56 protein-coding genes and 1 tRNA gene (2 of these 57 cut by a window edge) are annotated in these 57,671 nt (G+C 44.4%); 32 read left to right on the top strand and 25 right to left on the bottom strand.

From position 1 onward, the window contains the following. The 3 genes from IE165_RS06035 to IE165_RS06045 form a co-directional block, all read left to right on the top strand. Positions 1-290 carry the 3' end of a helix-turn-helix domain-containing protein gene (locus tag IE165_RS06035; protein WP_189625708.1) on the top strand. The gene continues 445 nt to the left of window position 1, outside the view, so the window shows 290 of its 735 coding nt (coding positions 446-735); its start codon lies off the left edge, out of view; it ends in the stop codon at positions 288-290. Positions 291-363: 73 nt separating this feature from the next. Then, positions 364-930, top strand: a complete 567-nt coding sequence (locus tag IE165_RS06040) for a dihydrofolate reductase family protein (RefSeq protein ID WP_189625709.1) — start codon at positions 364-366, stop codon at positions 928-930. Between the two features lie 219 nt (positions 931-1,149). Further along, positions 1,150-1,524, top strand: a complete 375-nt coding sequence (locus IE165_RS06045) for a DoxX family protein (protein ID WP_189625710.1) — start codon at positions 1,150-1,152, stop codon at positions 1,522-1,524. A gap of 256 nt (positions 1,525-1,780) precedes the next feature. On the opposite strand, the gene IE165_RS06050 is transcribed toward IE165_RS06045, so the two are convergent. Both IE165_RS06050 and prmC read right to left on the bottom strand, forming a co-directional pair. Further along, positions 1,781-1,853: transfer RNA gene (locus IE165_RS06050), tRNA-Lys, on the bottom strand. Positions 1,854-1,991: 138 nt separating this feature from the next. Next, a complete protein-coding gene (gene prmC / locus IE165_RS06055) occupies positions 1,992-2,855 on the bottom strand; it encodes a peptide chain release factor N(5)-glutamine methyltransferase (protein WP_189625711.1) in 864 nt (287 codons plus the stop codon). Between the two features lie 63 nt (positions 2,856-2,918). Here prmC and ribD point away from each other — a divergent pair, with 63 nt between their 5' ends. After that, entirely contained in the window at positions 2,919-3,971 is a 1,053-nt protein-coding gene (ribD, locus tag IE165_RS06060) for a bifunctional diaminohydroxyphosphoribosylaminopyrimidine deaminase/5-amino-6-(5-phosphoribosylamino)uracil reductase RibD (RefSeq protein ID WP_189625712.1), read from the top strand. Between the two features lie 3 nt (positions 3,972-3,974). Here the strand turns inward: ribD and IE165_RS06065 are convergent, their stop codons facing one another. Then, a complete protein-coding gene (locus IE165_RS06065; protein WP_189625713.1) occupies positions 3,975-4,355 on the bottom strand; it encodes a hypothetical protein in 381 nt (126 codons plus the stop codon). 134 nt (positions 4,356-4,489) lie between these two features. Here IE165_RS06065 and IE165_RS06070 point away from each other — a divergent pair, with 134 nt between their 5' ends. The 5 genes from IE165_RS06070 to IE165_RS06090 all read left to right on the top strand — a co-directional run bounded on the left by IE165_RS06070 (position 4,490) and on the right by IE165_RS06090 (position 13,236). Then, positions 4,490-4,870 (top strand): hypothetical protein, encoded by a 381-nt coding sequence (locus tag IE165_RS06070; protein WP_189625714.1) that lies wholly within the window; start codon positions 4,490-4,492, stop codon positions 4,868-4,870. Between the two features lie 463 nt (positions 4,871-5,333). Next, on the top strand, positions 5,334-8,567 hold the full coding sequence (locus tag IE165_RS06075) for a SusC/RagA family TonB-linked outer membrane protein (protein ID WP_229826382.1): 3,234 nt from the start codon (positions 5,334-5,336) through the stop codon (positions 8,565-8,567). Between the two features lie 12 nt (positions 8,568-8,579). Beyond that, the gene (locus IE165_RS06080; protein ID WP_189625715.1) at positions 8,580-10,451 is read left to right on the top strand and encodes a RagB/SusD family nutrient uptake outer membrane protein; all 1,872 of its coding nucleotides are present in this window, start codon (positions 8,580-8,582) and stop codon (positions 10,449-10,451) included. Between the two features lie 111 nt (positions 10,452-10,562). Next, positions 10,563-12,437: an Nramp family divalent metal transporter gene (locus tag IE165_RS06085; RefSeq protein WP_189625716.1), complete on the top strand. Its 1,875-nt coding sequence runs from the start codon at positions 10,563-10,565 to the stop codon at positions 12,435-12,437. A gap of 10 nt (positions 12,438-12,447) precedes the next feature. Beyond that, positions 12,448-13,236, top strand: a complete 789-nt coding sequence (locus IE165_RS06090; RefSeq protein WP_189625717.1) for an SDR family oxidoreductase — start codon at positions 12,448-12,450, stop codon at positions 13,234-13,236. 59 nt (positions 13,237-13,295) lie between these two features. On the opposite strand, the gene IE165_RS06095 is transcribed toward IE165_RS06090, so the two are convergent. Then, on the bottom strand, positions 13,296-14,171 hold the full coding sequence (locus IE165_RS06095) for a PPK2 family polyphosphate kinase (protein ID WP_189625718.1): 876 nt from the start codon (positions 14,169-14,171) through the stop codon (positions 13,296-13,298). Between the two features lie 80 nt (positions 14,172-14,251). Between IE165_RS06095 and IE165_RS06100 the strand changes: the two genes are divergently transcribed. Further along, on the top strand, positions 14,252-15,529 hold the full coding sequence (locus tag IE165_RS06100) for a DUF2851 family protein (RefSeq protein WP_189625719.1): 1,278 nt from the start codon (positions 14,252-14,254) through the stop codon (positions 15,527-15,529). Here the strand turns inward: IE165_RS06100 and IE165_RS06105 are convergent. Next, positions 15,526-16,179, bottom strand: coding sequence for an ankyrin repeat domain-containing protein (locus tag IE165_RS06105; RefSeq protein WP_189625720.1), 654 nt, complete (start codon positions 16,177-16,179; stop codon positions 15,526-15,528). The two genes, IE165_RS06100 and IE165_RS06105, sit on opposite strands and share 4 nt — an antisense overlap. A 421-nt stretch (positions 16,180-16,600) precedes the next feature. Here IE165_RS06105 and IE165_RS06110 point away from each other — a divergent pair, with 421 nt between their 5' ends. From IE165_RS06110 to IE165_RS06150, 9 genes are all read left to right on the top strand, one after another. Then, positions 16,601-17,170 (top strand): UbiX family flavin prenyltransferase, encoded by a 570-nt coding sequence (locus IE165_RS06110; RefSeq protein WP_189625721.1) that lies wholly within the window; start codon positions 16,601-16,603, stop codon positions 17,168-17,170. Positions 17,171-17,368: 198 nt separating this feature from the next. Beyond that, the gene (locus IE165_RS06115) at positions 17,369-18,637 is read left to right on the top strand and encodes a dihydroorotase (RefSeq protein ID WP_189625722.1); all 1,269 of its coding nucleotides are present in this window, start codon (positions 17,369-17,371) and stop codon (positions 18,635-18,637) included. A gap of 3 nt (positions 18,638-18,640) precedes the next feature. After that, positions 18,641-19,309, top strand: coding sequence for a hypothetical protein (locus IE165_RS06120; RefSeq protein WP_189625723.1), 669 nt, complete (start codon positions 18,641-18,643; stop codon positions 19,307-19,309). 3 nt (positions 19,310-19,312) lie between these two features. Next, a complete protein-coding gene (locus tag IE165_RS06125) occupies positions 19,313-19,942 on the top strand; it encodes a DUF4199 domain-containing protein (protein WP_189625724.1) in 630 nt (209 codons plus the stop codon). Between the two features lie 57 nt (positions 19,943-19,999). Next, positions 20,000-20,947 (top strand): glycosyltransferase family 2 protein, encoded by a 948-nt coding sequence (locus IE165_RS06130; protein ID WP_189625725.1) that lies wholly within the window; start codon positions 20,000-20,002, stop codon positions 20,945-20,947. A 1-nt stretch (position 20,948) separates the two neighbouring features. Continuing rightward, a complete protein-coding gene (locus IE165_RS06135) occupies positions 20,949-21,953 on the top strand; it encodes a glycosyltransferase (protein ID WP_189625726.1) in 1,005 nt (334 codons plus the stop codon). A gap of 49 nt (positions 21,954-22,002) precedes the next feature. Beyond that, a complete protein-coding gene (locus IE165_RS06140) occupies positions 22,003-22,275 on the top strand; it encodes a hypothetical protein (RefSeq protein WP_189625727.1) in 273 nt (90 codons plus the stop codon). After that, positions 22,272-23,036 (top strand): MBL fold metallo-hydrolase, encoded by a 765-nt coding sequence (locus IE165_RS06145; protein ID WP_189625728.1) that lies wholly within the window; start codon positions 22,272-22,274, stop codon positions 23,034-23,036. Before IE165_RS06140 ends, IE165_RS06145 begins: the two co-directional genes overlap by 4 nt. A gap of 108 nt (positions 23,037-23,144) precedes the next feature. Next, positions 23,145-23,297 (top strand): lmo0937 family membrane protein, encoded by a 153-nt coding sequence (locus IE165_RS06150; protein ID WP_117624894.1) that lies wholly within the window; start codon positions 23,145-23,147, stop codon positions 23,295-23,297. Here the strand turns inward: IE165_RS06150 and IE165_RS06155 are convergent. The 4 genes from IE165_RS06155 to IE165_RS06170 all read right to left on the bottom strand — a co-directional run bounded on the left by IE165_RS06155 (position 23,278) and on the right by IE165_RS06170 (position 28,711). Further along, positions 23,278-23,991, bottom strand: coding sequence for a 2-C-methyl-D-erythritol 4-phosphate cytidylyltransferase (locus tag IE165_RS06155; RefSeq protein WP_189625729.1), 714 nt, complete (start codon positions 23,989-23,991; stop codon positions 23,278-23,280). The two genes, IE165_RS06150 and IE165_RS06155, sit on opposite strands and share 20 nt — an antisense overlap. 36 nt (positions 23,992-24,027) lie before the next feature. Then, entirely contained in the window at positions 24,028-27,066 is a 3,039-nt protein-coding gene (locus tag IE165_RS06160; protein ID WP_189625730.1) for an AAA family ATPase, read from the bottom strand. Between the two features lie 3 nt (positions 27,067-27,069). Further along, complete coding sequence (locus IE165_RS06165; protein WP_189625731.1) at positions 27,070-28,296, bottom strand: metallophosphoesterase family protein; 1,227 nt, start codon at positions 28,294-28,296, stop codon at positions 27,070-27,072. Positions 28,297-28,411: 115 nt separating this feature from the next. After that, entirely contained in the window at positions 28,412-28,711 is a 300-nt protein-coding gene (locus tag IE165_RS06170) for an Rdx family protein (RefSeq protein WP_189625732.1), read from the bottom strand. Between the two features lie 218 nt (positions 28,712-28,929). Between IE165_RS06170 and IE165_RS06175 the strand changes: the two genes are divergently transcribed. Continuing rightward, positions 28,930-29,625, top strand: coding sequence for a carboxylesterase family protein (locus IE165_RS06175; RefSeq protein WP_189625733.1), 696 nt, complete (start codon positions 28,930-28,932; stop codon positions 29,623-29,625). A 28-nt stretch (positions 29,626-29,653) separates the two neighbouring features. Continuing rightward, positions 29,654-30,730 carry a PA0069 family radical SAM protein gene (locus IE165_RS06180; RefSeq protein WP_189625734.1) on the top strand — a complete coding sequence of 359 codons (1,077 nt, stop codon included), beginning with the start codon at positions 29,654-29,656 and terminating at the stop codon, positions 30,728-30,730. 84 nt (positions 30,731-30,814) lie between these two features. Here IE165_RS06180 and IE165_RS06185 read toward each other — a convergent pair whose 3' ends face one another. Beyond that, positions 30,815-31,225, bottom strand: a complete 411-nt coding sequence (locus IE165_RS06185; RefSeq protein WP_189625735.1) for a DUF5606 family protein — start codon at positions 31,223-31,225, stop codon at positions 30,815-30,817. Between the two features lie 10 nt (positions 31,226-31,235). Then, on the bottom strand, positions 31,236-31,694 hold the full coding sequence (locus IE165_RS06190) for a peptidylprolyl isomerase (RefSeq protein WP_189625736.1): 459 nt from the start codon (positions 31,692-31,694) through the stop codon (positions 31,236-31,238). 156 nt (positions 31,695-31,850) lie between these two features. Here IE165_RS06190 and radC point away from each other — a divergent pair, with 156 nt between their 5' ends. Further along, positions 31,851-32,543 carry a RadC family protein gene (gene radC / locus IE165_RS06195; RefSeq protein WP_189625737.1) on the top strand — a complete coding sequence of 231 codons (693 nt, stop codon included), beginning with the start codon at positions 31,851-31,853 and terminating at the stop codon, positions 32,541-32,543. Between the two features lie 90 nt (positions 32,544-32,633). On the opposite strand, the gene IE165_RS06200 is transcribed toward radC, so the two are convergent. From IE165_RS06200 to mazG, 3 genes are all read right to left on the bottom strand, one after another. Next, a complete protein-coding gene (locus IE165_RS06200; protein ID WP_189625738.1) occupies positions 32,634-33,248 on the bottom strand; it encodes a deoxynucleoside kinase in 615 nt (204 codons plus the stop codon). 47 nt (positions 33,249-33,295) lie between these two features. After that, positions 33,296-34,297 carry a tryptophan--tRNA ligase gene (gene trpS / locus IE165_RS06205; protein WP_189625739.1) on the bottom strand — a complete coding sequence of 334 codons (1,002 nt, stop codon included), beginning with the start codon at positions 34,295-34,297 and terminating at the stop codon, positions 33,296-33,298. 134 nt (positions 34,298-34,431) lie between these two features. Continuing rightward, positions 34,432-35,235, bottom strand: coding sequence for a nucleoside triphosphate pyrophosphohydrolase (gene mazG, locus IE165_RS06210; protein ID WP_189625740.1), 804 nt, complete (start codon positions 35,233-35,235; stop codon positions 34,432-34,434). 189 nt (positions 35,236-35,424) lie between these two features. On the opposite strand from mazG, the gene IE165_RS06215 reads away from it, so the two are divergent. Together IE165_RS06215 and IE165_RS06220 are read left to right on the top strand one after the other, a co-directional pair. After that, positions 35,425-35,742: a hypothetical protein gene (locus tag IE165_RS06215; protein WP_189625741.1), complete on the top strand. Its 318-nt coding sequence runs from the start codon at positions 35,425-35,427 to the stop codon at positions 35,740-35,742. 7 nt (positions 35,743-35,749) lie between these two features. After that, positions 35,750-36,283 carry a DUF1543 domain-containing protein gene (locus IE165_RS06220; protein ID WP_189625742.1) on the top strand — a complete coding sequence of 178 codons (534 nt, stop codon included), beginning with the start codon at positions 35,750-35,752 and terminating at the stop codon, positions 36,281-36,283. An 80-nt stretch (positions 36,284-36,363) separates the two neighbouring features. Here IE165_RS06220 and IE165_RS06225 read toward each other — a convergent pair whose 3' ends face one another. Beyond that, positions 36,364-38,532 (bottom strand): S46 family peptidase, encoded by a 2,169-nt coding sequence (locus tag IE165_RS06225; protein ID WP_229826384.1) that lies wholly within the window; start codon positions 38,530-38,532, stop codon positions 36,364-36,366. Between the two features lie 191 nt (positions 38,533-38,723). Here IE165_RS06225 and IE165_RS06230 point away from each other — a divergent pair, with 191 nt between their 5' ends. Next, complete coding sequence (locus IE165_RS06230; protein WP_189625743.1) at positions 38,724-39,665, top strand: hydrogen peroxide-inducible genes activator; 942 nt, start codon at positions 38,724-38,726, stop codon at positions 39,663-39,665. Between the two features lie 17 nt (positions 39,666-39,682). After that, positions 39,683-41,473 carry a chloride channel protein gene (locus tag IE165_RS06235; RefSeq protein ID WP_189625744.1) on the top strand — a complete coding sequence of 597 codons (1,791 nt, stop codon included), beginning with the start codon at positions 39,683-39,685 and terminating at the stop codon, positions 41,471-41,473. A 13-nt stretch (positions 41,474-41,486) separates the two neighbouring features. Here the strand turns inward: IE165_RS06235 and IE165_RS06240 are convergent, their stop codons facing one another. Continuing rightward, positions 41,487-42,077: a riboflavin synthase gene (locus IE165_RS06240; RefSeq protein ID WP_189625745.1), complete on the bottom strand. Its 591-nt coding sequence runs from the start codon at positions 42,075-42,077 to the stop codon at positions 41,487-41,489. Positions 42,078-42,466: 389 nt separating this feature from the next. Between IE165_RS06240 and rlmH the strand changes: the two genes are divergently transcribed. Both rlmH and IE165_RS06250 read left to right on the top strand, forming a co-directional pair. Beyond that, positions 42,467-42,940 (top strand): 23S rRNA (pseudouridine(1915)-N(3))-methyltransferase RlmH, encoded by a 474-nt coding sequence (rlmH, locus tag IE165_RS06245; RefSeq protein ID WP_189625746.1) that lies wholly within the window; start codon positions 42,467-42,469, stop codon positions 42,938-42,940. A gap of 52 nt (positions 42,941-42,992) precedes the next feature. Then, positions 42,993-43,130 (top strand): hypothetical protein, encoded by a 138-nt coding sequence (locus IE165_RS06250; RefSeq protein WP_189625747.1) that lies wholly within the window; start codon positions 42,993-42,995, stop codon positions 43,128-43,130. Positions 43,131-43,164: 34 nt separating this feature from the next. On the opposite strand, the gene IE165_RS06255 is transcribed toward IE165_RS06250, so the two are convergent. Continuing rightward, a complete protein-coding gene (locus IE165_RS06255; RefSeq protein ID WP_189625748.1) occupies positions 43,165-43,641 on the bottom strand; it encodes an NUDIX hydrolase in 477 nt (158 codons plus the stop codon). Between the two features lie 44 nt (positions 43,642-43,685). Beyond that, positions 43,686-44,420, bottom strand: coding sequence for a hypothetical protein (locus IE165_RS06260; RefSeq protein ID WP_189625749.1), 735 nt, complete (start codon positions 44,418-44,420; stop codon positions 43,686-43,688). 274 nt (positions 44,421-44,694) lie between these two features. Between IE165_RS06260 and IE165_RS06265 the strand changes: the two genes are divergently transcribed. Next, positions 44,695-47,112, top strand: coding sequence for an alpha-ketoacid dehydrogenase subunit alpha/beta (locus IE165_RS06265; RefSeq protein ID WP_189625750.1), 2,418 nt, complete (start codon positions 44,695-44,697; stop codon positions 47,110-47,112). Positions 47,113-47,140: 28 nt separating this feature from the next. Here IE165_RS06265 and IE165_RS06270 read toward each other — a convergent pair whose 3' ends face one another. The 5 genes from IE165_RS06270 to IE165_RS06290 all read right to left on the bottom strand — a co-directional run bounded on the left by IE165_RS06270 (position 47,141) and on the right by IE165_RS06290 (position 52,365). After that, a complete protein-coding gene (locus IE165_RS06270) occupies positions 47,141-47,995 on the bottom strand; it encodes an ROK family protein (protein WP_229826386.1) in 855 nt (284 codons plus the stop codon). Continuing rightward, a complete protein-coding gene (aroC, locus tag IE165_RS06275; protein WP_189625751.1) occupies positions 47,985-49,079 on the bottom strand; it encodes a chorismate synthase in 1,095 nt (364 codons plus the stop codon). The genes IE165_RS06270 and aroC overlap by 11 nt, the downstream gene beginning before the upstream one ends. A 70-nt stretch (positions 49,080-49,149) precedes the next feature. Further along, positions 49,150-50,403, bottom strand: coding sequence for a 3-phosphoshikimate 1-carboxyvinyltransferase (gene aroA, locus IE165_RS06280; protein ID WP_189625752.1), 1,254 nt, complete (start codon positions 50,401-50,403; stop codon positions 49,150-49,152). Further along, entirely contained in the window at positions 50,403-51,509 is a 1,107-nt protein-coding gene (locus IE165_RS06285) for a chorismate mutase (RefSeq protein ID WP_189625753.1), read from the bottom strand. Before IE165_RS06285 ends, aroA begins: the two co-directional genes overlap by 1 nt. A gap of 31 nt (positions 51,510-51,540) precedes the next feature. Then, on the bottom strand, positions 51,541-52,365 hold the full coding sequence (locus IE165_RS06290; RefSeq protein ID WP_189625754.1) for a prephenate dehydratase: 825 nt from the start codon (positions 52,363-52,365) through the stop codon (positions 51,541-51,543). A gap of 826 nt (positions 52,366-53,191) precedes the next feature. Between IE165_RS06290 and IE165_RS06300 the strand changes: the two genes are divergently transcribed. The 3 genes from IE165_RS06300 to IE165_RS06310 are packed head-to-tail and all read left to right on the top strand — an operon-like array spanning position 53,192 to position 55,517. Continuing rightward, on the top strand, positions 53,192-54,049 hold the full coding sequence (locus IE165_RS06300; RefSeq protein ID WP_189625756.1) for an EamA family transporter: 858 nt from the start codon (positions 53,192-53,194) through the stop codon (positions 54,047-54,049). Continuing rightward, positions 54,046-54,663 (top strand): IMPACT family protein, encoded by a 618-nt coding sequence (locus tag IE165_RS06305; RefSeq protein WP_189625757.1) that lies wholly within the window; start codon positions 54,046-54,048, stop codon positions 54,661-54,663. The genes IE165_RS06300 and IE165_RS06305 overlap by 4 nt, the downstream gene beginning before the upstream one ends. Beyond that, entirely contained in the window at positions 54,663-55,517 is an 855-nt protein-coding gene (locus tag IE165_RS06310; RefSeq protein WP_189625758.1) for a nucleoside phosphorylase, read from the top strand. Before IE165_RS06305 ends, IE165_RS06310 begins: the two co-directional genes overlap by 1 nt. Before the next feature lie 9 nt (positions 55,518-55,526). Here the strand turns inward: IE165_RS06310 and rodA are convergent, their stop codons facing one another. Next, entirely contained in the window at positions 55,527-56,798 is a 1,272-nt protein-coding gene (gene rodA, locus IE165_RS06315; protein ID WP_189625759.1) for a rod shape-determining protein RodA, read from the bottom strand. Next, positions 56,791-57,671 carry the 3' end of a penicillin-binding protein 2 gene (gene mrdA / locus IE165_RS06320; protein ID WP_189625760.1) on the bottom strand. It continues 1,081 nt past the right edge of the window, so the window shows 881 of its 1,962 coding nt (coding positions 1,082-1,962); its start codon lies off the right edge, out of view; the stop codon is at positions 56,791-56,793. Before mrdA ends, rodA begins: the two co-directional genes overlap by 8 nt.

Below are 57,671 nucleotides of genomic sequence, written 5' to 3' on the forward strand. Positions count from 1 at the left end.
CCGTTATTCAGGATATCCATGACGCGAACGGACTGACTCGTATAGGCGAGCTCGCCAAAAGAAATTGCACGACGGTACGCCAGCTAGAGAGGGATTTTAAGAGGCTTATCGGTCTGTCACCAAAGGAGTATGCCAACATTATCCGTTTCCAACGTGCTTTATTTCTCATCAAGCGTTCGGATCAAAACCGCAGTTTGCTGGACATAGCTTTTGAGTGTGGCTATTATGACCATGCCCATCTCTGTCTCGATGTCAAACGGAATACGGGACTTTCTCCCTCTTTACTTTAATTTTGTCGCATTTTTACAAAGTGTGGTTTATCGCGTAGGCGTAAATTTGCAGAAACATTAAAATCAAGAACAAATGCGAAAAATCTCACTTTTCATTGCTATGAGCCTAGATGGTTATATTGCCAAACCGAACGACGATCTTAGCTTTTTAAAACTGGTAGAAAAAGAAGGAGAAGACTATGGCTATGCGGAATTTACATCGCGTATTGATACCTTAATTATTGGCCGAAAAACCTATGACTATGTGGTTCGTGAAATTGGAACTTCTCACTACGACAACGGGCAACGAGATATTTATGTCATTACAAGAAACGAGCGACCACAAGTTGGTAGGACGATTTTTTATACCGACGACTTAACCAAACTGGTGGACCGCTTGAAATCGGAAAATGGTAAACACATCTATTGTGACGGCGGAGCTGAAGTGATCAACGAACTACTAAGGCGCGATGCCATAGACGAAATTATTATCTCCGTTGTTCCTGTTTTGCTAGGTAATGGAACACGACTGTTCAACGCAGGAAGACCGGAGCAAACACTGGAATTTGTGATGGCAAAAACTTTTGATAGCGGATTGATACAATTGCATTACGAGCGTAAAATTGAAAGACAAACGGCCGAGCACGAGATTTTTTTTTAAGCCGCACCCCTAGGTATGTCCCCTGTTGCAATTCTTGGCGACAAGAAGATATACGCTGTCGTGCAAACTTCTTGCCATGGAGTCGAAGAATATATAGCTGCTGTTTTTAGATCGTAGAACATAATATGTTCCGGTTTATCTTGCGCTTTTGAATTTGGATACTGCTACAGACGACGCAAAGAGGCGTACGATGAAAAAGTAATATTAATTAAACAAGCTATGAAAAATAAAAGTAGAATTATTTATTGGATCGCAACTATTTGGCTAAGCTTAGGGATGGTTTCCACAGGAATAGTGCAGTTAATTCAAATGGACGAAGAAGTCCAAAAAATGGATGCGCTGGGTTATCCGTCTTATCTTCTAACCATTATTGGAGTATGGAAAATTTTAGGTGTGCTGACCATATTGCTTCCAAGATTTCCGCTTGTAAAAGAATGGGCCTACGCAGGCTTTTTCTTCCTGCTATCAGGCGCTGTTTTTACGCACGTTGCCATGGCCGACGGCCCAATGGAATATGTTGGACCGGCACTACTGCTATTGTTAACTGGACTGTCATGGTATTTTAGGCCGCCAAACCGAAAGTTAAGTTGCTAACCGTGACATTTAAAATCCATCGACTGGGTAATGGATAACAGGTACGCTATTGAAACGAGCTTCGCTATGTTCTAATCCCAGCTTGCTGCACAAAAAAAGCCCAATCTTTCGATTGAGCTTTTTTGTGATCCCGCTGGGATATGTTCCGTCTCACCACCCCGCACACAAGCCCGGAACGAGGGCGTTCGAACCCATCCCAACCCTTCTGTTCGAATCCCTTAAATAGCAAAAAAGGCACAATTTCTTGTGCCTTCCGTGATCCCGCTGGGATTCGAACCCAGGACCCATACATTAAAAGTGTATTGCTCTACCAGCTGAGCTACGGAATCTTACTTCTATCGTTTCGAAGCAACCTTCGTTGTTTGAAGTGATGCAAAGGTATAAAAAATGTTGATTTGAGCCAAACCAAAGCGGTTTTATTTTTTATTGATACTTTTAAATGCTTGTTTTTCAGTTTGAAAAAATGGTTAGAGAATCTGTTTTGCGGAGATCATGCGGGCTGCGTGGTTGAGATCTTTTCGTAAGCGTAGCCTCCCGAATCCTTTTTTGCGAAGCAAATCCACCGTTTGTTCGGCAAGGTATTGGTTTATCTCGAAAAATAAAGCACCGTGAGATTCCATATGTTTTTTAGCAAGGTCTGCGGCTACGTCGTAAAAAAGGAGTGGGTTATGTTCCTCGACAAATAAGGCCAAATGCGGTTCGTATTGCAACACGTTGCTATGCATCCCAGCTTGCTCTTTGGGCGTGATATAAGGTGGGTTGCTAACCACAACGGTGTAACGTTGGCTGTCCTGCATAAAACTATCCCATTCCAAGATATCCGCCTGTATAAAATTGACCGGAACGCCCAGTTGGACCGCGTTTTCACGCGCCACAGCTATAGCCTCTTTGGAGATGTCCAGCGCATCGACGCGCGCGTTGGGAAGGTGCTTCGCCAGGCTGATAGCGATGCACCCAGAACCTGTGCCAATGTCCAGTATGGTCAGATCGCGTATATCTGCATATTCTTGGATGATCCAATCGACAAGTTCTTCCGTTTCGGGTCTCGGAATGAGCGTATGCTCGTTAACCTTAAAACGCAGGCCATAAAAATCAGCTTCGCCAATAATGTGTTGGATTGGTCGACCCCGCTGCAATTCCTGCAACATATGCAAGAACTGGATGGATGCACCGTCTTCTACCAACGTATGGCGCTCCAATGCATAATGTACGGCTTTCTTATTGCGGATGAAGCTATAGGCCAACAGAAAAATCTGCCTGCTTTCGTCTGCATCATAGAGCGAGGCAAGTTGCTTGCTATATTCATCTGCCCAAGATTTGTAATCTTTCATGTTGCAAACTTACAAAAGCGGCCCGCACTTTTTATATTCTTTGCTAAATACTAAGTTTGTATCATGGTACATGATGAAGCATATATGCGTCGCTGCCTTGATTTGGCCGCGTTAGGTGCAGGAACGGTAAGTCCGAATCCAATGGTGGGCGCTGTAATCGTTTGCGACGGACGGATTATTGGAGAGGGCTACACATCCCCCTATGGAGGACCACATGCCGAGGTCAATGCGGTGCAGGACGCCATGCGCGTTTTAGGGGAGGAGCTTGCTAAGCAGCTGTTTAAAAGGTCAACGATATATGTCAGCCTAGAGCCCTGCGCTCATCATGGAAATACACCTCCATGTGCGGATATGCTTGTACGCCATCGCTTTGCACGCGTGGTGATCGGCTGCTTGGATCCTTTTGCGAAGGTAAATGGTCAAGGTTTGCAGAAATTGCAAGCTAGCGGAATGGTGACGGAGGTAGGTGTTCTGGAATCGGAATGCCGCTTTATGAACCGCCGTTTCTTTACGCGGATCACGCAACAAAGACCCTATGTGATTTTGAAATGGGCAGAAACCAATAATGGCATGTTTGCGCCTGTTGAACCCGGACAGGCCTGGATAAGTAATAAGGCAAGTAAGCAATTGGTGCATAAATGGCGTTCGGAAGAAGATGCGGTCTTGGTTGGAACGGCCACAGCGCTACTCGATAATCCATCGCTGACCGTCAGGCTTTGGAAAGGCCGTAATCCGAAACGGGTGCTTATCGACCGGGATTTGGTGGTTCCTGCAGATGCCGCCCTCTATGACGAGGCAGCCGAGACCATCGTGTTCAATGCCATAAAAACCGATTGGCACGCTAAGCTGAAACTGATCGCCTTAGAAAATTTTCCGCTTTATTTACCACAAAATATTTTGTACCAGCTTTACCTGATGGATGTGCAGTCAATTATCATTGAAGGTGGAGTTAAAACGTTGCAACAGTTTATCCATGCGGGCATATGGGATGAAGCGCGGGTTTTTGTGTCTCCAACTACTTGGACGAACGGTATAGCATCCCCAGTGCTGAACCAAGATCCCGCGTCTTCCATAGCAGTTGGCAGCGATACCTTATCGTTTTATTTCAATACGTAAATGCTAGTAGACCTTAGGGCTGTCCAAAAGATCGGCGACGTAGCCAAGGACTTCTTGTTCTTGATGTCCATCTTCCAGCATAGAAAACGTCAAATACGCCGCATAGATTTCTGCGCTAAAAACCACGTGTTTGTCCGCGATGATATTATCGATCACTTCCTCGTTTACCGCGATGCCAATATGATGCAGCTCGTTGTGTAGGTTGGTTGATATGCTACAATGATCTTCTCCAGACGCAAAAGCGACAATAATGTGTAAGACGAGTTTGTCCATAATTTCTGGACTTATCTTGGCAGCTTTCTCTCCGTAAGTGTTGAAATCAATTCTGTTCTTAGCACTATGGACAATTTTATCCCATATCAGGTATTCTGTTTTCGTGTGCATAATAAAAGAAGTTTATAATCTACTCTAAAGTTACTAAAAAGAAGGCATATGCAAAACAGCAATCTAAATTTTATAAAACTAGGTGCGACTCGAAATTGTTATAGCTGTAGTTTACATGAAAAAAAGGAGGAAATATGCTACCAGAATCAGGTAATAGCAAAATGGATAAACGAGAAGAAGCCACAGCGAAACCGTCAGACGATTTGATCTACGATGCAGAAAAATCGTCATATGTATATGATGTCGCCAATGGAGATCCCGATTACGAGCATCCAGCAGATTATCCGACGCTGAGCGAAGGCGCCGAAGACGATGACTCTAGCTACGACGAAGCAAATCCTTTCGTAGGTGATGAATATGCTGAGAAGGACGAACTTAAGGGTGAAAATCTAGAAAATTCAAATATGCATATCGTAGGAGAAGAAGATTTGAAAGTAAGCCCTTATGACAAGAAGCTGGCGGAAGATATGGAAGACTATCGCGATGATTTGGACGAAGAGGGATATCCTAAATAAATTAAAGTATCTGATTTCTAATTATTTAAAAAGAGTGAAGTTAAAAACTTCACTCTTTTTGTTTTTAATTCCTATTTTTATCTGACAACTATAAACTACTTTTAATCGACTGTAAACTACTATTCTTATGACTACTTACATGTGCTTATTTCCTGTGTTTCTGAAGTACAAAAAATCTACAAGGCCGCGCTAATACATCGCCTTCTTTTGGCCTTTTATTCGGTATCCAAAACGTGTGATCCTATGAGAATACCTGGATCGACCTAACGGTCGCAGCCTTTTCTTATGGCTATTGCCTTTTCGGAAAATACGTTTTGTGTTCAAGCTCAGCTATCATTTGGACGCGTGGCACTGCCGTGTCTGGATTAACCGTATTCGATTGCCAAGATCTTTCAACCCCCGGCACCATGCTGCTGGAGGGGCTATTTCATTACTTTTTTCTAATCATCATAAACTCATACTTATGCGAACAACACAAAGCTACAAGAAAGATTTTCGAAAGTTTCTGTATGTAGGAACATCAATCTTCACTTGTTTTGGTTATTCCCTGCCAAGTCAATGTGTGTATGCCACGGGAGACCACCACCTCCTTTACATGCATCTCCAGCAGGAAAAAATTACGGTAAAGGGTGTGGTACGGAACCAAGAAAACGGGGAGGGCGTTCCGGGCGTAACCGTTACCGTTGTTGGAGGTAGCCTAGCCACAACAACGGACGCCAAGGGATACTACGAACTACCGGAAGTGCCTTCCAACGGACAGTTGCGCTTCAATATGGTGGGAATGGACCCCGTAACCGAAGAGGTGAACGGACGAACCGCGATCGATGTGCTTTTGCTGACGTCGAATGCCAGTATTGACGAGGTCGTCGTTGTTGGATATGGAACACAGAAGCGGGAGACGGTAACAGGAGCCGTGGTAGCGGTAAAAGGAGAAGAATTGCAAAAATCGCCCGCGTTAAATGTTTCCAATGCGATTGCTGGGCGTGTTCCCGGCGTTATAGCAACCAACGGCAGTGCCGAGCCTGGCTACGATGGATCGGCAATCCGGATCCGTGGATCCAACACCCTAGGAGACAGCGGACCATTAATTGTGATCGATGGTATCCCTGCCCGGCAGGGAGGCTTTGAAAGGCTGAACCCAGCCGATATCGAAAACATATCGGTGCTAAAAGATGCTTCAGCGGCAATTTATGGTGCCCGGGCCGCCAATGGTGTTATTTTGGTCACGACTAAGCGCGGTAAAACCGGTAAACCAAAGCTATCCTACACCTTCAATCAAGGCTATTCGCAGCCCACGGTGATCCCCAAATTGGCCGATGCGAATCAATATGCAGAAATGCGGAATGAGTTGGAAATATTCAAGCTTCCGGTTTCAGAATGGTCTAGCGCGTTAAATGGTTTCAATACCAATGGAAGCTATTTGCGTCCCAACGGAACAACACTTGAAGCCCCCTTTACGCCAGAGGATAAAGCGCTTTTTGCAGACGGGAGCGACCCATGGGGCCACCCCAATACCGATTGGTACAAGGCTACTTTGAAAAATTGGTCGCCTCAGCAACGACATAATGTCCAGATCGATGGTGGAACGGAAGACATGCGTTACCTATTATCGATGGGATACCAGAATCAAGACGGCTATTACAAAAATTCTGCAACCGGTTACCAACAGTATGATTTCCGCATAAATTTAGATGCAAACATCAATCCGTATATCAAGACGCAGTTTGGCGTGTTAGGCAGGCAGGAGGGCCGTAACTTCCCAACCAAGCCCGCTTCGACAATCTTTCGGATGCTTATGCGCGGAAATCCGACTATGCCCGCTTTTTGGCCGAATGGAATGCCCGGACCCGACATTGAGCATGGTGAGAATCCTGTAGTGATAACAACGGACCAAACAGGATACAACCGTGATAAGCGTTATTACTTACAGACCAACGGGCAAGTGGATATTACCAACCCATGGGTAGAAGGATTGAAATTATCGCTAAACGCCTCGGTGGATAAGTATATCAGAAAAACAAAGAACTGGGAAATTCCATGGTATCTCTATACCTGGCAGGGAGCCTACGAGGAAGACGGCGTGACACCTCAGTTGGTTCGTGGGATACGCGGCCCGGCCGAGCCTCGCCTGAGTCACGAGGACGAAGACCAGCTCAATATGCTTTTGGGCGCTGTGCTGAGCTACGATAAGACTATCGGCGACCATAGCTTGAGTTTGCTGGCCGGTGTCAATCGGGAAACCATACGGAACGATTACCTGAGCGCCTTCAGACGCTATTTCCTTTCAACCGATATCGACTACCTATTCGCAGGCGGTGATGCGGAGAAAGATAACAATGGCGGTGCTTGGGAACGGGCACGACTGAATTACTTCGGTCGGGTGGGCTACAACTACAAGCGCAAATATATTGGTGAATTTTTGTGGCGATATGATGGCTCGTATATGTTTCCGGAAAATACACGATACGGATTTTTTCCCGGTGTGATGCTTGGATATCTGGTTTCAGAGGAGAATTTTTGGAAAGAAAATATTCCGGTTGTGAATTATTTCAAGGTACGCGGATCGTACGGACAGATGGGGAACGATAACATTTTTTACGATGACGAGCTTCAGGAATATCAATATTTTTCTACCTATGCATTTGGTAGCTATATCATCGGGGGCGATGTCGTAAAATCTTTGTTTGAAAGTCGTGTTCCAAATAGGTTTATCACCTGGGAGGTAGCCAATAACTATAATCTTGGTATAGATCTACAATTGTTCGGAGGAAAAATGAATGCGGAGTTTGACGTGTTCCGAAATAGCCGCGAAAGTATTCTTTGGCAGCGGAATGCATCGATCCCGCATAGCAGCGGGATGACACTTCCTGCGGAAAATATCGGTAAAGTGGATAACTCTGGATGGGAGTTTAACGTAGGATGGCAAGATAAGATCGGAGAATTGGGTTATCGCATCTCGGTTAACGGAGGCTACGCTAAAAATAAGATTATCTTTTGGGACGAGGCGCCTGGAGCTCCAACATGGCAGCAAAGTACCGGAAGAGCGATCAATGCGGGGCTATATTACATTTACGATGGCGTTTTCCGAGACCAAGCGGAAATTGATGCCAATACGTTGGATTATGGCGATATTACCAGCAACTTGCGGCCGGGTGATATGAAATACCTTGACTATGACGGCGACGGAAAGATCACGCCCAATGACCGCGTCCGTCGCGACAAAAATACCGATCCGACCTTTCAGGGAGGGATCAATCTCGGCCTTACCTACAAGAATTTTGATCTCAATATCCTTTTCCAGGGTGCTACCGGCGGTGAATTGCGTGTAGCCACGGATGAATCGGGCGCAATAGGAAACTACCTGTTGGATTTCTATGAAAACCGGTGGACAGTTGATAATCCAAGCAGTGAACACCCACGGATCACGGATCGGAGCGACCAGTACTACTCCAATAACAACACGTATTGGTTGCGCAGTACAGACTATATTCGGTTGAAAAATGTCGAACTGGGATATAACCTGCCTTCCTCTGTACTAGAGAAGATGAAAATAAGCAATCTTCGCGTTTTTCTAAGCGGATTCAATCTATTGACCTGGAGTAAATTAAAAGTATACGATCCTGAGTCGACCAATCAGCTTGGTCAATATTACCCACAAGCACGCTTGGTTAATGGGGGTGTAATGGTGTCATTTTAAACAACGGAGTACATGAACAACTTAAGATATTTTATATATGCGGGAACGATGCTGCTGACAGCAGTTTCCTGTAACGACGATTTTGTAAACACACAGCCGCTGGAAGAAGTTCCAAACGAGATTGTATGGCAAGATGCAGCATTGGCGGAAGCCTTTGTTTTTGAAATATACAATGGTTTTGGCGTTGGCGGATTTTATGAAGAACAAATGGCTTCTTTAACGGATGAGGCGCTATTCACCCATCCGGGGCGCGGTATCAATACCATAACAGAAGGCCGTGCTAATGATGCCGATCAAGGAAGGCAGATGGACACCTACAGCTATGAGCAGATGTATATTCGCATCCGCGCGAGCAATATCGCGATACAAAACCTGCGCAACCCACAATTCGCTGATGCATCGCGCGCGGAGCAGCTATTGGGTGAAGCTTATTTTTTAAGAGCCTATTTTTACCAGCAGCTTTTGCGTACTTACGGTGCTGTGCCATTGATCGATTTTACATTCAAATTGGACGATGCGGACCATTCTATATCGCGAAACACCTACGCCGAGTGCGTGGACTTTATCATAGACGATTGTGATTCGGCAGCCTTGCTTCTAAATGGAGTGGCACGGGTCGATGGGCGTATTAATGAGGTAGCGGCATTGGCGCTGAAAGCGAGGGTGCTTACCTACGCCGCTAGCGACCTGCACGACAATGCGACGGCCAAATCAAATTCCTCGTTGCTAAACGGCTATGCAACACCAGAATTTATAGGCTATACATCTGGTAGCCGATCGGATCGCTGGACCTTGGCCAAACAAGCATCGCGTGCTGTATTGGACCATGCTGAATATGCTTACAAACTGGATTTGACGGAGAAAGCTACCGCCGATGAGGGAAAAGCGAATTATATCGCGATCGCGATGGGGGGAGGAAGTAAACTCGGTGACGCTGCAGGTAAGAGCGATCTTATTCTGGGCCGCTTTTTTAACGATCTAAAAGATGAACGCGGTGGTTGGGTAGGTCGCGATAACGGGCCGAATGGTTACCATAACTGGGCCGGCAACACGCCTACGCAGCTTTTGGTGGACGATTATGAGATGATCGACGGTACACGGTTTGATTGGGATAATCCGACGCATAAGGCAGCACCCTATCAGAACCGGGATCCCCGTTTGTATGCGACCATCCTGCATGATGGAGCCGACTGGAAGCCGCGTACCGACGATGTAAAGGATCGCGATCCGTTTAACCAGATCCAAACCGGGCAGTACGAAGTTATAAATAATTCGGGTACCAAAACGGTACAGTATGGACTGGACACTCGAAACAGTCCGATCGAAGATTGGAACGGATCATACACCGGATACTACTACCGGAAGTTTGTAGATGCCGATCCTGCGATCGTCGATCAAAATACCAGACAACGTGTGCCTTGGCCCTTGTTGCGCTATACAGAGGCCATTTTGAACTATGTGGAAGCTTGCATCGAATTGGGCGAGGACGCGGAGGCGCTTCTTTGGCTAAACCGAATTCGCTTTCGGGCTGGTATGCCTGCTTTAGCAGAAACTGGAGAGGCCTTGCGTGCACGCTATCGGAATGAACGTCGTGTCGAGCTGGCTTACGAGGAACACCGGTATTTTGATGCACGCCGCTGGATGATTGCCGCACAGACCTTGGGGAGAAAAGCCACCACCATACGCATCGAGGGCAGACTGAAGCCCGGAAAGATGGTAAACCGATATAAATATGATACGGAAAATTACACCTATACCTATACGGTAGGAACCATAGATCCGGGGATTGAAAATCGAGCATGGAACGATAAGATGTATTTCACATCCTTTCACCGCGATGAAATCAACCGAAATACCAAGCTGGTACAAAATCCAGGTTATTGATAGGAAGGGGCGTGCAGCCCCTTCTTCGTTGTTGATCAAGTCTTTGTTAAATTTACTGGAGTCATGGAATTTTATGATGTATTTTCTGGAAGATTCCCTAAATTACATTCCATGAAAAACGCGCACCAACATCGGTCATTGGACGACGTACACGAAAGTATAACGGTGCACCAAGGAAAATCTAAACTGAAGCGCTTGCTCAGTTTTTTTGGACCAGCCTATCTCATCAGTGTTGGATACATGGATCCAGGGAATTGGGCGACAGATCTTGCTGGTGGTAGTCAGTTTGGTTATGCGCTGTTGTGGGTGCTGTTGATGAGCAATCTCATGGCGCTACTTCTGCAAAGTTTGTGTACGCGATTGGGGATAGTTCGTGGCAAGGATTTGGCGCAATGTAATCGGGAGATATACCCAAAACGGATGAACTTTGTACTTTACATCCTCGCTGAATTGGCTATTGCGGCTTGTGACTTGGCCGAAGTATTGGGTATGGCCATTGGGCTAAACCTCCTATTTGGTATCGATATTTTATGGGGTGTTTTGATCAGCTTTGTCGATACCTTTCTACTGCTTTACTTGCAGCGGTTGGGCATGCGGAAGCTGGAGCTTTTGATCGTTGGGCTTATCACCTTGATCGGGATATGTTTTTTTGTAGAAATGTTTTTTGCACGGCCACAGTTGGATGAAGTGATGCAAGGATTCATTCCGTCTTTACCCAACCATGCAGCTCTTTATATTGCCATTGGCATCATTGGTGCTACGGTTATGCCGCATAACCTTTACCTGCATTCGGCTTTGGTGCAGACCAGAAAAATTGAAAGATCAACCTCCGCTATCCGTCGGGCGATAAAGTATAATTTTTTAGACAGTGCCATCGCCCTCCAACTGGCATTTTTTGTAAATGCTGCCATCTTAATATTGGCGGCATCAGTTTTTCACAAAAACGGTATGCACAATGTGGCAGAACTTCAAGATGCGTACCGGCTTTTAGGTAGCACGCTAGGCACAGATTGGGCTCCAAAACTGTTTGCAGTAGCACTAATCCTTGCTGGCCAAAGTTCCACCATTACCGGAACCTTAGCCGGTCAGATTGTGATGGAAGGGTATCTTCAATTGCGGATCAGCCCCTTTTTGCGCCGTTTGCTCACCCGCTTGTTGGCCATTGTTCCTGCCATTGTCGTCATTGTGTTATTCGGCGATAAGGAAGTGGGGCAGATGTTGATTTTTTCGCAGGTACTCCTAAGCATGCAGCTCGCCTTTGCAGTGATTCCACTGATTCATTTTGTAAGCGATCGAGCAAAGATGGGAGAGTTCGCAATCGGTTCGTACACGCGCTTCTTCAGTTGGTTGATTGCAGCGGTGATAGCGGTGCTCAATTTTCAGCTGGTGTTTTCGGAAGTAGGCCGATGGTTGAGCCAGGTGGAGCACGTGTTGCTTCGTGTGCTGATTGTTGGTAGCGCTTTAGGCCTGTTGCTGCTGTTGCTGATGACCTTCGTTTATCCCTGGGTGCTAAGGCGTAGAGCCGTTCGTTCGGACGTACATACATCCTTTGAGGTATTGGAATTTAAGGCGGCTTCATCTTTTCGAACGATCCTCTTGGCATTGGATTTTTCCAGATCGGACGAGAAGGTCATCAGTCAGGTTCTGCAACATAGTCCAAGCGCGTGCAAGCTCGTGCTGATTCATGTCGTGGAGAGTGCCAGTGTAAAATACACCGGCGGAACAACCGAAGACTTGGAGGCTAGGGAAGATAGGAGGCGTTTAGAGCAATATGCGACATTTTTACGCGATAAGAACTATGTCGTAACCTGTGCCTTGCGCTACAACGATAGGATAAACGCCATACGCATTTGTTGCGAACAGTACCATGCCGATTTATTGATCGTTGGCAGCCACGGGCACACAGGGTTTAAGGACGTTATTTTTGGAGAAACGGTAAATAAATTGAGACACGCGGGGAAGATTCCGGTCCTCATAGCACAATAATATACATCATATGCAAATATCATTAAAGGGAAAACGGGCCTTGGTTGGTGGGAGTAGTTCAGGTATTGGAAAGGCGATTGCCATTGCCTTGGCAGCTTGCGGAGCGGAAGTCGTGCTGATGGCTAGAAATGAGGATAAGCTTCGGGCAGTCCTGCAAGAGTTGGATGTCAGGAACAATCAGCATCATAGTTATCTGCTGACGGATTTTAACGATTACGACAGACACAAAGAAAAGATGACCCATTTCTTCGCGAACGACCGGGTTGACATCCTGATCAATAATACGAATGGCCCATCGGCGGGCAATCTTTTTTCGAAAGAGGAGGGGGATTATCAGAAAGCCTTCGAGCTGCTCTTTCAAAATGCCGTATTTGCCAGCTCACTAGCCATACCGTACATGCAGGATCAAAAGTTTGGTCGGATAATCAATGTTTCCTCCATGACGGTCAAGGAACCAGTTGACACACTTGTACTGTCCAACACCATGCGCAGCGCATTGGCTAGCTGGAGCAAATCGCTGGCGAGAGAAGTTGCCAAGCATAACATTACTGTTAATTCAGTTTTGACAGGATTTTTTGATACCGACCGCTTGAACGCCTTAATGAATGTACAGGCCGAAAATCAAGGCATTTCTTTTGCCGAAGTGAAGAAGTCGCGTATTTCTTCCATCCCGATGCGCCGGCTAGGAAGACCGGAAGAGTATGGCAACTTAGTGGCCTTTTTGGCTTCTGAACAGGCTTCGTTCTTAACGGGCGCAGCTATCCCACTTGACGGTGGGGCAAGCGCTGCCTTTTTCTAGCAAGGAGGTACAGATCTTGATTTAACAGATTGGAGAGGACTTTTCGGGCGTTTCCGCAATTAGTCTTTCTCCAATTCATTCCGGTAATGCTTCAGTTGCTCCTGTATGGATTCGTCCAGCTCTGGGTAAGCGATGTCCTTGTATTGGGATAGTTTTTCAAGCAGTATTTTTGCTACCAAATACCGCGCGATATCTTTGTTATCTGCTGGGATGATATGCCATGGTGCGTTTGGTTTGCTGGTTTTTTGGATCGCCTCCTCATAACACGCCATGTATCGATCCCACAATTTTCTTTCGGCAAGATCAGCGGGAGAGAACTTCCAATTGTGTTCGCCCTTGTCCAGTCGTCGTAGTAATCTGGTCTTTTGTTCCTCTTTGCTCAAGTGGAGATAAAATTTAAATACAATCATCTTGCTTTCCGTCAACAGCTTTTCAAAATTATTGATCTGTTTGAATCGCTCATTCCAAAAATTTTTCGGTATATCGTCAACAGCATAGATGCCAGGCAAATTTTCGTTTAGCAAATACTCCGGATGTACCCGCGTAACCAGCACATTCTCATAATGTGTTCGGTTGAAGATACCAAATTTTCCTTTGGGTGGTAGATTGATGTAGTGCCTCCATAGGAAATCGTGTTGAAGTTCCAACGATGTAGGCGTTTTAAAGCTGCTTACTTCCACCCCTCGTGCATTGAACTCTTTAAAAAGTTCACGGATTAGGCTATCTTTTCCGGCAGTATCCATGCCTTGAAAGCAAATTAAGACGTTGTAGCGGTTGTGAGCATACATCATGTCCTGAATCTTGGCGAGTTGCTTCCGAATTTTTTTCAGTTCATCTTTTGCCCATTTTGCCTCCATTTCCGCTGAGATATCAGTGGGATATTTATCTTGTTTAAAGTTATGGGATGCTTTAAAGCGTTTTCCGTATTTGCTCATATCAATATGTTTTTCCTAAATATAATAAAACCAAATCAAAAAAAATTGCAAGTCAATTTTTTAGGTTGTATATTTAACCTATGGTTGCAGAAGAACTACTGCATTTCATCTGGCAATTTAGGCTTTTTAACCAATTAGAACTTTATAGCACAGATGGCGAGGAAATCAACATTCAGTTTGTCGGTGAACTTAATAGGGACGCAGGTCCTGATTTTCTGTATGCACGGGTTTCCGTAGGTACAGAGCACTGGACAGGGCATATCGAACTACATGTGGATGGTGCTGATTGGTTGCGGCATCAACATCATAAGGATGCCGCCTATAATAATGTGATTCTGCATGTGGTATACGAAAACGGGATAACAGTCTTTCGAAAAGACGGTACCCAGATTCCCTGTTTGGTTTTGGGACGGCTCGTAGATCGAAAGCTTTTAGTACGGTACCGCGATGTTATGCACAATTTACATTGGATCCCGTGCGAAAGGCATTTGCCGAATATATCATCTTTGATAAAAAACCAATTGTTGGATCGGCTGGCCGTAGAACGTCTTGAAGAACAATATACGCGTATACATGCGACCTTGGAAGATACGCAGGGTGACTGGGAGCGTGTACTGTTTATCCATCTGTCCCGTAGTTTTGGAATGAAGGTAAATGCAGAGACCTTCATGCAATTTGGCCGGCTGGTGGATTTGGGTGTACTCCGGAAATATCAAAAAGAACCTTTTAAAATGGAGGCTATGCTGTTTGGACAAGCCGGTCTTATTGCGCGTTCCAGTGCAGACGCATACGAAAGATCGCTGCAGCAAGAGTATAACTACCTTTGTCGTGTACACGGACTTAAAGCAATGGTAGGCTTCGAATGGAAGTTTATGCGGATGCGCCCTGCCAACTTTCCTACCTTTCGCTTAGCCCAGCTTATCGGCCTATACGGAGCTAATCCATATCTGTTTCAGTGCTTGCTAGCCTGCGAAAATGTGTCGGAGGTTTTGCTCTTATTGGCGGATGAGAAGATAGGTAACTATTGGGAAGAACACTATAGGTTCGGTAAAAAAAGCGATAGGCATACGTTACAATTATCCAAAGACTTTAAACAGCACTTGCTAATCAATACCTTCATTCCCATCCTCTTCTCTTTTGCGAAGGAGATGGGGCTGGATCATCTGCAGACCCGCGCGCTGGAATGGCTTGCCACAACAAAGGCGGAGGATAATGCGATCGTTCGCGCCTTCCATGCTCGTGGCTATGATGCGGTAGCTGCGTCGGATTCACAGGCGCTACTGGTGCTGAAGAAAAATTACTGTAGCAAAAAGCGATGTCTATCCTGTATGATTGGGCATGCAATTTTTAAAAGCTAGCTGACACGTAAAATTTCCGCGATTTCGCGATAGCCCTTTTCGAAGGCCAGATCGGAAGCTGTGGCGCCCATATCGGTTTTTATCGTTATGTCAGCTCCATTTTCTAATAGTATGATGATCATGTCTATGCTTCCTCGTTGGGCAGCGATGTGAAGCGGGCTGATGCGTGCATTTTGCACAACATTCACTTCTGCACCTGCTTCGATCAGCATTTTGCTGATATGATCGTATTGGCCCGTCAAAGCCGTATGTATCGGATATACCTGATAACCGTTCTGCGAGCAGATATTTGGATCGGCACGTTTGGCCAATAAAATTCTAACAACCTCTTCCTGTCCAAAATGGGTTGCTATACCCAATGGTGTAAAGCCATGTGATGATACTTCATCAATCACATCAGGCTTTTGTTTGATCATCATTTCTACCTGTGGGGCAATGCCTATAGCGCACGCTTCATGTATGGTTATCGTCGTCAAATGATTCAGGATAGTTCGTATCACCTGATCTTTGTGATAGTAGCAGGCCAAGAGCAAAGGCGAAATATCGTGGCTGGTCTTCTCCCGTAATAATTCCGGTTCAGAACGGAGCAGTATCTCCAAATCATGATGGTTGCCCGTCTCTATATATTCTTCTAGCTTGTATAAAGTCATCCCTGTTTCGTTTGGCGTATACGAATTAAATAAAAAAAACCGAAAATCAACCATAGAACACGTAAACATTTCATGTTTTAGCAAAGTGGTTTTCGCTTGCTGCAGTAAACATATGCGCGACAAACATGACTAATTGTTACATTATCAGCTAAGTATCAGGCTAATTTTATTGATGAAATAGCATGAATTTCGAAATTTTATCATAGATATTTCAATAGATTATAAGTTTTGTGATATTCTTTTTAAAAGGTGTAGTTGATGTTCTACATTAATTAAAAAACCCTCTTGCACAGTTGGCTTATCTTAAACTTAGCGTTACTTTTGTATTGCCCTCCCCAAGGGCATGTTTTTCATAGGTAGATGTAGGGTCGAATAGTCTTATTCGACCCTTTTTTATTAGTTTTGTTTTATGGTGATTGATATGCAGAAGAAAAAAATTGTGGTTGCTGTGACCGGTGCTAGTGGTGCTCTTTATGCAAAAGTGCTACTTGATAAGTTGTTGACATTAGGAGACCAGATCGAAGAGGTGGCGGTCGTGATGTCGGATAATGCCAAGGACGTCTGGAAATACGAATTGGGTAACGAGGATTATCGAACGTACCCGTTCAGGTTTTTCGGTAAAAGTGATTTCATGGCACCATTTGCGTCAGGGTCGGCTGGATTTGGGCATATGGTTGTTTGCCCCTGCTCTATGGGGACCCTCGCCCGCATAGCACAGGGCATATCTTCCGATTTAACTAGCCGTGCTGCAGACGTGATATTAAAAGAAAGGCGTAAGCTGGTCATGGTGACTCGAGAGACTCCCTTAAATCACATACATATACAAAATATGGCGACGGTGACATTGGCGGGAGCGATTGTTTGCCCGGCGAGCCCCTCGTTCTACAGCCTGCCCAAGACGTTTGAAGAGTTGGCGTCCACTGTTGTGGACCGCGTGCTGGGGCTATGCGATATACAGGTTGCTAGTTATTCGTGGGGACAGCAGCCATAAAAACATATTTTTTCAAGGGCGTGTAAGGATATATTTTGTACATTTGTTTTTCAATGAAGCAGCCCCTAAATTTGGATGCATATACGCCATATTTCATTGGTTTTTCCGAAGGAAAAAACAGCTTTTGTTCCTCCAACGGCTGCATTCGATCGTTTACCCCATCCATTTTTCGATATTAAATTTGTATAGATAATACACATGAACAGTATTTTAATCTCTTCCGCGAAGCTTTTACTACCTCAGCATCCACAAGATGGAGAAATCGTTGACATTTTAATCGAAAACGGAAAGATAAGTAACATAACTGCCCCCTCAGACCCGGGCGGAGAGATGGTACACATCATCGATGGAAGTGGCTGTATAGTTTCTGCCGGTTTTTTCGACTTGCACGCGAATTTTGGAGAACCAGGGCTAGAAACGAAAGAGGATATCGTTACTGGAACATCGGCCGCCGCCGCTGGTGGATACACCGGCGTGGCAATTTTTCCGAATACCAATCCGCCCTTACATAGTCGTTCAGAAGTTGCCTTGGTTGTTAACGCAGCGAAAGGCAATATCGTGGATGTACATCCTGTGGGTGCGGTGAGCAAAAACAGAGAAGGAAAGGAACTAGCTGAGATGTACGATATGCAGTCGGTTGGTGCGGTCGCTTTCTCGGATGGCAACCATGCTGTTCAGCAAGCCGGATTAATGTCACGCGCTTTGTTGTATGGGAAGGGGATTGGAGCTTTGGTCATTTCATTTGCCGAAGACGAATCGGTTGCCGGGGGTAACCAAATGAACGAAGGGGAGATGAGTACGTTTCTTGGGATGAAAGGAAAGCCAAATTTGGCCGAGTCGCTCATGGTTTCACGCGATCTTTTCTTGGCCGACTATAACGAGTCACCGATCCATTTTACCTGTATCTCTACCGCTGAATCGGTGGAGCTGATCCAAAAAGCCAAAGAAAGAGGGGTAGCAGTGACCTGTGATGTGGCGGCACATAATCTCATTTTCAGCGATGAAGATGTGCAGGGCTTTGATAGCAATTATAAAACGAATCCGCCGTTGCGTACTAAAAAAGACATAGCGGCTTTGGTAGAGGGGCTCAAGGATGGGACTATTGATGCCGTGGTTTCACAACACACTCCGCACGAGATCGAGTTTAAAAATGTCGAATTCCAAATAGCGAAAGCAGGTATGATCGGTTTGCAGACGACGCTACCGCTGATGGTCAAGGCCGGTTTTGGTGCCGAAGAAATTGTTGAGAAACTGAGCGTAGCTCCTAGACTAATTTTGGGGCAGCGGATGCCTTCTCTTTTGGAAGGTAGTGATGCAAATTTAGTCCTGTTTTCCATGACCGAAAAATGGATCCTCGACGGAAAAAGTAATAAGTCAAAATCTGCGAACAGCCCGCTTTGGAGCCAAGAGCTTACCGGGAAGGTAAAAGCAGTAATTCATCATGGCCTATTGGTCGAAAATAAATAACCTATGGATGCAAAAGTAAAAAAAGCGTTTAACGCCGGTCTTAGTGCCTACGCCCAAGCAGAAAATATCGACAGTGCTGCCGTGTCTGCGGCCTTGGTACGGGCGTTTGATCAAGAAGCTCCGTTTATGGAGAAGGTAGCCGCGTTGGATGAGGCCTTTGACGATCATCAACATTTTGAAGAATTACGGGAGATATTCTTCGATCTGCTGATGGTCAATTTCTTCGCCCAAGATGTACAAAAGCTTGAGGAAGACTACCTAGATTCCGAAGAATGGGAAGCCATTGAAGAGGATACCATCGATCGCGGCACGGAGCTGCTCAATATATTTCTGTATCTTCGGGAATGTGCCGATGACGATATTGAACCTTCACTTGACGACTATCTTAAGGAATTTCTTTTGGTGGAAGAAGATGAATTTCAGGATGAGCATGCCATCTATGAAAAACTTATAGCAAACCAAATTTTGGTGGATAGTTCCTATGCCGAGATTAATAAAGTAGCATCTACTCTATCGCATGACGATGAGTTAAAAGAGCTGTTTTACGGTATGGTCAGCTTTTTCAACGAGCCCGCTCCATCCGCTTCACAATTAGACGATTTCAAAGCGTCTGCCGCAAATACGTCTTTGGATACAGCTATCTATCAAATTATTATACATTTTAATCAGTAAATTATGACACAACACATCCATACCGATTTTTCCGCAGAGTCGGTTAGAAGAGAGGGCATAAAGTTGGGGGTTTATCTCGGCATCTTGTCGCTCGTTATTAGCATTGTTTCGCTTTATGTACTTTTAAATGCGACAAATTTCACTGTTACATCCATGATCACGGGTGGAATAGGGATGGTAGCGATGATTGCATTGTCCGCGTACTTTGCTGTGATATTACGGAAATCTGCGGGCGGTTTTTGGAGCTTCAGCCAAGCACTGAAAGGAATTTTCATTATGCTGGCGATAGGGGTGATCATCTCTAGCGTAGGAACTACGCTTTTTAACCTAGTGAACCCGGAGCCACAGCAGACAATCTTTGACAAAACCATCAATATGACGATCGAAACGTTGGAAAGCGCCGGAGCCGACGACGACCTGATTGACAAGCAGGTTGCGGATTTAGAGAAAAAACGTGACGAATTGCGTACGTTTTCGTTTGGGTTGGTCTTGAAAGCATTAGGCGTTAGTTTGATTATGTATTTCGTTTTTGCATTGATTCTAGCCGCTATATTGAAGCGCGAGCGCCCTGCATTTTTGCAGGTCAGTAATCCTGCCGATGAAGCACACCCTTGGCAGGATAGTAATAAATAAATTTATTGAATAAAATAGGACAGGGTATGCTATGGCGTACCCTTCTTTTCATTTATTATGGATATATCTGTTGTTATTCCGTTGTATAACGAGGAAGAGTCGCTGCCTGAATTGACGGAATGGATCCACCGTGTGATGTTGGCGAATCAATTCAGCTACGAGATTGTTTTAGTAGATGACGGTAGCCGGGATAAGTCGTGGGAGGTCATTCAAAAGCTGAAAGCCCAGCATCCAGCAATCATCGCGATTAAGTTTCGCCGTAATTACGGAAAATCTGCTGCGCTCAATGTGGGGTTTAATGCTGCGGAAGGTGACGTGGTTATCACCATGGATGCCGATCTGCAAGATAGTCCCGACGAAATTCCGGCTATGTACGAGCGTATTCGGAACGGGGCAGACCTGGTTTCGGGTTGGAAAGCAAAGCGTTACGACCCGTTGACCAAAACGGTGCCCACGAAACTATTCAACGCAGCCACGCGTAGCATGTCGGGCATTCATAATCTCCACGATTTCAATTGTGGATTGAAAGCCTACAGGAAAGATGTTGTAAAAAGCATTGAGGTGTATGGCGAGATGCACCGCTATATCCCGGTGTTGGCCAAATGGGCAGGCTTTACCAATATTCAGGAGCAGGTTGTAAAGCACTATCCACGTAAGTACGGATCAACAAAGTTTGGCGCAGGACGTTTCATCAAAGGGTTTTTGGATTTGCTTTCCATCTTTTTTGTGGGCAAATTTGGCAAGCGTCCCATGCACTTTTTTGGTGCGATAGGGGTGATGAGTTTTCTGATTGGCTTTTTTATTACCCTCTATCTTATTTTTGATAAATTGATGAGCATTGCCGAGGGGACTACCTATCGTAACGTAACGGACCAGCCCTTGTTTTACCTTTCTTTGGTTGCAATTTTGATCGGCACCCAATTGTTTTTGACCGGATTTATTGCGGAATTGGTGTCCAGAAATTCGACAGATCGAAATAAATACCATATCGAGGAAGTCATATAGTATGTTCTTTTCTGTTATCATTCCGCTCTATAACCGTCCGCAAGAAATCGATGAGCTTTTGCATTCACTCACGTTACAAACGTATCCCCACTTTGAGGTTATTGTGGTCGAAGATGGTTCATCTGTAGCGGCAGAAGCGATCGTAGCACGGTATCAGGATCTCTTAAATGTATCCTATTATGCAAAAGCTAACGAAGGACAAGGTTTTGCCCGGAATTATGGCTTCGCCCGCGCCAAAGGCGATTACTTTATCGTATTTGATTCCGATGTTCTTGTACCCGCTACATATTTCCAAACGGTAATAGATGGCTTGGAAAGGGATGGTTGGGATGCATTCGGAGGGCCAGATGCCGCCCACCGATCTTTTACGTCCATACAAAAAGCGATCAGCTATTCGATGACGAGTCCTTTTACCACAGGTGGAATTCGAGGCAATAAGAGACACGTAGGTGTGTTTCATCCACGCAGCTTTAACATGGGGCTTTCAAAAGCTGTTTATAAGAAAACCGGAGGATTTAAATTGGCTCGTCGATCTGAAGACATTGAGTTTAGCATACGGATGTTGGCTTGTGGATTTCGCGTAGGTTTGATTCCCGAGGCCTTTGTTTACCATAAACGCCGAGCTACGTTTGTGCAATTCTTTAAACAGACCAACTTTTTTGGCAAAGGCCGCATTGATATTTATCGGATGTTTCCACAGGAACTGAAGGCGGTACATGCCCTGCCTACAATTTTTACAATAGGCTTGTTCACCCTGCTCTTATTGAATGTCTTTTTTGTGATTTTTGATACGAAAGGTTACTTCCTTTCCGCGCTAACGATAACGGGCAACATGCTGCTTTTGAGCTACAGCTTGTTGCTATTTGCCCATGCATGTATGCAAACAAAGAGCATGGTCGTTGGATTTTTGAGTGTTATCGCAGCGTACACACAGCTGATTGCATACGGCACCGGCTTCTTGGAGAGCTATGTTACCGATGTATTGTTGAAAAATAACGGCCGTTAAGCTCGGTAAATTGTATAAAGTTTGTTATTTTGTTTAAAAATAGAGAAGTGTGATTGCTAGTACACAACATAATTTGGGAAAGCTGGAAGATCTATTTTCGGATCTTGGCTATCGAGTGCGTTACGAGAAAGGTTCTTTTCGGACAGGTGCTTGCGTACTGCAGCACACGAAGGTTATTATGGTCAACAAGTTTTCCAATTTGGAAGTCAGAATACAATCGTTGATCCTGTTACTGCGTGAAATGGAAGTCGATACCGACATGCTTGATGATAAGAAACGTGAATTTTTCCGAGCGGTAAAGAAAGTAGAGGCACTGCTGTGAGGGTAACTTTTTTAGGCACAGGAACGTCACAGGGCGTACCGGTAATAGCTTGTCAATGTGCGGTTTGCCAATCGGTGGATAGTCGGGACAAGCGGCTTCGGACGTCCATATTTTTGGAAATTGGTGATTTGCATATCGTGGTGGACACCGGGCCGGATTTTCGATATCAGATGCTGCGTGAGCATGTCCGACATGTGGATGCTGTACTGATTACCCATGCGCACAAAGACCATATTGCTGGGATGGATGATGTGCGAGCTTTTAATTATCAACAGCAACATGCTATCCCTATTTATGCAACTGGCGTGACGCACGAAGCTTTGAAGCGAGAGTTTTACTACGCTTTTGGCGATATTAAATATCCAGGAGTACCCCGTTTAGAATTGCGGCCGATCGTAGCCGGTCAATCTTTTCTAATTCGCGATGAACAGGTAATGCCCTTCGAGGTGATGCATCACAAGATGCCTGTCTTGGGCTTTCGGTTTGGTGATTTCGCCTATATCACCGATGCGAAAACAATTTCGGAGTCATCCAGAGCACTTTTGCAAGGTGTTAAAGTTTTGGTCGTAAATGCTTTGCAGGAGGAGCCGCATATCTCGCATTTCACCCGGGAGGAAGCGCTACAGTTCGCAAAGGAGCTAAATGCCGAGGAAACTTATTTGACCCATATCAGCCACCGCTTTGGGAAACATGCAGATATCGAGCAGGATTTGCCTGCAGGTGTCCATGTCGCCTTCGACGGATTGAAGATTACCGTCTAACTCTGTTCAATTCGTCAAATAAACCAAAACTTTTCTTGACATTACCTTGTTCTATTAAAAGAAAACATAAAAGATATAACAAGATTATTAAATTCAATTGTAAAAGTTATGGGAAACATTCTTTATTTAGTCGCCGTTATTTTAGTAATAATTTGGGCTGTTAGCTTCTTTGGAGGTTATGCAACAGGTGGTATCATTCACATCCTATTGGTTATTGCCATCATTGCTATCCTTTTGCGTGTTATACGAGGGGCCGCTTAGCTTTTAATGCATGCAAGTATAACTGGGCTATCGCTATGTCTTCAGGAAAGGTGATTTTTAGATTGCTATATTCGCCAGGAATGAGGTGTATGCGATAGCCCATTTTTTCGACCACAGAAGCATCGTCGGTAAATGTTGCAAGCTCGGGCTGCGCGAAAGCTTCCTTTAATATCGATGCCTTAAAGGTTTGCGGGGTCTGTATAATCCAGACCCTTTCTCTATTTGTAGCTTCACTATGCTGCATATCACCTAACCTCACCGAATTGGTGCTCTGCAGGGCAAGCGTTGTGGCTCCATGTATGGCGGTTTCCGTAAAGCATTTAGCTATAAGTTGGGCAGATACAACAGGACGGGCAGCATCGTGTATGGCAATTAGGATGTCCTCGAGCGGCGATTTTTCCGATTCTAAAATCTTCATTATACCATTTTTTACACTCTGAAAGCGGCTTTCTCCGCCATCCAGCACACGATGCGGACTAACAAAATGATATTGCGAACACAGGTCTGCCCAATACGTCTGCATGTCCCTGTGTAATGCAACCAATATTTCCGGAGAGTTGCTTGACGTCGCAAAGCAATCTATTGTGTTCATGAGAATCGGGCGTCCGTCAAGTAAATGAAACTGTTTTGGAAGGTCGCTATTCATCCTGGTTCCTTTTCCTCCTGCGGCTATTATCACATATCTCTTTTGCATTTCTATTTTTTTTTGATGGCGGGATGGCGAATGTCACTATGGCAGATAATTGATTTTGCTTCCCGTTTCTGGATCATTATATACATTCACGGCGCGAGGTATACGCTCCTTCAACTCCTCCACATGGGATATGATGCCTACAATGCGATTCTCTCGGTGGAGATATTGTAGGGTCTCAAACACGGTATTCATACTCTCGGCGTCTTGCGTGCCAAATCCCTCGTCAATAAAGAAGAAATTTTTATCGGCATGGTTGAGCGTTTGTATACTTTCAGCGAGCGCCAAGGCCAGGCACAGCGATGCTTGAAAACCTTGCCCGCCAGATAGCGTCTTTACAGAGCGTCTAAAACCATTGTTCAAGTAGTCCACCACCTCAAATTCATTGCTTTCGTTGATGGTTAGGCTCAAGTTGTTACGTGTCAGTCGGTGGAAACGTAAGTTGGCTATTTCGCAAAGACGCTGTAGGTGTATACTGGAAACGTAATTTACGAAGCCAGCTCCCCTGAACAGGTTTTCAAGTGTGGTCAAATTGCTCCTACGTAATGATACTTTTTCATACTCCTCTAATAGCTTTTCTTTTTTCTGCGTTTCGGCTAAAAGGTGTGCACACTCCTTTTCTAAAGCCCCAACGAAGCGGATGCGCAATTCCAGTTCCTCTTTTTTCAATTGGAACAACTGCACTTGTTCTTGGTATACGTCTTCCTGATAGTTATCGTCGGCGATTTTAGCCTCCAGCTCAACAAGCTGGTTGCCTGTCATTTGGAAATGGAGATTAAAGTTTTGGATGGCATCTCTAATCTGCATTACATTCAACTGCTTCTGGAGGATATGCTGCACCTCCATGATATCACTATACCCAAATTCATCCAACAGCGAGGATATCTCTGCTTGTTTCGTACTTAATTGTTGGTAAAGGTGATGAAACTGTTCCTTGGCAGCATGACGTTCACCAGTGATCGCCGCAAATTCGGTTTTCAGCCGTTGTATAGTCTCGGTCAAAGACCTATGACTATCTTCTAGATATTTTATACGGTTCTCGGTTTGCTGTTTACGGCTGATCAACGCAGTTTCTTTCTGTTGCGCAAATTCAGCGAGGGTGAGCACTTGCAATTGCTGCTCGCTCTGTCGGACGAGGCTATCCACGACTACCAGCTCTTGTTCCAAGTTTGACAGGGTGGTTTTATATTTCTCAACCTTGTTTTGGACAGATACAAGACGTTGGCGTAACTCTTTTAATTCGAGCTCGACATTCCTAATGGTGTTTTCAGCCATTTGATTCTTGCTTTTATACAAGAGAAAGGGCTCCTTATCATCGGCAGAGAAATCTTTCCATACGAAGGCCGACATGTGTGCGGTATACTGGTTTTCGAGTTGGGTTAGCGATACGTTGAGTTGCTGTACCTGCATACTTTTCTCTGCATGCAGTATACTTGCATGGGTCAATTCTTGGAACGTATTTTTCAATCCGGTTAAACAGTCGTGTATGGTACTCTGTTTCGATTTGAGTTCATTCTGCCAGAGAGATACATCATGTGTCTCTCGGTGTTGAGGATGTTCAAGGGATCCGCACAGTGGGCAGGGGTATCCATCAACTAGGTTTTCTGAAAATTCGATCAATGCCACTTGAACCTGCAGTTGTGTTTCCTCTTTTTGCAGATCAAGCAGTTGCTGCTGGTATTGCTGCTCTAATTGGCGAATTTCCCCTTCCCAATTATCCATATGAAGCTTGTTGACAGTGAATTTTTTTTCTGCCAACGCCCTGTCATTTTCCCAAATTTCCCCTTGTTTTTTGGCATCGTAAATCTTATCTAATAACGTATCCTGCGTTTGATACCAGCTTTCTAGGGCAAGTAGGATTGCTGTATCCACCTTTTTCTGTTTTAGAGATTCCAGAAACAGTTCCTTTTCTTGCAATGTTTCCAACAATGCGCGTTCCTCTTCTTTGACTTGTCCGAGGTATGGTTTGCCGTCTTCCAGACGTTTGCCTATGATGCGTTTTTGCTCGCGTTGTTGTTGGATTTGAATAAGTAGCTTTAGGTCTTGACTTTCGCGTTTGAACTTTTCAAGCTGCAGATAATCGGATTCTATTTTTCGCCACTGCTTTTCCTGTTCCTCCAAATGGGAGAGGGTCTCCTCTTTGCGGGTTGTCAATTGTTGTATGCGCAGGGTCACCAGCTCCTTGTCCTTGTTGAGCGTCTGCGCATGCTGGAGAATCTCTTTGAAAGCATGTAGTGTGCTTTCGTAAATTGCCAGCTCCTGTTGCTGCTGAAGGATTTTGGGCAGCTCGTCCCGTAGCTGCGCAACTTCCATTTGCTTAACGGTGAGTTCCGCCCTCAGACGTTTGCTCTCTGCCATACGGCTTAGTGCAATCTCCAATGCGGCCGTCTCTTCTTTTAAGTTATTCAGGTTTAGCTGAGCGTTTGTTAACTCCTCTCGTTTGGCCTGCAAAATCTCGGAACTCACCGATTCAAATCCAGATAGCGCTCCTTTGAGCACTTCCATCTTACTATTGTTTTGGCGTTGTAAGAGAGATACCTTAGGACCTAGATCGAAACGATTCAGGTGAAAAATTTCCTTCATCATCTCGGATCGGTCCTTTCCTCGAAGTTCTAAAAATTCTTTGAATTGCCCCTGTGGAATAATAATGGTGCGTCTGAAGTTTGCGTAGGTCAGACGTGTGATTTCTGCACCATCTGCGGAATCAAGAGGTAGCCATCGGCCCTCTCGCCATTCGTAAGCGTATCGCTCTAGGGCGGTCGTTTCTTCGAACTTCTTTCGCCTTTTCCACTGCGCAACAAAGCGAAATTTACGCTGATCAAAATTGTAAAACTCGAAGACTATGCAAGCCTGATCAGACTGCAGGTTGAGCATGTTATATGTGCGTTTTTCCTGTTTGTTGAGACGCTCTGTCTCGCCATACAGTGCGAAACTGATAGCTTCGATGATCGAGGATTTTCCGGAACCTACTTTTCCAAATATGCCGAAAAGACCTGCTTCGGTTAACGTTGTAAAATCAATTTCCTGTTTTTGTTGATAGGAGTATAATCCTTCAATACTTAAATATAAAGGTAGCACGCTTTATTCCTCCGTTTCTGTTTCGCTATTCATTACTTCATTCAGTAGCTGCATGATCTCGGCATTGGGCTCTTGTCCAAAGCGATATTGGAAGTAATCCTTGAAAAGAGCATCCACCTCCTGATCCAAGTTAATGGACTGTACTTTATCTTCCGTCATTTCTTCCGATTTTACGACCGGTATAACGTGGATGATACCGTCGTGTGCCTCGTGAATTCTTTTTAGTGCTCCGGAGCTCACAAATGTGTTGCTGATAAGCGTAAGTTCTACCAAGGTATACGGATTGGCTTGAAGCCAGATTACCGCTTCATCAATATCCATGAACCTTTTGCGGTGAAGCCTTCGTCCGCTTTGCAACGGGATTTTATTATATCGCACAGACTGGCCGGGGACGGCCTCAACGAGGACGACGCCTTTTTCTTGTCCGGCTTCGGAAAACGAATAAGCCAGTGGACTGCTGGAATATACTACGGGCGATCCGTGTCCCCCAATTTCCTGAAAACGGTGTAAATGGCCCAAAGCGGTATATTGAATCTGCGGCGGGATGCCATCCGAGTAGATCAAGTCGGCATGGCCTACCTTGATGGGTTTTTCTCCTTCCGGTTCTTCTAGAAGCTGACCTCCGCGTTTGAGCATGTAAAGATGGGCGGTAAGCATATTGACCCCGCGTTTATCGCAATGCTTATCGGCCACTGTCTGCCAATGCTGATGCAACACCTCATTTAACTTTTGCTCTTTACCGTCCAATCCGAGAAATTGCCTGAGCCGAAGTTCGTTGGCAAAAGGCGTATGTATAAAACGGATAGGGTAGTCATATCGAGGCAACAACAGTTCGATAAAGCCCTCATCTGTCTTCGAAATAGCGTAACCATGCTGCACCTCAAATGCTGTTACTTGAGCTTTGGGATAACCAATAAAGATAATACCGCACTCGCGAGCCAAAATATCTGGTGCATCTATTCTATCTGCGCTGTCATGATTGCCGGCTATCACAATGACGGGACGCTGGCCATTATTGCTCAAGCAACGTAAGGTCTTATAAAGAAGTTCTACCGCTTCTACGGGAGGATTGAACGTGTCAAAAATATCTCCGGCGATAACAACGACATCGACATCCTCTCGATTTGCTATATCGGTTATTTCGTTCAGCACGTCTCGCTGCTCATCCAAACGAGAAAAATAATCTAGTTTTTTTCCGAGGTGCCAATCTGCTGTATGTAATATCTTCATCCTGATTTTAAATTTGGATAATAAACAATGAACATGAAATATTCGCTTATGCTAACACCGTTTGGAAAACATCACGGGCATTTCGCCGGGCCGGCATATCTACGATTTTACTTCGTCACCCTAGATTTTTTTGATCGCGTTGTTTCTCGGAATGTCCCAAGTGTTTCGTAGGATTGACGATGTCCCGCACCAACTGTTTGAGCTCTTTGATCTCTGGAAACCTTCCTTCTACTTTTCTGTCGAAAAGCAGTTTGTTTCCTACGGAAACACAAAAATCCCCGGCACGCTCGCTCGGGACTAGGGTCACGCCATAGATATCATCCACGAAAGTGCTCAAAAGCTCTTGGGCGAAGTATGCTGCACGCAGCATCCATCCACATTTCGGGCAGTATACAATGGTAACCGTTTCTTTCATGACAGCTCCTTTTTTTCAAAAGTAAACAAATCGAAGGACAGATAAAACCTTATTTTGCGGATCGCGACGACCGTTTGGTTGATCCGGGTTAACTGTTTTCGAAAAAAACTGATCGGGCAAGGGCAGTCCATTCATTTTTTTAATTGAGTATCTGCCTACATTGTTGTATTTTAGAAGGCTGAAATTAATTAATCATAGATGCTAGCAACGAGATTAACATGAATTGGATAATTTTTTTGCCAATGCTGCTTCTTGTCGTACAAGTTTCGCATGCCCAGCAACAGGCAGTAAAAGGAAGGACATCGTATAACTTTTTGATTGATACGGAGCAGTATGATAAAGAAAAGAAAAACCCACTTTTGATTTTTTTACATGGTAAAAGCCTCTCTGGACATGATCTAGATCGTGTGAAGCGCTATGGTGTGCTGTATGCTAAGAATAGGGGCGTGTCGATGCCAGCTTCAATAGTCGTAGCACCGCAAACTTCAAACGGCTGGGATCCCGATAAAGTCAAAGAAGTGTTGACTTATGTCGTCGATAACTACAACGTTGATAAAGATCGGGTGTATGTTTGCGGGATGAGTATGGGGGGCTATGGTACCATGGATTTTGTGGGTAGATATCCGGAATTGGTGGCCGCTGCTGTGGCTATTTGTGGAGGAGGAAGTTTAAAATATGCGGAATCGTTGGCTACCGTCCCTCTATGGATACAGCACGGCAGTGCAGATCGAGCTGTGCCAGCATCCGAATCGAAGAAAATTTATCAAGCTATAAAAAAAGCCAACCCCGATGCAAAAGCCAAACTAACCATCATTCCCGGTGGCACGCACGGTAGTGTAGAACGGCTTTTCCACCGCGATGATATTTATGAATGGTTATTTGCGCATACAAGGAACAGCAGCCGCGTATTTTGATTTACTAAATATTTTAGTAAATTTGTGCATGGATTCAGATCATTCGCATGAAGCATACATCAAGGGAAGGGGAGCACAGGTCAATCCCCATAACAAATTCTTTTCCCAGCAATATGTTCAGGAACATATAGAAGGTTTGGACGAACATTTTGCGGGTTCTGCGCGCACAAAAATTATTGCAACCTATCCAAAAGTAATCCTGTCCAAGGTAGATAGCCCAGACATTGGCTTCTACCAGTCGCTTAATCCTTATCAAGGCTGCGAGCACGGTTGCATCTATTGCTACGCGCGAAACTCACATGAGTATTGGGGGTTTAGTGCCGGCCTTGATTTTGAGCGAAAAATATTGGTCAAGTACGACGCGGTAGCGTTGCTTAAAAAAGAGTTTGAAAAGAAAAGCTACCGCCCAGAGACAATTTTCATGTCGGGGAATACAGACTGTTATCAGCCTATCGAGCGTAAGTTGGGTATCACGCGGCAGCTACTATCTACTATGTTGACCTACAAACATCCGGTATCGCTGATCAGTAAAAACGTGTTGATGTTGCGTGACTTGGATATACTTGGGGCATTGGCGGAGTTGGGATTGGTGAGCGTATCGGTGACCATCAATAGCTTGCGGGAGGAAGTTCGTCGGAAAATGGAACCTCGAACAGCGAGCGCCGCGGCGCGGCTAAAATTAATCGAACGGTTAGCAGAAAGGCAGATCCCGGTATCGCTGATGATTGCGCCCATCGTACCAGGGATAAATAGCGACGAGATGCCTGCGCTTATTAAGTGTGCCGCTGATGCGGGAGCAAAGTGGGCGAGTTACACGATCGTTCGTTTAAATGGCGCCATTGGAGATATCTTCCGTGATTGGGTACACAAGAACTATCCCGATCGTGCAGCCAAGGTTTTGCACGGTATTGCATCTTGTCACGGCGGTAAAATCAACGATAGCGAATGGGGGCGCCGAATTCGTGGAAATGGGGAAGTTGCTGCTGGTATCCAACAATTGTTCAATTGTGCGGCAAGTAAATATATGTGGAATGGGGATCGACCGATGCTCCGTACCGATCTATTTGAACGGCCCAGCCAAAGTGGGCAGATGCGGTTGTTTTGACGACCTTATGCAACATGACCCTTATAAAATAAATAAGCCCTTCAGAAACCTGTAGTCTCCGAAGGGCTTTACAATCGATGGGATTTAAGCTTGCTGGACTGGAGCCGGCGCCTCCTCGTCAAACAGTGGAAGCTCTTTGATAATGTTATACCAAGAAATAATTTTTTTGATATCTGATGAATATACGCGGGATTCATCATGCCCTGGCGCTACCCCGCGGAAAAATTCGCGTAAGGTGTTACCATCAGCCTTTAGATCCGGTATCTCTTGTTCACCAGTTTTCATCGTTTCAAAAATATCCAATAACCTGATTTCCTCTTCCTCTCCATAGATAGTGATGTCCTCCAAGGTGGCCATCTTGGTCGTCGATAGATTTACCGTCGATTTCACCTTTTTTTCGTCCAAAGATTCAAGGATGAAGCCACCCTTGTTCTGACCGATCAATTTAAAAAGTCCCGGTTTTCCCGTGACGGATACTAACGCTCTTAAATTCATATAAAGGAGATTAATCTTCAATTACTTCAATGGCCAATATGCGATCGCCCTGACGGATGTCATCGACTACATCAACGTTTTCGATTACTTTGCCGAAACAGGTATGGTTTCTGTCTAAATGGGCGGTATTGTTTCTACTGTGGCAAACGAAAAATTGAGATCCGCCGGTGTTGCGTCCTGCATGGGCCATGGAAAGCACACCACGGTCGTGATATTGATTTTCGCCCGTCAGTTCACAGTCTATTTTGTATCCGGGACCGCCTGTTCCGGGTACTCCTGTCGCACCTTCACGGCTATTTGGGCAGCCTCCCTGAATGACGAAATCCGGGATTACGCGGTGAAAAGTAAGTCCATCATAATAGCCTGATTTCGCTAGTTTGATGAAATTTGCCACCGTATTTGGAGCGTCTTCCGTGTAGAATTGTACGGTCATGTCGCCTTTTTCTGTCTTAATAATTGCTTTGCTCATAGTTGACTTATTACTTATGGAATTGCAAAGATAAAGTTTCTGCGGTAAATGTGCCGATAGAAATGGTTAAGAATTGTTAATGGATTCCGGGATAGATTTTTTTATTTTATTTTTACTAAAAAAATTAGTAAATTAGCGCTGTAGGAAATTGCGGAGATGAGAGAACATAGACTCGTAATTCGAGAGTGGTCAGAAGCTGATCGTCCTCGGGAAAAACTTATGGAACTGGGAAGGCGTTCGTTAACCAACGCCGAATTGATGGCGATCCTAATTGGCTCAGGTTCGCCCGATGAGAGTGCTGTATCATTGTGCAGGCGTATACTCTCGGGCGCCAACAATAGTCTGGATAACATCGCTAAACTAGAAGTAAAAGAACTGTGTCGCTATAAAGGTATTGGCGAAGCAAAAGCTATTTCTATCATGGCCGCCTTAGAACTAGGTCGACGCCGGCGCGAATCCGAGCCCGAATCTAAGCCTTTGCTGAACAGCAGTAGGCGCGTTTACGATTATTTTCGATTTACCATGCAGGATTTGGAGCATGAAGAGTTTTGGGTGCTCTATTTGAATACGGCTTGCAAGCTTCAGGATAAGCAATTGATAGGGCGTGGTGGTAATGATTTTACACCGGTCGATGTACGTTTTATACTCAAGTTTGCCTTACAGAATACTGCGAGCTCCATCATTCTTATGCATAACCACCCATCTGGCACATTGAAAGCAAGTCAGGCCGACAAACAATTGACTAAGCAAATTGTCAGCGCGACGGCTCTATTGGATATCAGCGTCAGCGACCACCTCATTTTTACCAACAATTCTTATTACAGCTTTCGGGACGAGGGATTGTTATAAGAGAGCAGTCGATGCATACAAAAGGACCTCCTGCTGTTTCAATTTTTAGAGCAACAGCAGGAGGCACTTGCTAGATTTCGTGCTAAAGCACTAAAATAGGCCGAACATCTCTGCTTCGATCTTTCCTATGATTTTTCCCAGATCTTCTGGGTTATTGGCGAAATCCAAATTGTCCTTATCGATCACCAAGAGCTTACCGTCACTATAGTTTCCGATCCATTTTTCGTATTTTTCGTTCAACTTTGACAGATAATCCAACCGGATCGCCGATTCGTAATCACGTCCTCTTTTTTGAATATTGCTGACCAGAGTGGGTACCGATGCGCGCAGATAGATCAGTAGATCTGGAGGTTTAATGTAATGTATGATGCTTTGGAATATATTACTGTAGTTTTCAAAATCGCGGGCGCTCATCAAGCCCATATCATAGAGATTTTCCGCAAAAATGTAAGCGTCTTCATAAATGGTGCGGTCTTGAATCATGTTTATCCCGCGGCTCTGCAAATCAACTATATGACGAAAACGACTGTTCAGAAAAAATATCTGCAGATTGAAGGCCCAACGTTTCATGTCGCTGTAGAAATCTTCCAGATAGGGATTATTCTCTACCGCTTCAAATTGAGGTTCAAAATTGAGATGACGAGCTAGTTTCTCCGTCAACGTCGTTTTTCCAGCTCCAATATTTCCCACGATGGCTAAGTGCATGTTCTCCAGTTAAAGTGTATAAGAAAATTTTATGTACGATCTTGCTATTAATATAGACGTTTTATGCCAATAATATCTCTGATTTCTCGGATGGTTTTTCTAGCACTTTCACTTGCTTTTTCCGCACCCATTTTAACAACCCGTTGTACATACTCCTGATCATTCGAGATTTCTTGTATACGGGAGCGCACGGGATCTGTGGCAAGTACCATATCTTCGGCAAGCTGTTTCTTGAAGTCGCCGTAACGGATTGTACAGGTATTATACAGTTCTTCAAAATGACTGAGCGTATCGGGCTTGGAAACCACCTTCATCAAGTCAAACAAGTTCTGTATCGCTTCAGGTTTTGGCTGGTTTATTTCTGTGGGGCCCGAATCGGATACGGCGCGCATTACTTTTTTGCGGATGACGTCCGGTGCATCACTTAAGTACACACAGCTAGCCTCGCCATTCGATTTTCCCATTTTTCCGTTGCCATCAAGACCGGGGATTTTAACAAGCTTGTCGCTATACGTAAAAGCAAAAGCTTCTTTGAAATAGTCTACCTGATAAAGCCGGTTGAAGCGATTGCCAAAGGTACGTGTCATCTCTAAGTGCTGCTCTTGATCTTTACCCACGGGAACTTTCGTGCCATGGTGAAGCAAAATATCGCAGGCCATCAAAACGGGATAAGTCAGCAAACCCGCGTTGACATTATCCGGATTTGCACGTACTTTATCTTTGAAGGCCGTCGCGCGCTCGAGTTCCCCCAGATAGGCGTTCATATTCATATATAGATATAATTCGGCAACTTCAGGAACATCAGATTGTATGTATATCGTAGACTTTTCGGGATCTATTCCGGCAGCGAGGTACTCGACAACGACTTCGCGTACGGTACGCCCGAGATCGCCGGGCGTGGGGTGTGTGGTCAGGGAGTGTAAGTCGGCAATGAAAAAGAAGCAATTATATTCCTCCTGCATTTTTACGAAATTGCGCAGGGCTCCATAATAATTGCCCAAATGTAATTTTCCGGTACTTCTGATACCGCTAACAACAGTTTCCTTCATGTCGCGAATTTACGTAATAATTGCCAATTCCGCGAAAGCGGTACTTATTAGTTTTTCTGCTTGATTCATTTAGAATAAAGCGCATGTTTTCGGCTGTGCCGAACAACGAACACTGGTCCTCGCCTGATCGTTTTTTAAAGGTTTTTTGCCTCGTTCCAGTAAACATCCATCTCCTCGAGCGTCATCTCTTGCAAAGATTGCCCGGTCTCCATCGCACGCTTTTCGAGGTGGGAGAAACGCTGTATGAATTTTTTGTTGGTACGCTCCAATGCATTCTCGGGGTTTATATCCAAATGTCGGGCGTAATTTATCAAAGAGAATAGCAGGTCACCGAATTCTGCTTCCGCTTTTTCCTTGTTCACCATTTGTCCCGCTTCGATATTGAACTCCTCTTTAAATTCAGACAGTTCTTCCTCAACTTTTTTCCAAACTTGACTTGGGTCTTCCCAATCAAAGCCGACGCCACGTACCTTGTCTTGTATGCGATAAGCTTTTACCAGCGCAGGGAGTCCTTTTGGCACGCCCGACAAAACGGACTTGTTGCCTTCAGCGAGTTTAAGCGATTCCCAATTTTTCTTGACATCTTCGTCGTCTTGCACCTCCACATCACTGTATATATGTGGGTGGCGAGCAATAAGTTTGTCGCATACCGCATTCATGACGTCCACTATCTCGAACTTATCCTGCTCGCTAGCGATCTTGGCGTAAAAAACCAAATGCATCATGACATCCCCAAGCTCTTTTTTGATCTCCACGAAATCCTTTTCCAAGATGGCGTCAGTTAGCTCGTACATTTCCTCGATGGTCAGATGCCTAAGGGATTCCATGGTCTGCTTTCGATCCCACGGACAGGCGATACGGAGCGTGTCTAAAATAAGGAGTAGCCTTTCGAAGGCTTTTCCTGGTTCGTATTCGGGGGTAGGTGCTATATGCGGCATGGACAGGTGTTCTTAACGTTTCGACTGGATTACAGATGGTCAAAAATACTTATTTTCGGCTACATGCGCAATGTATAGTGTTTATACACCCCAATTCGCAAATACTTTTGTTGCTGAAATCGGGTTTAACCAAAAATAATAAAACCGAAGGAGGGTTGCGAGTGTTATTTAGGGGAAAGGATAATTATTATGGAGACAAAGCACAATTATGAAACCACCGACGTGGCCTTGGCAAATTTGCAGGGAATGGGTTACAATATCGACTTTAATGTTGAATTTGATGAGATCTTGAAAGATGCAGACCACTACAAGATAGATCATTTGTATCGTTATGAAGGGGCGTCTAATCCAGACGATGAATCTACGGTATACGGTATATCGAATGAGCAAAACGGTAAAAAAGGCGTTTTTGTGGCCGGCAATTTATCACTTATTGAGGGTAAGAAAAGGGACGTTATTTTAAAGTTGGAAATCAAATACAAGCAGGATAGAAAGGCTGGACAGTAGCCTATTTATGGTGCTGTTAGGTTGTAAGCCATCGGGAAGGTTTACCGAACAGCATGATATCTTCTTTGGGATTGCGGGTTCATTGGGCGAGCTCAAGACTACCATGGTTGATTTTTGGCCGGAAGCGGAGGGTCAATTACATGTGGACGCTTGGCGGAAGGTAAGCTCGGTGGAAGGGTATCGCATCGCGGTGGTGCCGCGAGAACAAGCGGTATCAAGCAAATGGAAGCTTTTTTTTGTGAACCTAGGAGGTTACCGAGGGCAAGACTTTGAAGAGTACCATTATAAACAGCTTGTGGTTGCGGAGGATGTAGCCAGCGCCACAAAAGCAGCGAAGAGCAGTTCATTTTTCAAAGACTATATTTCGCCTCATATAGACGATAAATACGGTTTGGATGTGGACGATGTGTTTTCGGTGGAAGATGCGCTTCCCTTGTCGATGCGTGAACATTTTAAGCTTTACATCGAAAGCAACGTTTCTGGAGCTGCTCCAGACAAGATCGAGGTTGGCTATATCAAATTTTCGAAGCTACAAGCTTAATCATGCGGGCTGCGGCTTCGCGCTCTAAGCATCGTTAGAAAAACGGGATGTGTGCGAAAACCACCATCCCGCTTTTTTAACTATATTCCCATTTCTTTTAGGATGAATTGGGCATTATCTATCTTGTCTGCGATCCATAGTACATAACGGATATCCACGCCGATAGACCGGCTATAGTCCTCGTTCCAAGCGAAGTCATTTATCGTGGCATCGTACGACCGGTCGAAATTTACACCCACCAGCTCGCCGTAAGCATTCATAATGGGAGAACCGGAGTTGCCTCCTGTTGTATCCATATTGTACAATATATTAACCGGGACATCATTTAAATCTTTTTTTGCATAGGCACCAAAGTTTTTAGCCAGCCAAGCCGTTTTGATGCTTTCGGGATAGGCAAACTCTTCTAAACCGGAATTGCCCTTTTCAATTAATCCTTTTATTGTCGTAAAAGGTTTCATGTAGGTAGCGTCCACAGGGCTGTAGCCTTTTATGTTGCCGAAGGTCAGGCGCAGCGTCGAGTTCGCATCGGGTATAAAGTTTTTGGCTTGGTACTTTTCCTTGACGGCAACGTAATCGCCCATCAATCTGTTCAGTATCCCTTCTCGTCGTTTCTGTTCCTCGTTAAACGCTGTAAGTTCCGTATCGAGTTCCTTCTGTACCGAGAGCAATTCATCTTGATAATTCTTGAACGTCTGAACATCTTTCATTACGCTGCCGTAAAGCGTTCCCTTATCGTTCATTTTCGTATTCTCGATCGCATCGGCCATAAAGGATGCAGCATTGTTGGCGCTGGAAAAGTTCCGTTTGGAGAAAAAGGCAAGGTTATTTGCGTCGGTAAACGAATAAGCATCGCTGAACATTCGAGAAGCAATGGCACTATCTACGCTCTGATCGTAACTTGCGTATATTGCATCGAGATGGCGTTGCACCTCACGCTTGTTCAATGCAAAAAATTCCTCCTGTGCTTTTACACCGTTTTGTTTAAGAATAGCAGCTTTAAAGTTATTTAAAGCACTAGCGACACGTAGCAACGAGGTGGAACTGTAAAGGTTGTTGAACCAAAGTTCTTTTTCAGCAGTTTCGAAAACGGATTGGTAATGCTTATCGATATCGGCCATCAGGCTGCCATACTTATCTTTCAGATCCGGCTTACTCAATATAAATTGTGCCAACTGTTCATCTTCCATCCGCTTCTGTGTGATCAAGTCGATATTTTGCAATCCCTTGAGTTTCCCCCGGTAGTTTTTTAAGACATTTGCATTCCTTTTTACGCGTGTAGCCAACGCAAGTTCTGTAGAAACCTGCTCTTTCCCTGCTTTCAACATTTGCTGGTTTTGAAAGTCATACAGATTTGATGTATAAGGCAACAGAAATTTTTCCTGGTATGCTATATACTGGGCGGGACGATGTCTGAATGTACGTCCAGGATAGCCTAATATAAACACAAAATCATTTTCATGAACGCCCTGCGGATTTATCTTAAGATGTTTTTTTGGTTTGTAAGGCACATTTTGGGTGCTGAATTTGGCTGCCGATCCATCCGAAGCAACATACGCCCGAAGGAAAGAAAAATCGCCCGTATGGCGAGGCCACACCCAGTTGTCTGTTTCACCCCCAAACTCGCCAATATCTTGTCTAGGGACATAAACCAAACGCACATCTTCAATGGTTTTGTAGCGAAAGAGCACATAGGTTTTTCCGATGAACATCTCCGAAACCTCCGCTTTTATTGTGGGGTCTTTAGCTTCGGCTTTTTGCGCGATTTCCGCACGTTTTCTATTGATTGTGTTTATCCGCTCGATAGGGTCGCTGAGTGTCGATACGGCATCCAATATCTCGCTGGAAACATCGCTGTACGATTCCGTGATGCGTATAGTTAATCCTTTGGCTTCGATTTCCTGTTCAAGGCCATTTGCGACAAATCCATTTTTCAAGTAATTGAATTCAGGCGAACTGGCCAATTGTACCGCACTGAATGCGCAATGGTGATTGGTTATGATTAATCCATTTGGTGAAACAAATGAACCCGTGCATCCACTAACTTGGACCAATGCATCAACAAGGCCGATCTGCCCAGGGTTGTAAATCTCCTTCTCTGCGATCTTCAATCCTGCTTTTTTTAAACCGGCTCTTGCCAGTTCGCTTAGCGGAAACATGCCCTCATCGGGGATGGCCGAGAAATTAAAAGCACTGGCAGTGACCAATAAGCAACAGAGCAAGGCTCCTTTCACGTTCAATTTTATCATCATGATCTAAATTAAGAATAGGTCAAAGTTAATAAACATTTTTAAGTGTGCCATGCCGACACGATAGGGGATAGTGCTGTATATTTGATAAGAATAGAAAAAGTTTGTAAGCAGCACGAAATTTTAATTTTTAGGCAACTGAAGCAGAAAAACGCTGTTGGATTTCCTACCTTTGCATAGCTAAAATTTATAGCATGACACTCGTTCAATTGGAATACATTATTGCCGTGGATACTTACCGTAGTTTTGTTGCAGCGGCCGAACACTGCTATGTGACACAGCCTACATTAAGTATGCAGGTGCAAAAGTTGGAGGAATCGATCGGAGCGAAGATTTTCGATCGTAGTCGACAGCCTGTCGTTCCGACCGAAATTGGAGAAAAGATCATTAAGCAGGCGCGTATCATTCTAAATGAAAGCAAGAAAATTGCGGAGCTGCTGCAAGAGAGTAAAGGGGAGGTTTCCGGCGAGCTCAAAATAGGTGTCATACCTACAGTTGCTCCATATCTATTGCCGGATATATTGACCACTTTTCTAAGAAGGTATCCAAAGTTACAACTCCAGATTTGGGAATATACTACGGAGCGCATCATCCAAGAGTTGAAGCTGGGCAAGTTGGACTGTGGTATCTTGTCGACGCCGCTTCATGAATCGGGTATCGAGGAGACTCCGCTATACTATGAAACATTTGTAGCTTACGTATCCGAAGCAAGCAGCCTTTACCAGAAGAAAATGGTGACGACAGATGAGATAGCGGATAAAAAGCTTTGGCTGTTAAACGAGGGGCACTGTATGCGTGGACAGGTTCTGAACTTATGTCATTATAAACACAATCAAAGTTTGGAGGGAACTTTTGAATACAATACGGGAAGTGTTGAGACGTTAAAGCGAATGGTCGATATTAACGGCGGCTTGACGGTACTGCCGGAGATGAGCATTTTAAGCTACGATGAAGATCAGCTCGGGCAGGTGCGTTATTTTCGCTCCCCAGAGCCGGTTCGGGAAATCAGCATCGTGACCACGCCAAACTTCGTCAGAAAGCAGGCAGTAAACGCACTGAAAAACGAGATTATAGCACTCGTTCCCGATCGATTTAAAACAAAAAAGAAAAAGGAAGTCATGGGCTTCGAATTATAGTTGATAGCAAGTAAGCGATGAAATACACAATCTACAAAAAACTGGATCAGATAAACCGTTGGCGGATGAGGAAGATTCCTAATCGTAACTTTCTGATCATTCTGGCTTTTGTGGTAGGAGTGGTTGGTGGATTGGCCGCCGCCCTACTTAAAGGACTAACCCATTTTATTGCTTCGACTTTACAGAATGACATCGATTGGCAATTCAAATATTCCTTTTATTTGATTTTACCACTGTTTGGTATACTGTTCAGCGTGATTTACGTCCGTAAGTTTTTACGTGGCAAACGCTTGGAGCATGGTATAACGCCGATCATCTATTCCATTTCGCGAAAATCAAGTAGGATAGAACCACACAATATCTATTCGCAAATTGTCACCAGCGCTATTACGGTAGGGTTTGGCGGGTCATGTGGATTGGAGGCGCCTATCGCATACAGCGGATCAGCGATAGGTTCCAATACCGGACGCTTCTTTGGCCTGCAGTACAAAGAGATTACGATGCTGTTGGCATGTGGTGCCGCTGCTGGTATATCGGGCGCATTCAACAGTCCTATTGCAGGTATGATCTTCGCGATAGAAATTCTTTTACCGGAGTTTTCTATTCCAGCCTTTATTCCGTTATTGATATCTGCTGCGCTGGCCTCCGTGGTGTCACGGTTGCTTTACAGCGAACCCCTCTTCCATACGGCAACGACTGAATGGGAGGTGGAGGCCCTCTTCTTTTATGTCGTTTTAGCCGTTATCGTAGGTTTATACACGGTCTATTTTGCGAAGGTCAGCAATTTGGTAAAGCGATGGTTTGGACGTATTTCCAACCCCTACAATAAGGTGTGGCTCAGTGGAATATCCTTGGGCTTGATGATCTTTATATTTCCGGCCTTGTATGGCGAAGGTTATCTCACAATCCAGCAGATATTAGATGGTAAATTCGATTCTATTGTCCAAAATAGTCTTTTTTCCGACTATAAGAACTTGGCGTGGGTGGTGATATCCTACACCATTGTGACCTTGTTCGCGAAATCTTTTGCGTCTCTATTTACGCTAAACGGAGGGGGCAATGGTGGTGTTTTTGGACCGAGTTTAGTAATGGGTGGGCTGCTTGGTTTTGCCTTTGCCTACGGGATGAACCAAACGGGTTTTATCATGCTGAATGTGCCGAACTTTGTGATGGCAGGAATGGCCGGTGCATTGGCGGGCATCATGCACGCTCCATTAACAGGATTATTTCTTATTGCCGAAATAACCGGCGGCTATACCTTGATGGTCCCGCTGATGCTGGTGACGTCCATATCGTACTTGATCAACAGATCGATACTTAAACATTCGATCTACACGAAAGTGCTAGCGGAGTCGGGCGATCTGTTGTCTTACGAAGATAAAGACCGGACAGTGCTAAGTATGATGAAACTTCGTTACGTGCTAGAATCCAACTTTGTTGTTTTAAGGCCAAACGAGACTCCCCATGATAGAAAATCAGATATCATACATTCCAAACGAAATATATTTCCCGTGGTAGATGAGGACGGGGTCTTGCTTGGGACGATTTACAGCGAATATCTGTTTTCTGTACTATTGGGCGAGGAAGAGGGCGTAGAGAAAACGTTTGAAAAGCTAGCCCAAAAGCCCAACGATTTGATTAGGGAGAAGGAAAACATGGAGATCGTGATGTCGAAGATGAATCGGGATGATGTGTGGATTCTCCCTGTGGTAGACGAGAAAAATAGATATTTAGGCTTTATATCTAAATCAAGTGTATTCAATAAATATCGGGCACTTTTGGTGCGGCAGGGGCACTACCTTGAGTAGGCCATGCGCATTGTTACTGGCGCAGCTCCATTATTTTCGACACATATTTACCGATAATGTCGAACTCGATATTAGCGCTGTCGCCGACCATGAGTTGTTTTAAATTTGTATGCGCAATCGTATAAGGAATAATCGCAACGGAAAACGTATTTGCTGTTGAATTCAACACAGTAAGGCTTATTCCATTTACCGTGATGGATCCTTTTTCTACCGTAATGTGCTGTAAGGACGGGGCGTATTCGAACGTGAAGAGCCAGCTTCCATTTTGATCCTCCTTTGCCGTGCAGCGTGCTGTTTGATCAACATGCCCTTGGACAATATGCCCATCAAAACGTCCGTTTGCCTGCGTGCAGCGTTCAAGGTTTATCAAATCGCCGATCTTTAACGATCCTAGGTTGGATTTCAATAAGGTTTCCCGAATTGCTGTGACACGATGTGTGTCTTGCTGTACATCCACAACCGTGAGACATACACCGTTGTGCGAAACACTTTGGTCGATTTTAAGGTTCTTGGATATCGGCGATGTCACCACATAATGGACATTGCTTTGATCTTGCTCAATATGGGTTACCGTTCCCATCGTTTCAATAATTCCAGTAAACATTGTGTTATCTGATTTTATACAAAGGTAATGATAGGTCGTGATAAATAATAATCAAAAAAAATTGTTAAGTGTAAAAATTACACTATATTTGCAGTATCATAATTTAGGTTTATAATTGGTTATTGAAGGTTTTCATTCTCCCCGTTTGAAAACCTTTTTTAATGCCTGATTATCAAGTAATTACGCTGAAATATAAAAAATAAAGAAGTATTTAATAAAAAAACATTTTGAGTTATAAATATTATACCTTACCTTTGTCATAGGTTTAGGTTGATTACCTCCTAAGGGAGGTTATATTTTAAAGCCTGGGAAATCGCCCGATTCTTCCAGGCTTTTTTATCGAGTTAGCTTAATAGCATCTGTTAAAATAAACTTTTAATACTTATCGAATGAAAATCAGTTTGTTATGTATCGGTAAGACCGATGATGGATTTGTGAGAACCGGTATAGATACCTATACAAAACGATTGAGGCACTACATCAATTTTGAGGTTATCATTATTCCCGACGTAAAAAATGCCAAGAACCTGAGCAGGGAGCAGCAGAAAATCAAAGAAGGTGAATTGATTTTAAGGCAAGTTTCTAATAACGACCTGTTAATTTTATTGGATGAGCGCGGATTTGAATACCGTTCGATAGAGTTTTCTCGTTTCCTGGAGAAGAAAATGCTGGAGTCTGTACATCATTTGGTTTTTGTGATAGGCGGGCCTTACGGGTTTGCTGATGATGTATATCGCCGTGCCAGCCAACAACTGTCCCTTTCGAAGATGACTTTCTCGCATCAAATGATTCGACTATTTTTTGTTGAGCAGGTTTACAGGGCTTTTACGATTCTACGTGGGGAACCCTATCACCACGAATAAAAAGTTTTGTGTAAATTAGGCTGTTCACGCATCACAAAAAAAGGAGGATATTATGGATATGAACAAGTTTAAGCGAGATTATAAATTCAAGAGTCAAGAGTCTTATCATGATTCTAGGCGAAATAAGACATTGATTATTTCCTGTATCGTCATCATTATCGCGCTATATTACCTCAGTAAATATATCTAACGAGTTTGATAGAGATCTCACGGGTTGGGTGGTGTTATAAATGATTTCGTTGCCCAGCTCGCTGGTTGTTCATGTTGCTGAATACTTTCCAAGCCATCTTGTCGGTTTTGAACGTCAGTTCGCTCTCCTCGAGTGCAGAGGTATGGACAAATCTAAAAACCTCCACCTTTTCTTGCTGCTTTTCCTTGGAAAAATCAAACGGACTTACTTTCAGGTCAAATGTCAAATGTTCGAGCGCACGTACTTGATAATAAACCGAAATTATTTGGCTTTCGTTGAAGCTGGATTTTTCATAAAAATCTGTGGTATAAATGTGTCTCACGATTTCCACCTTTAGCGCACATTCTTCCATAAATTCTCTTTTAAGCGCGTCAGTCAATCCTTCGCCATATTCTAGTCCGCCTCCCGGAAATTTGGTGAATGCTACATTTTGCGTTTTTTCGTCACTGATAAGTACTTCGTTGTTTTCGTTAACCAAGATGCCATAAACGCGGACGTTAAATAAATACATTATATTTTTATTTGATTTCCAATGTAAAAACTTCACTTGCTTTTTTACACAGGCTGAAAACCGTTTTCTACTGACATCTCATCTACACCAAAAAAGCTGTAGTGCTTGGGTAGGAACCAGCTTAACGATTTCATAATCCTATCAAAATCCTTTTCGCTGGAAAATTGAGCTGGAACCATATTAAATACTAGATCTTGCGACACACTTTTTTCATCAGTGTAGTTGCGTGCGATCAGCATGACTTTTGGGTTTTTCACGCCGGACTCCTGTAGAAACTCACGTATATATTGCCGAACCGATCTGGGAAGGATCTCTTCAGAGGGCTGGCCGACAAGGATATCTTCGTCCTTACCTATACATTGCTGTTCTTTCGGATTGGAGAATATGCTTTTATCGGTGTAAAACTCTTTATTAATCTTCAGGTTGACAAGATCGCCGTAAGAAAACACCCAGTCAGGTTGGGATGCTTGGGCATTTATCACCACTCCGAAACCATGTTCTAGCAAGGTATCCAGCTGTCTCTCGAGCACGACGGCTTGGAAATTTTCTCCCGTATTAACTGTTTCGAGTTGAAAATACGGATAGCCATCATTGCTCATCACCACTTCCGGATTGCCGAGTTTGAGATTTGCCCCCGCGATGTTGGCAAGGAAATCAGCACGCCACTGCTGATTCCTTTGCTCGAACGGTGTGCGCATTAAGTTGTTGATAATGATTGTTTTTTCCAAGTCACCGAAGGAGCCATGCGTCTCGGTTCTCTTATTTTCCGTCTTACCCATCCTGTTTTTTACTAAAAAGAGCCTAAAAGTAATGATTATTGGCGTAAACAAAAATTTTTTGTTCAGCGAATTTGTTGTCCGCAGTCTCACCTGAATGTGTTTTTGAAATGGGATGTGATGCTGCTTTCAAGCGATTTTATAGCAAGCCTAACTTGCCGTAATCTGTAGCTTATTGTGGATCATCTGCTTGTTCGGTAATCGGGAGATGCGGTGGTTTAAGAATTGGGAATAACAGGTATATTTTACTACTTTTGTTAAAACCATCGGTTTAAATATGTCAAATATTACTAAGAACATACACAGTGATTTCGAAACCGCGAAGATAAGTTTCGACGATTTCCGTGAAATCATCCTGAGCGATTATCGCTTGGCCGTTGAAAGTAGATTCGTGAGTTTGCTGGGACGGAAGGAGGTATTGACAGGCAAGGCTAAATTTGGAATATTTGGCGATGGTAAAGAAATTGCGCAGATTGCCTTGTCAAAAGTCTTTCAGGATGGCGATTGGCGATCCGGGTATTATAGGGATCAAACGTTCGCATTTGCGTCTGGTATATCGAATGTATACCATTTCTTTTCACAGCTTTATGCCAACCCAGATCTGAAAGCGGATATATCTTCTGGCGGCCGACAGATGAACTGCCATTTTTCTACCCAATTGCTGGACACCGGAGGCAATTGGTTAAACCAGACCCAGCAGAAAAATTCTGCGTCGGATATTTCGACGACGGGAGGGCAGATGTCCCGGGTAATGGGGTTAGGACTTGCCTCCAAGTTATACAGAGATAGTCGAAGCCTGGATTACCTGAGTTATTTTTCCGAAAAAGGAAACGAGGTCGTGTTTTGTACGATCGGCAATGCATCCACCTCGGAGGGCGTGTTTTGGGAGACGGTGAATGCAGCTGCAGTGAAGCAAATACCGGTTGTTATCTCCATATGGGACGACGGTTACGGCATTAGCGTGCCCAATGAAATACAAACTGCCAAGGCAGACATCTCAGAGGCCTTGCGCGGCTTCCAGCGCAATGGCGATAGCAATGGGGTCGAAATATTTAAAGTTCGTGGATGGGATTATCCCGCGCTCTGTGAAGTTTACGAACAAGCGGCCCGTTTAGCAAGAGAGCAACATATTCCAAGTGTGGTGCATGTAACGGAGATAACCCAGCCGCAAGGCCATTCTACATCGGGTTCGCATGAGCGTTATAAATCAAAAAATCGTTTGGCATGGGAAGGTGATTTTGATTGCAACCGGAAGATGCGCAGTTGGATGCTGGAATCGGGAATTGCACAAGAGGAAGAACTGTTGGCAATCGAGCAGGAGTCCAAGGATTTTGTGCGTGAGGAGCAACGGCGAGCTTGGGCAGATTACCACAAGACGATCCAAAAAGATTTGGATGAAGCCATTGCGCTTTTGCAAGCGATGCACGATGAGGCAGTAGAACTCCCGCTACGCACATTGCAATCTTTGGCTGAACCATCGTTGAAAGAGGTGTACAGCAATATACGGCGAGCAATAAGAGATCTACGGCGTGTTAAATCTCCAGCAAAGGAATCCTTACTAAATTGGTTCGCGGAAAAGCAGCAGGTAAATTATGACCGGTATAATGATAAGTTGTTTACTGATACGGCGGAATCGCCCCTGAAGATTGAAGCTATCGCGGCGCTGTATACCAATGAGAGCCATTTGGTTGATGGACGCGAGGTTTTGAATGCCTGTTTTGACGCAAATTTTAGACGAGATGAGCGTATTGTAGCGTTCGGGGAGGATGTTGGAAAGATTGGGGATGTCAATCAGGGCTTTGCTGGCTTGCAAGATAAATTCGGGGAATTGCGTGTTTTTGATACGGGCATCCGAGAATCGGCTATCATTGGTAAAGGAATTGGACTGGCGTTACGTGGACTCCGTCCGATCGCAGAGATACAATATTTGGATTACCTGATTTATGCCATGCCCGTCTTAAGTGATGATTTGGCTAGTTTGAGCTATCGCACGAAAGGTACTCAAAAAGCTCCTGTTATTATCAGGACACGAGGACACAGATTGGAAGGGGTATGGCATTCAGGGTCTCCGATGACCGTTTTGCTAGGTGGATTGCGCGGATTGCATATCTGTGTGCCAAGAAACATGACTCAAGCATCGGGAATGTACAATACGTTACTCCGCGCTGACGAACCGGCGCTGGTCGTTGAATGCTTGAACGGGTATAGATTAAAGGAGAAAATGCCGATGAATGTGGGTGATTTTACTGTTCCTATCGGTATAGCGGAATTGATTAGACCGGGAAGAGATATTACCGTTGTCTCTTACGGTGCTACTTTGCGCGTTGTTCAGGAAGCTGCCATTGAATTGGAAAAGATGGGTATATCGCTAGAGATCATTGATGCGCAATGTTTACAGCCCTTTGATCGAACGCATATATGCGGTGCTTCGCTTGAGAAAACAAACAGATTAATGGTCGTTGATGAGGATATGCCGGGGGGCGCAAGTGCATTTATTTTGCAGGAAATCATCGAAAAACAAAAAGGTTATTTTAGTTTGGATGGGCAGCCGCGCACGCTTTCGGCGAAAGCACATCGTCCGCCTTATGGATCGGACGGCGATTACTTCACAAAACCATCGGCAGACGATGTTATCGAACTGGCCTACGAGGTCATGCATGAATATAACGATACCGAATACCCTAAGCTTTATTAAAGGAAGGGTATTCGATATCATTGGTATTTCAATTGGAAAACAGCGAGGCTGCACCGATAATAGCAGCTTTTTCAGCATATTTACCGGTGTGGATCTCAAAATCTCGGGAAATTTTTTCGTTATAACTTTCAATGATGTCCCAGGCATTCGCGATGTTACCACCGATGATAAAGGTATCGCTCTTGTGTTTATCGGCAAAAAAATATAGAAAGTCGTACAGGGAGGTGCTATACTCTTGCATCAAAAGATCGAAGGACGCCGTGTTTTGATGTTTCGTCCGAATATCTTTGAAGCCCTCTTCTCGCAGTCCGCTCAATTCCTGAAAGCGCTTAATAAACCAGCGTGTTACAAGATGTTCCTCAAAAATATCGTGTTGATAGGGGCTGTTCCAAAGGTTGGCATCAAAGGCTTTATCGCCTCTGTTCCACACCGCCGATCCGAGTCCGGTTCCTAGCGTAACGCCTAAAATACGATTTCTATCCTGCAAATTTCCCGCAAAAATCTCACCTTGAAGAAATGCTGCAGCGTCATTGATGAATCGAATGTCCTTCTCGGTATTCAAGCTATCCAAAATGCCGTTTGTTACACTAACTTGATATAGTGCGTCATACTTATCCTGGTTTTTCATCAAGGAGATGCCGTTTTCATAATCAAAGGGTCCGGGCATAGCGATTCCCAATTTTGATATAACGCCGTTGCAGCTTGCTATGGCTTGCGAGATTGAGGAGCTCCAAGAAAAGAAAATCGATTTAGCATCAGACCTTGAATTTACATGGCATCGAGCGATGGACTCCTCGAGAATTTGCCATGTACTGATGTCGACGACAGCAGACGTGATATGTGTTCCACCTATATCAGAAGCTACCACGAAATTACTGCTCATCCTTATATGCTTTAAATCTTAAAAAATGGTCTGCTAAAACGATAGCCGTCATAGCCTCTACAATGATTACTGCTCTGGATACGACACAGGGATCATGTCTCCCTTTACCAGAAATACTGGTGATATCTCCTGCGTCATTGATAGTTTCTTGATCCCGCATAATAGTTGCTACCGGTTTAAATGCTGTTCGGAACGTGATATCCATACCATTTGAGATACCACCCTGTATGCCCCCGGAAAAATTAGTGCGCGTGCTGATTCTGTCACCTTCTTTAATAAAGATATCGTTATGTTCAGAACCGCGCATTGACGCCCCGATAAATCCTGAGCCGTATTCAAAACCGTGCACCGCATTGATGCTCATCATAGCTTTTGCAAGATCCGCATGTAATTTGTCGAATACAGGTTCGCCAAGACCTACCGGTACGTGGCGCACAACGGTAGAGATCTTTCCGCCAATAGTGTCCCCGTCCTTCCTTATACGATCAATCAATGCGATCATCTCATTGGCAGTTGCGGGATCTGCACATCTAGCAATGTTGGCTTCGCGAAGATCCAATAGGTTTTCGAGATCACTGAAATCCAGATTTGGTGATTCCAGAGTTCCGACAGCCGAGACATGGGCAAAGATTGCTATTCCTTGGCTTTTTAGAAACATTTTTGCAACCGCACCGGCGGCCACACGTGCTGCGGTCTCCCGGGCAGACGAGCGTCCTCCGCCGCGGAAATCGCGTATCCCGTACTTTTTTTGGTAGGTATAATCCGCGTGCGAGGGTCTGTACTTATCGGAGATATGTGAATAATCTTTGGATCGTTGGTCTTCGTTAGGGATAAGGATAGCAATGGGCGTCCCCGTCGACTTACCTTCAAATACGCCGGAAAGGATTTGTGCTACGTCACTTTCTTTTCGCTGTGTGGTAATTTTCGACTGTCCAGGTTTACGTTTGTCCAGCTCAGATTGGATGAATTCTTCGTCTATATCGATATTAGGGGGACATCCATCTATAATAACACCTATTGCTTTTCCGTGTGATTCGCCAAAGGTGGTAATTTTAAATAGATGGCCAAATGAGTTTCCAGCCATATTTTTTTAATATTTGGTAAATATACCAAATCAGCAATAACAAGAAACTATTATTGCTGATTTCGTGCAATTATTTATGGATTTGAAAGCCTTGTTGTTCCAAATGTAGCCAATAATCGGGATAGGATTTTTCCACCACCTGTGGTTCATTGATAGACACTTCTTTGAACACGAGCGCGAGGGGTGCAAAAGCCATCGCCATGCGATGGTCTTCATACGTATCGAACGTTACATGTTCCACATTGTAGACACCATTTGTTTTGATATGGTAGGTTTCGCCTTCGGCAACGATGGTGGCACCAAATTTTTCAATTTCCGTTTTGAGCGCCGCTAGCCGATCTGTTTCCTTGATTTTCAGGGTTTCCACTCCCTTTATCGAAATATCCCTCCGCAAAGCGGCTGCCACCGCTACTACGGTTTGTGCCAAGTCTGGACAAGCTTTGAAATCAAACAATTTTTTTTCGGAACCCTCATTCACTTTTGTGATCAGCAGGCCGTCGTGCTGAAACGAGCTGGCTACGCCAAAGTGCGTCATGATATCGACTATTGCGATGTCACCCTGTAAGCTATGTGCCTTCAGTCCTGGAAGCAGAATGGAGCCGTTTGTTGATAAAGCAACGATAGCATACCAATAAGAGGCAGCGCTCCAGTCGGGCTCGACAAAAATGGTTGCAGGCTTAAACGTTTGCGGCAGTATTTCGATGACGTTATTATCCCAAGTGTGGTTTATTCCAGCTTCCCGCAGCATATCAAGGGTCATCGTAACGTAAGGTCGGGAGGTTAGTTCACCTATAATTTCAAGTGCAAGGCCTTTTTTCAGGGATGCCGCAATAAGTAATAGAGATGAAATATATTGACTGCTGATATTTCCCTGAATAGCGATATGGTTTTTTGTTTCTCCAAGTCTTCCACGAATCATCAATGGGGGATAGCCCTCTCGGTCACTATAGGTGATGTTTGCCCCCAGCGTCTGTAAGGCTTCGACCAATATTCCTATCGGGCGTTGCTGCATCCGCTCTGTTCCTGTCAGCAAAAATTCCCCTTCCAAAAGATTGAGGTACGACGTCAAGAAACGCATGGCTGTGCCCGCAGGTCCTATATCGATGGTTACAGGTTTATCCGCTTCCGGCTCTGCTGCTTGCTTGATTGCGTGTTGCATAATCAGCGTATCGGCTGCTTCAGAGAGGTTTTCTACAGCAACCAATCCTTTGCTCAGCGCTTGGATAATAAGAGCACGGTTGCTCTCTGATTTGGAACCAGTAAGCTGAACCGTGCCTTTAGTGTTTTTTGTTGAATGGGAGAGCCTGATCGTCGATATACCCATTATGCCTCCGCTACAGAGTTAGCATTCATAATTTCGTTCTGTTTGCGAATTGACTCGTTGTGAAGCAACTCTAAATATCTTGTTGCAAAGTCTTCACTAAGCGAAAGTGCTTTAGCAAGCTGTACACGTTTCTGTACAATCTCGTCCCAACGGTTTACTTGAAGTATAGTGACGTTGTTGTCTCTTTTGTACTGACCGATCTTCTCCGCTATTTTCATACGATCACCAATTTGTTGTAAAATGGCATCATCCAGTTTGTCGATTTGCTGACGTAATTCGGCCAACTTATCCTCAAAGGCCGGGTTGTTGGACGCAGCATGACGTACCGATAGGTTGTCCAACAAGTCCGCTAACGCAGCAGGGGTAACCTGTTGTTTTGCATCCGTCCAAGCGATAGAAGGGTCTATGTGCGACTCGATAATCAATCCCTGTAAGTCCATATCCATCGCCTTTTGCGCAATATAAGGAATAAGCTCACGATTGCCACAGATGTGGCTTGGGTCGTTAATGATCGGCAAGTCTGGGCAAGCGGATTTCAACTGGATCGCCAAATCCCACATCGGCTCGTTACGGAAAGCCGTTTTCTCGAAGGAAGAAAATCCACGATGGATGGCCCCCAGTTTTTTTATCCCCGCGCGGTTTACCCGTTCAAGTGCGCCAATCCAAAGTGATAAGTCCGGGTTAACTGGGTTTTTGATCAACACAGGGATGTCCACTCCAACCAGTGCATCAGCAATTTCCTGCACCGTGAACGGGTTTGCGGTAGAGCGTGCACCGATCCATAAAACATCAACCCCAGCGGCCAATGCCTCTTCCACGTGTTTTGCCGTGGCCACTTCGGTCGCCGTCAGTAAGCCTGTTTCTTCTTTGGCACGTTTCAGCCAGGTCAAGCCTACACTTCCGATGCCTTCAAATTCTCCCGGTCTTGTGCGTGGTTTCCAAATGCCAGCACGAAGCACATTAACTTTGCCCGAATTGGCCAGTAAATGCGCTGTAGATACCAATTGGTCTTCTGTTTCTGCGCTACAAGGGCCAGCAATGATTAAGGGCTTGTCGCCTGTATCTATCCAAGATTTCAATGGGACGATGTCTAATGTATGTTTCATTTTCTTTATTGTTTTCTTATCCGTAATTATACTATACTTTTTCGTTTTTAATGTATTCGCCCATGATGTTGAAATTTACGGTATGCTTTAATACCTTACGTATGGCAGCATCATAGTCACTTTGCTTCTTCCACTCTACATCGACGTAAAAATCATATTCATTTCTTTTTCCCACAACAGGCATCGACTGAATCTTGCTTAGATTTACATGTTGTTCGGCGAAGCACTGTAACACGTTGGCTAAGGATCCGACTGCGTTTCCGGTCTGGAAAGAAAGGGAAGCCTTGTTGGCATTCTTCTGCTCGACCACCTCATTGGAAAGAATGAGGAAACGTGTCGCATTTTTTTTGTTTGTTTCTATCCGTTTTTCTAATATTTCCAAACCATATAGCTTTGCTGCCATAGCGCTGGCTATAGCAGCTGTGTTTTTTAATTGATTGTCGGCGATGTTTTTTGCACAGGCTGCCGTGTCCATTCCTTCTTTTATCGTCCAGTCAGGGAAATCACTTAAAAATTCATCGCATTGTCGGATAGCTATAGGGTGTGATTCAACGAATTTTACATCGCCCAACTTGACGCCCGGATACACGATCAGGTTTTGCTGAATGTTGAGATGTACCTCTCCGATGATGTGAAACCGATAATCGCGAAGCAAATTATAATTGGGCAAGATGCTTCCTGCGATAGAGTTTTCGATCGCCATGACAACATAATCTGCTTTTCCCTGCTTCAGCATATCGCATGTTTTCTTGAAGGATTCACATTCGATTGTCTCGATTTCTTCTCCGAAGTATTTAAAAGCAGCTTCTTCATGAAAAGAGGCCTTGACACCTTGTATTGCAATTTTTGTTTTCATTTATTAGTGGAGTATAAAAAAAGTCCCGAATTGTTATCCGAGACTTTTTTTGCTTATTTGGCAGCAGCATATCAATCTCGGCTCTTATTGCTAAAATAAAAGTATCCAAAATAAAAATATGTCCTATATGCTGTCATTGTCTCGATTTTGTATGTCAAATGTAGAGCTTAAATTTTAATATGCAAAATTATTTTAAAAAAATATTTTTATGTTGATATTTTGATATGTTTTTACGGTTTTTTTTATGTGTTTTTTTGATTAATTTTCTTCATTCAAAAGTCTGCAATTCTTATTTTTTATTATTTTTAAATTGCTGATTGTGAATTTTTTATTATTTTTTTATTAAAATTTAATGCTGTTTTTTTTTGTCTTTTCTTTACATTTTTTTTTGGTTTTATTGGGTTGTTTTTTATGGAAAAATCGTTGTATTTTAAATAAAAAAACAGGACGTTGATGGCGATATTTTGTTGTATTAAATGGCTTTAAAAATGGTCTTTAAGTTTGTCTTGTCAGTGTAGAAGCACCAAAAATTGAAGATTCGCCCGAAAAGAGATTGGTTTTCACGGTGAAGAGGCAAAGCTGTTTTAAACAAGAGTCTGGGCTCATAAAGAGGTGCGACTGCTGCTAGATGTTGGCAAGCGACGTTGCTATGGCCGATTACTAGCTTACGTCTGCATGGGAAAGACCAATATCGATGCCGAATTGGTTAAAAAAAGGATATGCAACGGTTTATACCGTGCAACCTAATGTGAAATATGCGGAACTTTTCGTACCATTGGAATGCGAAGCGCGTGTTTAGGGTTGGGGTTTATGGAAAAAATAGATTATGTGGTACGTACTGATTAGTGTTATCTGCAGCGTGACGGTGTCCGTTGTAATTAAGTTGGCGAAGCAGCGAGGGATCAAGCACCTTCACCTTATTGTTTGGAACTATCCGGTTGCAGCGTTTCTTACGTGGCTTTTTCTGCGTCCGGAACTTCCTTCGGGGGCTATATCTGACCTTCCTTGGGGCACTTACGCGGCCTTAGCTATCTTGTTGCCCGTTATTTTTCTTTGTATAGCTTATGCCATCCAATATAGCGGGATAGTCAAAACAGAGATTGCCCAGCGGCTATCCCTTTTTATTCCATTGCTCGCTGCTTATTTCCTATTTCAGGAACAGATGGCGCTGCCCAAACTCGTCGGTATTTCGGTTGGCTTGTTAGCGGTTCTGCTATCTATTAGCTGGCAAAAGGGCGGGAGTAACGTCGCTCCCGGAAAATGGAGCTACGCGGCCGCGGTTTTTGTGGGTATGGGGATCATCGATATCCTTTTTAAGCAAGTAGCACTTTATCAATTGGTATCCTATGCATTTTCGATGTTCGTAATTTTCGTTTTAGCAATGTTTGTGGCATTTTCGCTGCTGGGCTATGATGTGCTGTTGAAAAAGAAACGGTTAAAAATGGCGTCCATTTACTGGGGTATACTTCTGGGTTTGTTTAACTTTGGCAATATCTTGTTCTACATGAAAGCACATCGCTCACTTTCGGAGAGTCCATCCATTGTTTTCACTGGAATGAATATCGGTGTCATTCTTTTGGGCGCATTTGTCGGTGTCGTATTTTTTTCGGAGCGGCTACGCTTGCTCAACAAGATTGGCCTCGTGCTGGCTGTTATTTCTGTTTTAATTATAGCATACCTGTGAGTTTATTCGACGATACCTACTATTCCATAGCGGCTCCGAGCGAGGGGTTGTTTCGCGACAAAGGAAGCAAGTTCCTTGCGTACGCATATCCTTTCACAGACGAAGGCCAGTTAAAGGTAATTATTGCGAACCTGAAGACTCAGCATCCCAAAGCTCGACACTACTGTTGGGCCTACCGGATTACGCCTGATCGTTCGGTCTTTAGATTGAACGATGATGGAGAGCCTTCAGGCACAGCAGGGCGGCCCATCCTCCATATGTTGCTATCGAAAGATCTGACCAACATATTGGTGGTGGTAGTGCGTTATTTTGGCGGAACATTATTGGGCGTGCCGGGGCTGATCAACGCATACAAAACGGCCACAAAACTCGCTTTAGAAGAATCGGAGGTTATTCCGTGCACCGTGAACGATGTCTACGCCATTTCATTTGACTATCAGCAGATGAATGAAGTCATGCGCTTGGTAAAAGAAGAAAATTTGGCTATCTTAAAGCAGGATTTTGACAACCGGTGCGTTATGGAAGTAGAAGTCCGGAAATTACAGGTCAACCAATTTGTAAACAGGATGGAGAAACTAACAAGTATCGCGTATTCATTTATAACGACAAAGTAATGATTCCAGATTCAGAACTTATTCTCAACGCCGATGGGAGTATATACCACCTAAATTTGCTTCCTGGAGATTTAGCAACGACGATAATTTTCGTAGGCGATCCCGACCGTGTTGGTGATGTTTCCCGTTATTTCGATCGCATTGACGTCAAGAAAGGGAAACGCGAATTTATCACGCACACGGGGTTACTTCGCGGAAAGCGTATTTCCGTCATATCAACAGGTATCGGAACCGATAATATCGATATTGTGTTCAATGAAATTGATGCTTTAGCAAATATTGATTTTGCAACGCGTACGCTGAAAACGGAACTGGTCAGTCTGGACATTATCCGTATAGGTACGTCCGGTTCTATTCAGGGCGATATAAAAATGGGCACTATATTGGCCAGTGCGTATGGAATTGGTTTTGATGCGTTGATGCAATATTACGTAAAGCCCTATTCTTCGGAAGAAGAGAAGATAAAAAAAGAGGTACAAAAGCATTTCCACACGTTGACTTTTGCTCCCTATGTGGGGAGTGCAAGCAAACGGCTATTAACCCAAATTGCCGGAGATCTTCCTACCGGGATCACCATGACGGCGCCGGGATTCTACGGCCCCCAAGGGCGATCCGTCCGCTCCATAAATGTTTATCCTGATTTAATCCAGCGAGCTAGTTCATTGCGGTTGGAAGGTCGTCAGATCACAAACCTTGAAATGGAAACCGCAGGAATTTATGCTTTAGCCAATATGTTTGGACACCATGCCCTGTCGGTCAATGCCATCTTAGCGAGTAGGGTAAACGATGCATTTGCAGAAAATCCGAAGGAAATCATTGACCATGCTATACGTTATGTATTAGACCGTTTGTAGTTAAGCATCCTATCCATTTAATCCCTTTCGGCTGGAATCAAACCGAAGGAGTATAAACAAAAGGATGGTAAAGCTCCATAGCGAGGATCCCCCGTAGCTGATGAAAGGCAACGGTATACCTATAACGGGTACGATGCCAATGGTCATGCCGATATTGATGAAGAAGTGGAAAAATAGGATAGAAGCAACACCATAGGCATAGATACGCGCGAAGGCTGTCCTTTGTCGCTCTGCCAGATTAACGAGGCGTATTAGGAGCGTGATATATATCATGATAAGGACTACGCAACCCACGAAGCCCCATTCTTCGCCTACCGTGCAAAATATAAAATCCGTGCTTTGCTCCGGTACAAAATTGTATTTTGTCTGCGTGCCCTGCAGGTATCCTTTTCCGAACAACTGACCAGACCCGATGGCTATTTTGGACTGATTGAGATTATAACCCTGACCACGTGGATCATCCATCTTGCCTAGTATAATGTCGATACGATTTCGCTGATGCGGTTGCAGTACCTGTTCGTAAGCAAAGTCCACACAAAGTACATAGATGGATGAAGCAAGGAAGAGAACGCCGATATTGATCAGGTGTTTTCTTTTCTTCCGTAAGATGAAAGCGAAGGCCAATGCCACAGCAAACAACAGCCCGACGAGCAGCCATTGGTTCACCAGAAGTGCCAGTACGAACAAGAGGATGGCAAGCCCACCTAAAATAAGCAGGGTATTACCGACATAACCTTCTCGGTAAAACACGAATATTAAAGCGAAAAAAGCTAACGCAGATCCGGTGTCTGGTTGTAACATCACAAGCGCTACTGGAAAAAGGACAATGAGTGATGCAATGGATAATGTGCGTGGATTCGGATGTTTATTGGTTTGCGTGCTTAAATAGGAGGCCAACAGCAAGCAGGTGGCCAGTTTTCCAAACTCAGAGGGTTGGAGCCGGAAGCTTCCCAAAGGGATCCAAGCTTGATTACCGCCCACGTTACGGCCAACGACCAGTACGGCAACCAACAGAAGAATAACGATAAAATAGATGATCGGAGAAGCGGAGATAAAAAACTTCGCATCGATAATCAGTATACTAAAACCGATCAATAAGGCGGTAAAGATGTAGATCGATTGCTTGCCATAGTTTGTAGCCAGATTGAAAATACCCGGCTGTTCCGGATCAAAGACGGCAGCGTGTATATTGAACCATCCAATTATGCAAAGGGCGAACCAAAGTAGGATCGTTAGCCAGTCAATCCGGCCAAAAAAGCTTTTCTCTCCCATCTTATTCATAACGGCTTCTTACTTGACTATGGTGGACAAAGTATTCCTTTTTAGGCGCATTTGCAGCGGCTTGCGCAGATCTGTTTACACCAGCTTTTTTGCTTGTTGAATCTTTTTTGACCTCGGTTTTCTTTTCCTGTTTGGGGATAAAATTGGCGTTGTAAATCCGGTCCTGGATATACTTGGGAAGCGAGATGGTGTCATTTATATATTTTTCGACAAGCATGTTGGCAATCGGTCCTGCCCAAGTACCTCCATATCCTGCGTTTTCCACAAATACTGCAATCGCGATCTTTGGGTTTTCCCGAGGCGCGAAAGCAAAAAATACGGCGTGGTTTTCTCCATGCGGGTTTTGAGCCGTGCCGGTCTTTCCGCACATTTCAATGGTCGGTATGCGTACGCTATAAGCCGTTCCTCCCGGTCTGTTGACGGCACGGCTCATGCCTTCGATAACCGATGCATAATATTTTTCATCGACGCCGGCACTGATTTTTTCGGTAAACTCTTTTTTGATAATCTTTTTTTCGCCTATGCCTTTTACGAGATGTGGACGGTAATAAAAGCCTTTGTTGGCAACAATTGCCATAATATTCGCCATTTGCAATGGCGTTATGCCCAGTTCGCCTTGACCGATAGAAAGCGAGATATTGTATCCGGATCGCCATTTTCCACTGCCATAACGTTTGGTGTAGAAGTCTGATGTAGGTACCAGGCCGGGCCGCTCGCCGGGGAGATCAATACCTAGACGCTGTCCCAGCCCAAACTTGAGCAAGCCTTCCCGCCAGAGGTCGTAGGCCTTTGGTCCTGAGAGGCCTCTCGAGTCGATCATCCGTGCGTAGGTGTATCCATAGTAGGTATTGCAGGATCCCATGATGGAATTGG

Source organism: Sphingobacterium griseoflavum, from assembly GCF_014653155.1.
GTDB classification, from domain to species: Bacteria; Bacteroidota; Bacteroidia; order Sphingobacteriales; family Sphingobacteriaceae; genus Sphingobacterium; species Sphingobacterium griseoflavum.

Excerpts from the sequence above, each read along its gene's own strand:
- IE165_RS06235 (WP_189625744.1), top strand. The coding sequence starts at position 39,683 with ATGAAATACACAATCTACAAAAAACTGGATCAGATAAACCGTTGGCGG.
- IE165_RS06265 (WP_189625750.1), top strand. The coding sequence starts at position 44,695 with ATGTCAAATATTACTAAGAACATACACAGTGATTTCGAAACCGCGAAG.
- IE165_RS06115 (WP_189625722.1), top strand. The coding sequence starts at position 17,369 with ATGAACAGTATTTTAATCTCTTCCGCGAAGCTTTTACTACCTCAGCAT.
- IE165_RS06125 (WP_189625724.1), top strand. The coding sequence starts at position 19,313 with ATGACACAACACATCCATACCGATTTTTCCGCAGAGTCGGTTAGAAGA.
- IE165_RS06225 (WP_229826384.1), bottom strand. The coding sequence starts at position 38,532 with ATGATGATAAAATTGAACGTGAAAGGAGCCTTGCTCTGTTGCTTATTG.
- prmC (WP_189625711.1), bottom strand. The coding sequence starts at position 2,855 with ATGAAAGATTACAAATCTTGGGCAGATGAATATAGCAAGCAACTTGCC.
- IE165_RS06155 (WP_189625729.1), bottom strand. The coding sequence starts at position 23,991 with ATGCAAAAGAGATATGTGATAATAGCCGCAGGAGGAAAAGGAACCAGG.
- IE165_RS06070 (WP_189625714.1), top strand. The coding sequence starts at position 4,490 with ATGCTACCAGAATCAGGTAATAGCAAAATGGATAAACGAGAAGAAGCC.
- IE165_RS06120 (WP_189625723.1), top strand. The coding sequence starts at position 18,641 with ATGGATGCAAAAGTAAAAAAAGCGTTTAACGCCGGTCTTAGTGCCTAC.
- IE165_RS06090 (WP_189625717.1), top strand. The coding sequence starts at position 12,448 with ATGCAAATATCATTAAAGGGAAAACGGGCCTTGGTTGGTGGGAGTAGT.
- trpS (WP_189625739.1), bottom strand. The coding sequence starts at position 34,297 with ATGAAGGAAACTGTTGTTAGCGGTATCAGAAGTACCGGAAAATTACAT.
- aroC (WP_189625751.1), bottom strand. The coding sequence starts at position 49,079 with ATGGCTGGAAACTCATTTGGCCATCTATTTAAAATTACCACCTTTGGC.
- IE165_RS06260 (WP_189625749.1), bottom strand. The coding sequence starts at position 44,420 with ATGGGTAAGACGGAAAATAAGAGAACCGAGACGCATGGCTCCTTCGGT.
- radC (WP_189625737.1), top strand. The coding sequence starts at position 31,851 with ATGAGAGAACATAGACTCGTAATTCGAGAGTGGTCAGAAGCTGATCGT.
- IE165_RS06165 (WP_189625731.1), bottom strand. The coding sequence starts at position 28,296 with ATGAAGATATTACATACAGCAGATTGGCACCTCGGAAAAAAACTAGAT.
- IE165_RS06130 (WP_189625725.1), top strand. The coding sequence starts at position 20,000 with ATGGATATATCTGTTGTTATTCCGTTGTATAACGAGGAAGAGTCGCTG.
- IE165_RS06135 (WP_189625726.1), top strand. The coding sequence starts at position 20,949 with ATGTTCTTTTCTGTTATCATTCCGCTCTATAACCGTCCGCAAGAAATC.
- IE165_RS06075 (WP_229826382.1), top strand. The coding sequence starts at position 5,334 with ATGCGAACAACACAAAGCTACAAGAAAGATTTTCGAAAGTTTCTGTAT.
- IE165_RS06110 (WP_189625721.1), top strand. The coding sequence starts at position 16,601 with ATGCAGAAGAAAAAAATTGTGGTTGCTGTGACCGGTGCTAGTGGTGCT.
- IE165_RS06150 (WP_117624894.1), top strand. The coding sequence starts at position 23,145 with ATGGGAAACATTCTTTATTTAGTCGCCGTTATTTTAGTAATAATTTGG.
- IE165_RS06310 (WP_189625758.1), top strand. The coding sequence starts at position 54,663 with ATGATTCCAGATTCAGAACTTATTCTCAACGCCGATGGGAGTATATAC.
- IE165_RS06255 (WP_189625748.1), bottom strand. The coding sequence starts at position 43,641 with ATGTATTTATTTAACGTCCGCGTTTATGGCATCTTGGTTAACGAAAAC.
- IE165_RS06290 (WP_189625754.1), bottom strand. The coding sequence starts at position 52,365 with ATGAAAACAAAAATTGCAATACAAGGTGTCAAGGCCTCTTTTCATGAA.
- ribD (WP_189625712.1), top strand. The coding sequence starts at position 2,919 with ATGGTACATGATGAAGCATATATGCGTCGCTGCCTTGATTTGGCCGCG.
- IE165_RS06040 (WP_189625709.1), top strand. The coding sequence starts at position 364 with ATGCGAAAAATCTCACTTTTCATTGCTATGAGCCTAGATGGTTATATT.
- IE165_RS06240 (WP_189625745.1), bottom strand. The coding sequence starts at position 42,077 with ATGTTTACTGGAATTATTGAAACGATGGGAACGGTAACCCATATTGAG.
- IE165_RS06170 (WP_189625732.1), bottom strand. The coding sequence starts at position 28,711 with ATGAAAGAAACGGTTACCATTGTATACTGCCCGAAATGTGGATGGATG.
- IE165_RS06185 (WP_189625735.1), bottom strand. The coding sequence starts at position 31,225 with ATGAATTTAAGAGCGTTAGTATCCGTCACGGGAAAACCGGGACTTTTT.
- mazG (WP_189625740.1), bottom strand. The coding sequence starts at position 35,235 with ATGCCGCATATAGCACCTACCCCCGAATACGAACCAGGAAAAGCCTTC.
- IE165_RS06065 (WP_189625713.1), bottom strand. The coding sequence starts at position 4,355 with ATGCACACGAAAACAGAATACCTGATATGGGATAAAATTGTCCATAGT.
- IE165_RS06300 (WP_189625756.1), top strand. The coding sequence starts at position 53,192 with ATGTGGTACGTACTGATTAGTGTTATCTGCAGCGTGACGGTGTCCGTT.
- IE165_RS06105 (WP_189625720.1), bottom strand. The coding sequence starts at position 16,179 with ATGACTTTATACAAGCTAGAAGAATATATAGAGACGGGCAACCATCAT.
- IE165_RS06220 (WP_189625742.1), top strand. The coding sequence starts at position 35,750 with ATGGTGCTGTTAGGTTGTAAGCCATCGGGAAGGTTTACCGAACAGCAT.
- rlmH (WP_189625746.1), top strand. The coding sequence starts at position 42,467 with ATGAAAATCAGTTTGTTATGTATCGGTAAGACCGATGATGGATTTGTG.
- IE165_RS06180 (WP_189625734.1), top strand. The coding sequence starts at position 29,654 with ATGGATTCAGATCATTCGCATGAAGCATACATCAAGGGAAGGGGAGCA.
- IE165_RS06215 (WP_189625741.1), top strand. The coding sequence starts at position 35,425 with ATGGAGACAAAGCACAATTATGAAACCACCGACGTGGCCTTGGCAAAT.
- IE165_RS06250 (WP_189625747.1), top strand. The coding sequence starts at position 42,993 with ATGGATATGAACAAGTTTAAGCGAGATTATAAATTCAAGAGTCAAGAG.
- IE165_RS06045 (WP_189625710.1), top strand. The coding sequence starts at position 1,150 with ATGAAAAATAAAAGTAGAATTATTTATTGGATCGCAACTATTTGGCTA.
- IE165_RS06175 (WP_189625733.1), top strand. The coding sequence starts at position 28,930 with ATGAATTGGATAATTTTTTTGCCAATGCTGCTTCTTGTCGTACAAGTT.
- IE165_RS06085 (WP_189625716.1), top strand. The coding sequence starts at position 10,563 with ATGAAAAACGCGCACCAACATCGGTCATTGGACGACGTACACGAAAGT.
- IE165_RS06230 (WP_189625743.1), top strand. The coding sequence starts at position 38,724 with ATGACACTCGTTCAATTGGAATACATTATTGCCGTGGATACTTACCGT.
- IE165_RS06095 (WP_189625718.1), bottom strand. The coding sequence starts at position 14,171 with ATGAGCAAATACGGAAAACGCTTTAAAGCATCCCATAACTTTAAACAA.
- aroA (WP_189625752.1), bottom strand. The coding sequence starts at position 50,403 with ATGGGTATATCGACGATCAGGCTCTCCCATTCAACAAAAAACACTAAA.
- rodA (WP_189625759.1), bottom strand. The coding sequence starts at position 56,798 with ATGAATAAGATGGGAGAGAAAAGCTTTTTTGGCCGGATTGACTGGCTA.
- IE165_RS06285 (WP_189625753.1), bottom strand. The coding sequence starts at position 51,509 with ATGAAACATACATTAGACATCGTCCCATTGAAATCTTGGATAGATACA.
- IE165_RS06100 (WP_189625719.1), top strand. The coding sequence starts at position 14,252 with ATGGTTGCAGAAGAACTACTGCATTTCATCTGGCAATTTAGGCTTTTT.
- IE165_RS06200 (WP_189625738.1), bottom strand. The coding sequence starts at position 33,248 with ATGCACTTAGCCATCGTGGGAAATATTGGAGCTGGAAAAACGACGTTG.
- IE165_RS06190 (WP_189625736.1), bottom strand. The coding sequence starts at position 31,694 with ATGAGCAAAGCAATTATTAAGACAGAAAAAGGCGACATGACCGTACAA.
- IE165_RS06270 (WP_229826386.1), bottom strand. The coding sequence starts at position 47,995 with ATGAGCAGTAATTTCGTGGTAGCTTCTGATATAGGTGGAACACATATC.
- IE165_RS06080 (WP_189625715.1), top strand. The coding sequence starts at position 8,580 with ATGAACAACTTAAGATATTTTATATATGCGGGAACGATGCTGCTGACA.